This window comes from Pseudomonas sp. P4_B3 (assembly GCF_056402295.1).
Genome location: NZ_JBFUHR010000002.1, coordinates 226,945 through 282,926, shown reverse-complemented (window position 1 = coordinate 282,926; position 55,982 = coordinate 226,945). Strand labels below are relative to the sequence as shown.

Below are 55,982 nucleotides of genomic sequence, written 5' to 3'. Positions count from 1 at the left end.
GTCAGCTAAGCCGCTCAGAAATTCGTGCGCTATACGGAGGCCTCAAACCCTGCCTACATGGCAGCGACGCTCATAAGCTGGAAGAAGTTGCCAATCCGTTTGGAGATCGTTTCTCTTGGGTTAAGGGTGGTCTTGAGTTCGATGCACTGCGCCAGGCATGCATCGACCCAGAGGGGCGAGCCCATGTTGGAGCTGAGCCTCCAGCCTCAGCGACGCCTTCACAGGTTATTTCTCAAATCGAAATCCTCAATGCGCCATGGCTAACGACCCCCGTCATTCCACTGAATCCTGGCCTCGTCGCAATTATCGGTGCGCGTGGCTCGGGCAAGACTGCCTTGGCCGACATGATCGCAGCAGGGTGCGACTCTATTTCTGATGAGGTTTGGGCTGCGGATGAGTGGGCGAACCCTTCGTTTCTCGTTCGGGCGCAGCCCCTGATCGGCGATAGCAAAGTTAAGTTAAGTTGGGCGGCGGGGGAACCGAGTGTTCGATCACTTAACGGCTCAGACGCTAACGGTCCTTATGCTTATGAACGAGTACGCTATCTGTCACAGCAATTTGTGGAGGAGCTCTGCTCGTCTAGTGGGCTTACTGACGGGTTGTTACGTGAGATCGAACGCGTGATCTTTGAGGCTCATCCCGACGAGGGACGTGACGGCGCATTAGATTTTGAGGAATTGCTTGAACAGCGCGCGACGCGGCATCGTCTTGCCCGTGAACGTGAAGCAGAGGCGGTTGCCCAAATTTCTGACCGAATCAGCATCGAGTTAGAAAAGGAGAAGGTAGCTGCGACCTACGAGTCCAATGCGGCTCAGAAAAAGAAGCTTGTCGACGCTTACACTACTGACCGCGCCAAGCTAGTGTCCCCCGGTAGCGAGAAACGTGCTGCGCGCCACACTGAGCTGGCGAGTATGGTGAATACCCTTCGTACAAAGCTACGGCGTTTCACAGGGCAGCGGCAAACCTTTCTCGCCCTCCAAGACGAGGTAAAAGATCAACGCCGCAACCAGGCACCAGAGACGCTAAGACAGGCGCAGGCTCGTCATTCCAACAGCGGCTTGTCGGATGAGCAGTGGTCGGAATTCTTATTGGACTACAAGGGACCTGTTGACAGAAATCTCGCCGACTTCATCAAGTGGGTTGACGATAAGATCGCAGCTGTAAAGGGAACGGCTCCGGGTCTCGGCGAACCCAGCACGCCCTATTTTCCCGATGATACCGATCTGAGCACGCTCTCGCAGGCAATGCTCGATGCAGAGATGACACGATTGGAGAAGCTTGTGAGCGCCGATAAGGAGACTCAGCGCCGCTACACCGCTCTGTCCGGTAGCATCGCGACCGAAACCGCAGCGCTCCAAATCCTGACAGATAAGCTAAAGGATGCTCAAGGGGCGAAGGCGCGGGCCAAAGATCTGCAATCCGACCGTGAGGAGGCCTATGGGCGAGCATTTGACGCCCTTATCGCTGAGCAGTCGGTGTTGGAGGCCCTATACGCTCCGTTAATGGTACGACTGTCCAAGGCATCGGGAACGTTGAAAAAACTATCTTTCTCTGTCGTGCGCATTGCTAATGTGGAGCAATGGACTTCAGTTGCTGAAGACGGATTAATCGACCTCCGAAAGAGCGGTGCATTTCGGGGTAAGGGTACGCTTCTGCAAAAGTCGAACGAGGTCCTCAAAAGTGCTTGGGAAACGGGTGACTCAATAGCAGTTTGTGCCGCAATGAAGGAGTTCCGGCGCTTGTATCAGAAGGAACTGCTTGATCACGCACCTGTACCGCAAAACGACCAAGCAGAATTTCGCGCTTGGTCGAAGCGATTCGCGCAATGGCTGTTCAGTACTGACCATATCTCGATCAGGTATGGTATTGAGTACGACGGGGTTGATATCCGAAAGCTGTCTCCGGGCACGCGAGGGATCGTCCTGCTATTGCTCTATCTGGCACTGGATGATAGCGACAACCGTCCTCTAGTGATCGATCAGCCTGAGGAAAACCTGGACCCGAAGTCGGTTTTTGATGAACTGGTCCACCTTTTTGTTGAGGCAAAAGCGCATCGTCAGGTGATCATGGTGACGCACAATGCCAACCTCGTCATCAACACAGACGCCGATCAGATCATCATTGCTGAGTCTGGGCCGCACCCACATGGCGCGCTGCCTCCAATCACCTACCGGTCTGGCGGTCTGGAGAATGCGGACATCCGTAAAGCCGTTTGCGATATTCTCGAGGGCGGCGAAGGAGCGTTTCAAGAGCGGGCGAGGCGTCTACGGGTGCATCTGGATAGGTAATTATTTCCGTCCAGCTAAGTCACCTTCCGAACTCCGGCATTTAGGGCGATGGTGTCCGCGTATTTATGCGGACACCATCGCCCTTTTCCACCCAGTTAGCTCATTTCAAACGGAGTGTTCATGTCGGGTTCCATGATCAAGCTATTGCCCAGGCGTGTAGCGGGGGCTGTGCTCTTAAGTCAAGCCTCCGGGATTGTCATTGCTCATACTTCGACAAGTGCGAGAAATGGGTTGTCTGGCGGAATCGGTTCTAGAAGTGACGTCGGCTCGGCAATCAGATATCCCTTCAAGGTGCTTCTCTTCCTAGGGCCCTGCACTTGGCATGCCCAGATGTTTAGGCCATTGTCTCTCTTTCTGTGGACCTTCAGTTTCTCAAACTGCTTTTGCACCCATCGCCATTCCTCACCTGCGGAATCGGCCCCTAGTGAGATGCCCGGAAACTCCTGAACGTAGCGCTGAAAAAGGCCAGGCGTGACCAGGAACACAGTACCGCCCACCATATGGATTTTAGCCTTGCTGTCATTGATGATCAGCTTGTGGCTCAGGATGCCTTCCTTTACCCAATTCAGGAATGCCTGGCCTGGGTTATCCGATGGACGCGTTGAAGTATCGTCAGCACTTTCTGACAGTGAATCACTGGTCTCAGGCTCATCCAACTCGAACATGTTCAGCAACGTGCCGAGGTAATCGGCATCCTCTACCGTCAAGGTATCCGGCTGCGGTTGACTTTGACCTGATCTTGCACGGACTGTCTCGAGCGTTGGTGTTGATACTGGGGTGTCGGTTGAGTGGTCATGGGCCGCAATGCTCACCGTTCCGCTGAAAGTCTCGGGCCGGTCTTCGTTTCCCCAAATCAGTGCCGGCTGAAGACGCAGAAAGGTGAAGCTCTGCTGCCAATTTTCCTGTGTCACAAACGCAGTCCAGATGGCTTTGCCTTCCGGCGTGGACTCAACCAATCCATGTGACTGCAGCTCGTCGAACACCGCAATGTTGGAGGAAGGAATGCCCTCTATCGCTTGCGACAGCAGATAGGCCCGTAGCTTGTCCGTGACCGTCTTGCTGACCAGCCAGAGTGCGTCCTGGGTCAGCCATCCCGCGGCACCCGGCTGGTTGAGTTTCAGCTCGTGCTGAACCAGATGACGTAGTCCGCTGATCAAGTGATGTTGCAGCGAATGAATTGGTGCTTGCAGCGCCTTGCTCGGGTTACCGCCAATGTTCTGCGCAGTGGAAACACGGTCGGCTTGAATGACCAGCTCACCCAGCACGCCGGCGCGTTCGTACTGACCGGCCAGGACATACAGCAAGCTGGCCCACAGCGACGGAAATCCACTGAGCCAATCGAGGATCGGGCGGTCGAGAATCTGGGTGTAGAGCAAGCCGGTTGCGGCGCCGTGCAGGTGATAGTCGCGACCTTTGACATAGCGAAAACGGTAGGGCTGATCCAGGGGGCCGTGCCAAGGATGCCAAAGACGGCCATCCTGACGTTCGACCTGCAGGTCCACGGCGATCTTGCCGATGTCATGGAGCAGGGCACCATAGGCGATGCCGGCGGACCAGGCATCGGTCTGGGCGGCTTGGTCTTCGGGTGCGGCGCCGGTGGGAAGCAGATACGACTGACGCAGTTTCAAACTGCAAGCGACCAGTTCCAGTCCATGGTCGAGCATGCCGCCAAGATAAGCATGGTGGTGCGTCTCGCTGGCTGGGAGTTGCTGGACCTGTTCGGCATAGCGATGGATCGGATTTAAATAGAGTTGGATGAACTGCGCGTGAGAGAGGGCAGTGTACTGCCAGATACGATCGAGCAACTGGCGGCGGTGCTCCGCTGCTAACAAGCTGTGGGCCGACTCGATGGGCAGGTAACCTTCGGCGACGCTCACGCTCGGTGGCGGAGGGAACTTCTGCCTTTTGTGGCGAAACAGACTGAGCATCGTGACCTCCGGGAAGTGGCGGGGTCAGTGGCCTTTTAGCCTTTTCGGATAGGGCTCTTACCCTTGAGTCCCCATTCCCTTTCAACCCTTACCCGTCCTTTTGGCTTGGGTCCCTTTGTGCGGCAATCGGAATATCGATACGGCTAGGCGTCGTTTTGTTGGGGCTAGTACGGCAAAGACAAGAGTCGGTACACTGCGGTGCATATTTTTTGGGTCTTGCCATGAACCTCACTGACGCCACGCTCGTGCTGCTGCTCGCGGCACGTATCCATGGAACTGACGAAGCCGTCCGGGCCTCGGCGAAGAGCGTGGTCAAGAAGTTGCCGCGCAGTAAACGCGATCTGATCTACAAGGTAATCGACAGCCGGAGTCCGCTCGAGCTGGTGGATTTTCTGGCGCAGAATCTGGATGCGGAATGACAGGCTGCGGGTGTGCGCCCATCCCTGACCCATTGCATCAGAGTCCCGCGACATGGGTTTTCTGGGCGCAGAAAAAAGGGCCCAACTCGCGTTGGGCCCTGTGATGCGATTGCAATGGTGAGTTAACGATCAAACTCCATCGTTCATGCATCGTGAGTCATCCATTACCACCTGCTTCAGTTGCTGCTCCAGGTTGAATACATACTCCGAGGCGCTTCGGGCCTGACCACTGGCGCGAAAGATCGCGCGTTTGTCAGCCTGGAGTAGGCCTAGCCAGGAGTCGATGTAGCCCTCGTGCCGCAGTTGCCCCTGGATACCGGCGTAGGCACATAAAAAAGCAGCGCCCATCTCGGCGACCAACTCCTCAAACGCGTAGCCTGGCGAGCCGAATGGACAGGCTGACGTCAGGCCTTCGCGCTGCAACCGAGCTTGATGCCCGGTCCAGTGCGTCAGCTCATGAAGTGCCGTGGCGTAGTACCCGCCTTCATCTTGAAATTGTGCTTTTGTCGGCAGTTGGATGAAATCCCTGATCGGATGGTAAAAGGCTTCGTCGGCAGGTCGATGAACGATGCGTGCACCTGAACTTAACAGCAGGTTTTCCGCGGCGCTGTTGGGCTGGAAGGGATCAGTCTGTTCCGTTTCGAGCAGGGTTTCATTGAGCATTTCGAGCCCCTCCGTTTGCTCGATGTTGAACAGAAAATGTGTTCTGAGAATGCCGAAGTAAGCGACCTTGGGCTGACCATTTTCGTCGAGTACGGGGAGACCTGACTCTGTCTGTTCCTCGCGCTCCATCGGCTTGTAGAGTACTGCCAGAGTGCTGTGCTCACCCTTACGGATGTGCCCCCCGGCCTTTTTGGCCTGGTTGAACGTCAGCCAACGGTCTTGAGTGAACCCCTGCAACCTGGCCTCGGCCCAGAGCAGCGGTAAATTGATGCCCGAGTAGGGACGACGCGTGATTGCGTTGATGGGATAGGGTTGATGACGGATGTAGGCGGAGCCATTTGAAGACCAGGGTTTGATCCAGGGGGTAACGCCTTGGTCCAAAGCTTTAACGATCTTGTCTGTCACGTCTTGGTAGATATCGCGCATGGCAATTTCCTCGAGAGAAAACCGAGGAACGCCGTGCCCGTCGGGGAGGGTTCCCCGGTTGGGTGATGTGCTGGTTTGATGCAGGTCTTGTATGCCGTCCGAATGTGGAGGTGGGCGCCGCCGATTGCGCTTAGCGCTGGTGTTCTCCTGCAAGCGCTATCAGCAAGACGCTAGGCTGACCCGGTTCTTGAAGTAGGCTGAGACTCAATTGCAGCAACGGGTCGTGGTCGAAGTGATCGGTTGGTTCAATGTGGACTACCTCGAACAGCACATAGGGCTTTTGTGGATAGGCCAGGTGGGCTTCGAAGGCTGCGCGCAATACGTGGCTCAACCGATCAACCTGTAGCTTCTCAGCGTAATCGGATTGATCGAGCAGTATTGCGCGTTGCCACGCGCCAGGGGTGAACACGATGGCCAACCGAAGGGTATTCAGTGTTTCCGGTGTAAGTGAGTCGGACATGGTGTGCCTCCGTTGAAAACGCGAAGAAACCTGTCCCGTGCGGGGAAAGATTTCCCCGCTGTGGGTTGAAGAAAATCAAGAGGGCTTACCTCACGAGTAGAGCTCGAAAGGCGCTCAGGAGAGCAGTAGGCGTTCATCACCGTAGAAACGGTCACCGTGCGAGCTACCGAACGCTAATCGCACTTGGGGAGAACCATCACCGAAGTGACGTAGTCTTGAAGGCTCTGGCTACCTGGGCAGGTGCTGTCGATAACAGCGATCCGTACCTTGTATTTAGCCGGACGACTGATATGGGTCAATCACTGTAGAGACGCTGTTTCACGGGGCTTGTCTTCTGTCTTCCAGTGAAGATTTTTCGGCTGGGCATACTGATAAACGGTCAGGCACGGGCCGTTTTCAGTAGTAGGCTGTTACTCCTGTCTCAACCATGAAAACGCTCAGAAGAGGGCGAGACCATGCCGACGCAGAACCCTGTTCATATTTCCCACGCCCACCGCTGGGCATATACCTGTGGCATGTCGATAAAGCGCGGGTATCGCATACTGAAAGCATTCGAGACCCGTTTAGCTGAGCGCGCGATGGTGGCAGATGTGCCTGCGGGTAATTTACTCGTTCGCGGGAGCTTTCTGATCGCCAAGTTCACTATGGTGGGAGCGTTGCTTTTTGTAAGTTTTTGGCTGTTCTTGTCGTTGATGACTCTAATGGGTTTGTATTGGGTAATCGTCCATCGCCGACCCAACGCCTCAAAGGACTTTTACGGGGCTCAGGCATTCGGCGATCCTTATGGTGAGTACGAACTCAATCGTGCACCGGGACAGCCTGACCTGGACGAGCATTAGTGGGTTGTCGTTAGCTTTTTCTGATTGAAGTACCTGCAGAGATCAGAGCATCAGTACCTTTCGAACCTGCATTTTGTGCACTGAGTGTCCCTTTTCCTAGCATGCCTTCTGCTATGGAGCCTACGCTATATCCGGCCCAACTCATGGCGGCTAGAAAAACCATCGGCAGCACGATGAACATCGCCCCCATTACATACTCAATGACCTGCGTCGTGACCGTCCCATCCATAAAACCGGATGTGGGCAGCGATAACAGCACTTGATTGGACGCCGAAACTTGGTTGTACAAGGTATCGAGCATGCTGGAGTCGACCCAGCGGGCGAGTTCCCACCAGAAGCTCAGCATGTGCAGCGTGAACAGAGCGAACGTCACCGTCATGACGGTCTTCAACTGGTAGGTACTGACCAACAGAATCAGCGGCAAGCTGATGATGACGCCCATGATCAGAAAAGCCTGCACCATCGGTAGGGCGGCGCGTAGCGCATTCATTGCGGGAAAATTACTGAAGGAACCCAGTGCCAATCCGGTATTGGTGGCCAGGTTATTGAGGCCCTGATTGATCGAGCCGCCGCGGGCACTGGAGCCATAGTCCTGGTACACCTGTCCGGGCGACATGGACATCGATTGCTGGCGCGGGCTGACCAGCTCACGCAGGGTGGCATCCTCGATCTCGTTGCTCGAACGACCAGTCAACCAACCTTTCAGCTGAGTCAGCAGCGAAGGATCGACCTGCTCGATCAAGCGCTCACGCAATCCGACACCGCTAGCGCTCCACCACTGCTTGCAGGTGGGGTAGCCCGCGCCATTCTCCAGCCGAGGCAAGGAGACATCGCGGCTTTCGTCATACGGCCAGCTGACGCGCGGTGTGTGTGAGCGATCCGTATCGTAGTAGCCAGGCGTATCAAGAAAATAGCTTGAGCCGATCCAGGACGCATCATGACTTTGAGCCTTGTCCAACTGGGGACGGTTGGTGAACAGCCGGGAGCGAGAATAGCCATAGCAGTCGCGGGTGAAGTCGGCGACTTCTTGCAGCAGGACCTGGCTGTTGATGCGCGAACTGTCGATCTCCATGCGCATTTGTCGGATATCCGGTGCGCAGGGGATGGAAGCGGTGGCCGCCGCGGTTACCCCTTTGCTTAAGGCATGCACCAGAAACCACCAGATCGGCACGTTGGCAGATCGTTCGCCAATGGTGTTGAAGGTGGTCCCCCAAGCGGTTTCCGCTGGCCTGGCCACACTGGCACCGCAGCGCTGGCTCGACGCATCATCGAATGCCATTGACGTGAGGCTCAACGGAAAGACCGGCGCACAGCCGAACAACACGACGATGTAGGCCAGCCACAACCGGTTCTCGATCCGCGGCACTGAGAGCAGTCCCTTGTTACCTTCATCCGCGCCTTGCTGACGGGCCGACAGCCATTCTTGCAGGATGATTGCACCAAAGGGGGCGGCGAATAGCCCAGTGTCGGACAGGACGCTCCAGAGGCCGTTATTGATGATCCAGGCCAGCAGGGAGAGGTAAAACTCCAGGTAGCTGTTGGTGCTCATGAGCATGGTGACAACCTCACAATCGGGTGAACTCGACGCAGATGAAGAGTGCGAGCCCCATTGCCCAAATGCGCTGCACGCGCAGTCGATCCTGTGGTCGATGTCGGTAGCGCCGAAGCAGGTCCCACCAGAGCGCAAAGAGAGCGCCGTAGAGCAGGGCGCGCCACCACCGCAGATAAGGTCGTGCGGATTCGAATGCCTGCTGCCATGCCTCGAAACTACCCAGCGCAGTGCGGCCGATCCAGGCGACCAGTGCGGCGCTCAGGATCATCATCGCGGCAATCCTCAGACTCGAAAGCAAAGTGAATAGCGCTGAGCGTTTCATGGCTCACTTGCGCCTGGCGTCAGCGTCATTGAGTCGGCCCGGCTCAGGATCGCCTTGCTCGACGGTGCGCGAAGCATCAGCACCGCCGGCATGCCGATCGAGCACCAAGCTGGCGGTATTGGTGGCGAGCATCTGCCGGACCTGCAGCTCGGTTTGTAGCAGACGTATTTCGCGCTCCAGGGCGTCGATATTTTTCGTCAAAGCTGTCTGGGCTGGCTCGGCTGAAGCGATGTTCGGTTCGTGACTACCTGCCAGTAGGGTGCGCAGTAGCAGGAGCGCCTTATCGAGTACGCTGGACAGGGCCGTCTCGCTGGCCAGACGTCGCGCCAGCAGATCCTGGTCGGGATCGTCGCGCAAGGCTTCGATCACGCCACGGGTCACCGGCAGTATTGGGCTCGAGGCTTTAGCCAGATTGTCAGGGGTAGGCGGCAGTGAACCCGACAGCAGCCCTTGCAGGGCCTTGAGACGTTCGCTGTAGGCCTCCTGGATCAGCGGCGTCAATCCGCTGCCAGCGGTCGCACGCAGGGTTTCGCAGGTGTCGCAGGTCGCGACTTCGCTCTCGCCCAGCACGCGAACGGCCCATTCGGACTCCTCCTGGGGCGAAGCCCATGTGTGGCAAATGGCCCCACCCAAACAGTCGCTGCTACTGATCGACGCACTGTCATCCACCGTCCGGTTATGCAGCAAGTTGTAGCCCGCGCGCACTACGTCGGAGGTCACCCGAATGGGCGTCTGCCCATTACCTCCGGCCTTTGAACCGCCGACCCAGGACACCCCATTGTTGCCGTTATGGGCCTCGGTGTTTTTCACCGCAGCCACCGCATCACCGCCGGTTTGCTCCAGGTTGCCTTGCATTTCTTGGTTCTTGGCCAGCGCGCCCCAGCCGGCTTGACCGACCTTGTCCGCCATCTTTTCGGCCATGGCCTGGCAGGTCAGCTTGGAGCGGTCGAAGTCGATGCGCCCCTGCATCACCCCGTTACTCAGCAACTCATAGAGACCGGGGTTGGCGCGCTGGATGATCAACGCCGGCAGCGACATCACCGCTTGGGTCGCGTTCTGCATGATGCTGCCCATGATCTGCTGGAAACCTTCGGTCACGCCGTTCAGTTGGTTTTGCAGGGTGTTGGTGAGGCTCATGTTTCCGCACATCATGTTCGCTCGCCATGACCCGCCGACACCGAGACCACTGGGTCGGTAGAGCGAACTCGGTGAGCCGACTGCCGAGCCGCCACCGATGGTGTACATCACCCGGTCGTCGAGCACTTCGCCTTGAGTGCCCAGGCGGTAATCACCTTCGGCGGCGTCGGCATGCGTGGTCATGGTAAGCAGTCCGTAGAGCACCAGACTCATCGTGGCCAACCAGGGTCGCGCGCGAAGCCCGCTCATGAAGCACCGCCTTCGAAGTCGATACTAAACAGAAAGGTCTGCCCCTCACGTTTGCAGCAGCTATACGGACGCCATAGCGACCAGGCATAGGCGCCATCCGCGCTCTGTACCGAATCGCTGGGGAAGATGGCGCACGTCGGTTGAATTTGGGGGGAGAGCAATTGCCATTTGTGGGTTGATGCATCGTTTTCAACGATAGGACCAGGCGGCCAGTAGCCGTCGCGTGGTATGGGTGTGAGCGGTACATACACATGTGGTTGCCAGTTGCGGGTAATCACATCACCCGCCCGTTGCGCCATGACGGCGGCCGCCTTGAAATCGTCGGGCTGTACCAGAAAGCCCTGCCGGGGATAAACGTTGCCCCACATGTTTCCCAAAGCCTGACGACCAATTTCACGGATCCCCGGCATGAGCGACTCGGGGTAAAGACTTTCCGGAATGCCATGGCGCCAGGCCAGTGAGTCCAGGGTGCTCAGGTAGTAGGGCATGAACGCAGTTGCACCGCTGGCGCAGGCATAGCCGGATTGAGAAGCCAATTGCGTTGCGGCCCAGCCACCGGGATGGCCAATACCGTCGACGTTCTTGAAGCGGGGCAGGTTGTCGCGGCGGATGTTCGGCGTGATCAGGTTGCCGCCGCCTTCAGCTCCGCTGATGGGAGAGGAGAGTGTGGCCATCTCGGTCCAGGGATTATTGCCAGTGGTGGCGTAGCTCGAGACCACCAGCTCAGGAATGAAATGACGAACCTTGGTGGAGGTTTTGACTGTGCAGCCGAAGGGCGTGCAGAGGAGCCAGAAACAAATTCCGACGACCCTGTAGTCGAGACAGCTTGGAGAAAGCACGGAGGAAGTGATGCTGGCGGTGTCCAGCGCCACGCTTGGGCCGCACGCCAGCAGGATGCTCAGCGCCAAGGGACGTAGCTTTGTGGGCGGGACTGACGAGTAGGCAACAGGCATGATCCAGGCTCTTGGTGTATGGCCTGGGCAGGTTCGGTTAGGGACTGAAGACTGTCAGTGGAAATTATGAAGGTGGATCTATCGGGTTTGTGATACGTGAGACTATTATTTGACGTGAAGGGAACTGCGCAGGATATCGGGTTCCACAAGTAACTGATCTGCGGTAATTTCGAAAATATTGGCGAGCTTGCACAGGACCAACAGCGACGGATTACCCGTGCATCGTTCGATTTGACTGACGTAGGTGCGATCCACCTCGGCCATGAGCGCAAGCTGCTCTTGGGTAAGGTTTTTCACGCGTCGCATCAAGCGGATATTTTCCGCCAGCTGCAGACGAAGCTGTTCGTAGTCTTGAGTCATGCGCGCAAATTGCGCCTTGAGGGACTCTCAATCCACGGGATATAGTCTACATTGGCATTGATCTAGGCCATTTGATGCTCATGCCTGTTATCGAGCTTTCATTTGGCTTCGTTAAGCTTTTCGAAGCTGGGCCCAACGTCTAACAATAAATCAGAAATCTAGGGTGTGTATGGACGAAAACTACATTTCAATTCCTGCGGCGGATGGTTGCCCAAGTCTTCTGACACCTTGGGGCAACGAGTTTGCCTCGATGATCGAACGTGGCGTGCAATGTGCTCAGGCTTGGCTTGACACGCCCGGCGAGATTCCACTGTGGTGGGAACTGGCGCAAACACGCAAGACCCTTCCTGTCGGTGACTGCCAGGATGCTTTTGAAGCAGGTTTTTTGTTGAGGGTTCAACAGCGGCTTCAGCGCGGCACACGGATACCTGTATCGACTTGACCACCCGTTTACATTTAGCCAAGCCTGTCGCATTGGCACAGACCAGCAGGTTACAGTCCTGAGTCACTTGTGGTTTTTAGGTGCAGCGTTTTTGTCCCGATGTTTTGCTCTGCGACTCGCGCTGCCCTCGATAAAAAGCGAGCGGGCATCAGGTTGCGCAACGGAGCCCAGATATGTGGCAGCAACCCACCGATCTCTCTCATTTTCTGCGTGGGAAACCGCACCAGCATATCTTTTAGAGGGCACATCACGATGGTAAACAAACTCGATCTGCGTCAAGAAATGAAAAAGATGCTACGTGTAAAGACTGCCATTCTACTTCGCTCGCCAGGTGACTCCCTCGCAGACATCGTCGCTTCTGATCGTGAAGCGTTCTCGGGCATTCGTGTGTTGTTCGCGAGCGATGAGGGAGGGGTTCCATTGCAGGCTCTGGGCAGGTCAGATAATCCAAATGTGCCTGTGGCTCCTCTATTTGCTGGAAAGGGCATTTTTGCATTTTCCGATGCTATCGAGAGGCAGATGAGGAGCGGCAGTGCCCCCTTGGAGTTTCCATTTTTCTCACTACTCGATACAAATTTCCTTACTGAGTTACCTGGTTTTTTTCGTCATGAAAAGTCGAAACACCGCGAAAAGGTGAGGGCGACCTTGCAGTTCATTGAAGATCAAAGCGGACGTGGTTTTGATTGGACGTTTGCGACACTGGAAAACCTACGTGAAGTTGTAAAGCCAAATAATCCATGGCCGTACCAGAAAGTTGCGGCAGCAAAGATGTTTGATGCCATGATGCACCTTCCCGAGGTTAGGGATAGAGTGCTGAAAGGGCATGCTGAACAGATTAAGGACTATATACCAGCAGCCGAGGAAATGTGGGATGCATTCTTGACGAATGGGGAGGCATGGGCCTGTATCCAGCGGCGAGATATGATGCAGTCAATAATTTTACGCGCGATGCTGGAGTGCTGGAATGGCCAAGGCGTGGATGACGGTATTCGCTGCCTGGTGGATTTCTGCCTTGATAATTTTGACCTCATGCCCTTAAAAGAGCTTTATTTTGGATGGAAGGCTCTGAGCGGATTCGCTGATAAGCAAAGTAGAATGCCCATCTTTGACGAACCCGCGTTGCGGAACCCAAACGGAGATTCGAATGACAGGATTTCCGCGCTTGCGTGGGACCTCTATATGTTTCGACATTGTGAAACGCTTATGACAGAAAAAAAGGGCAATCAGTTCATGATTCCTGTTGTAACTACGCTTGATGATGGATTGTTAAAAGCCATCAAGAGTTGTCCTCTGAGAGCACTTGTGATTCGTGATGAGGCTCGAAAAGTAGAAGCTATATTCGACGATGAAATGGACTTTGCCAATTGTCTAGATCGTGCGCTTTCGGATGAAACAAAAGCACGAATTAATAACCCAGAGCGTATGGTCAGACCGAAACGTATATCGAAGCATGACTTGAGTTATCTGATAAACAGCTTGGAGTCGGAAGTGAAGAAGGCTGCTAATGCAAGGTCGCAGCCAGGGTCGCATCATTAACAATAGAAAGTGGTGTTGAAACTGACAGAAATAAATTTTATTTAGAGTAGCCCCACGCGGGCGATGACCAGCAACTGACCACCCGGCTAGGTGTTCAATACGAATGCAATCAACTGTTCAGTTGTCGTGCAAACGTCCGGTCAGTTGCGATGCTATTTCGCAGCTCACTCTCTGAGAGCGCGATACCCGAATAGCTATTCCTATGTTGGTTCTATTCCTCGCGCTCTATCGATCCGTTCAGCTACCCGGTAAGCCGCTTCCAATTCCGAGGAGCCGTTCTCCTGCATCAGTGTCCAGCGCTCGGCCTTTTCCTCGGGCTCCGTCATGGCCAGGGCGAGGTAAAGGCTGGGTGGCACGGCCCGAAACAGCGTCTCGAGCTTCTTCGACAGCACCACTCCTTCAGTATATTTGCCCGGTTCCTTGCTGGCGGAGAGCAGCAAGGCTTTCTGTGCCGGTGTGAGCTTCTTGAAGCGAGCGATTTCTTCGATCTCCGCTGGCGGCATGTTCAAACAGATCCACCATTCGATCATGTTGAGCATGGTCTGCGCCGCAGTGGGGAAGTCGGCAAGGTTTTGCGTCGACAACCAGAACCACGCGCCGAGCTTGCGCCACATCTTCGTCCCCTTGACCACGAATGGCGCCAGCAGCGGGTTTTTGGTGATGATATGGCCTTCGTCGGTGACCATGATGATCGGTCGTCCCAAATACTGATCGCGCTCGGCGAGGTTGTTCACGGTGTTCATCAGGCTGATATAGCTGATGGACATCTGTGCCTCATAGCCTTCGCGAGCGTAAGTGGCCAGATCGACAATGGTCACATCGCTCTCGGGCCAAGGCGTGCCCTCGCGATCGAACAGTTCACCCTCGAAACCCTGGCAAAACAGGTCGATGGACTCGCCCATCTCCTGGGCACGTTCGCGACGCTTTTCCGGTAAGTGCGGGTCGGCGGCGACGCGCAGCAAGGCGTTGCGCACGTCGCGAGTCAGTACCCGACGACTTGCCGCGACACAGGTCTGCGCCGCATCGAGAATGCACTCGCGAATCAGGCTGCGGTCGGCTCGACTCAGGCGCGCTTCTTCCTTGGCTTCGCCGCCGGTGATCATCAGCCGGGCGGTGATTTCCAGTTCGCCGAGAACATCGCGATGGTCTTCTCGACTGCTTACCACCTCATCGTCCCACTCATCGATCGACAGACTCGCCACCTGATCCGGCTGCTCGACCAGGCGCCAAGCATCGACGAACGGGGCGAGACTGACCGAGGCGCCAGGTTTCAATTGGACCTTGTTGACCGACAGGCCCTGTGTCGCGAAGTAGTCGCCCTGCAAGCCGAATGAGTTGCCGGCCTCGACGATAAACAGGCGAGGGCGGTACACGGCCATGATCTGCATCAGCAGGGTGACCAGGGTGGCGGACTTGCCGGCGCCGGTGGGGCCGAACAACAGCAGATGACCATTCATGGCTCGGTCCAGGCGTGATAACGGATCAAAACTCAACGGCGAGCCGCCACGATTGAACAGGGTGATACCCGGGTGGCCGGTACCTGTGCTGCGGCCCCAGACTGGAACGAGGTTCGCTAGGTGCTGGGCGAACATCAGGCGCGTGTACCAGTTGCGCGTGTCGCGGGCCGGGTTGTAAGCCATTGGTAACCAACGCAGGTAACTGTTGCAAGCGGCGACTTCATCGCCTTCGCGTACAGGTTGCAGCCCCGCACCCAGCAGCGCGTTGGCAAGGCTGACTGAGCGCTGGTGCAGTTGCTGTTCATCGTGACCGCGCACGTAGAACGTCAGGGTGCCGCGGTAAAGCTTGTGCTGGCGGCCGATGATTGCGCGAGCCTCTTCGACATCCTGGCGGGTCTGGGTCGAGGCCAGGTTTTCACCGATGGCTTTGCGCGCCAGGCGGTTCAACTGCTCCTCAAGTACATCCTGCGGTTTGACCACCAGGGTCAGGCTCATCACCGTGCCTTCGGGTAACTGGTCGAACAGGGCATTTACCGCGTCGCCCTTGCGGGTTTCGCCAGTGAGTTGGCCAATCAAGGGCGCCCGCCGCAGCTTGTCCACCACCATGACCCGATGGGGCTGATCGTCGAAAAACCAGAGTCCGCGCTGCACATCCGAACGCGGCTCATTGAAAAATAGCCGCTCGGAAAAGTCATGGTCGAAGGGCAGTTCCAGCGACTCACCGTCGCCCGACTCCGGATAGGCCACGCGGCGGTAGAACTCCTCGGGTGCTTCATTGGTGAGCCTGGGCGCCGGATTGAACCAGGGCACTAACCAGGCATACAGACCTCGGCCATCGACTCGCCTCGATTGCACCCCACAGGCACGCAGCGAGGCACCGATCCGCTCACAGACCTGTTGCAAGGATTGCACCGGGGTGAGCCCCGTTTCCTCAGCGTCAGACTCAAGCCAGCGATAGACCGCTAGGCGTACTCGGCGGTTGTTACCGCGCCAGGGCAGGCGCGTCACCACCTTATCCTCAAACAGACCACCGGGCTTGGCGATGGCCTTCAGATGACGGCGGCTGAGTTCCAAATACGCCTCGGTGAAGATGGTGCCTCGCGCTCTGTCCTGAATATAGCCAGTGAGCCGGTTCAGGTAGGGGGTGAAGTCATTGTCGTCCTGGCAGAAAAACTGCGCCACCCAAGGTGCTTGATCCAGCTCGTCAAAGCTATCCTGCAGGGCATCCTCAAGGGCATCGCGGGCCGCCATCAGCCAATCGGGTTCGCGCCCTTCGGTACCGATAGGCAGCAACTCGAACACCGCACCCACCGAGCGATTGTCATCCAGTAGAAAACACTGCTCGGTGTCGAGGTATTCGACCCATGGCAGGTGATCGGTGAAGCTGGGGTTGTGCGCATAGAGTTCCGCTTCATCGGCCAAGGTGGCGCGAGGGCGCAATGGGCTGCGCCAGGCTTTCCACGCAGAAGTGCGGTTGTCCGCATCGCCGCTACGCACTACAGGTCTTCCTGACGTTCACCAGGCAATGCGTACTGCACACGTTGGTAGAACGGAAAGACGGTCGAGTAACCCGGGACCGGTGCCTGCTCGGTACCACTCAGATGCGGATACACGTACAGCACCAGATCGGGATTGGGCAGGCGCGGGAACAGGTTGCGGATCTCGTTCGCCGCTGTACGAGTGTACGACTCCTGGAGAGACGCGGAGACATCTGCCTGAGCCAGCGGGCGGCGTAACTGTTGCCGAGCCTCCAGCAGTTGCTGCTGAGTGCCTTGCGAACTGGCGCCGTTCCAGATGTCCAGCATGGTTTGCTTGCCATGGGGCAGCAGCGTCTCCTTGTTGGTGGAGCACCCCGCCAGGACCCAGCAGAACACGCTAATCCAGGTCAGGCATAGAGGCATGGTCTTTTTCATGGCGAACGCTCCGGCCCTTGGGCTCGTAGTCGATGGTGATCTCATGGTCGAGGTGAAGGGCGACCTGTGCGGCCGGTGGCACGTACACGGCAGCAAAGGCTTCGCCATACAGTTTGTTGACCCACTCGCGGATGTCGCTGACCCCACCACTGAGAATTGAATTCAGCGCGCTGTTGCCCGTGCTGTTGGTGACTCCGAGCGTACTGCCGCCCGAACTGATCACGCTGCTGTTGTTCTGCTCATCCCCGAGCAAGGCGGCGACACCGGCGCCGGCCGCAGTGATCAGGCTCTGGCTGCCGAGGTACTGTTGGGCGTTCGAGCGGCGCTCGCCGGCGATGCAAGGAATGCCATACGGATCGGACAGGTAACCGAGCCCGCCACGGATCTTGTCGGTGTTCGGGCTCTGGGTGGTGGAGGCAGTGCGGCTGGCTATCGCCTTCGGCTGAGGCACCGTGCGGATGGTGCCATCGGTAAACACAAAGGTGATCGACTCGACCTGTCCGCGTACGCAGGACAGGGTCCAGTCACCGGACGCCGTGCCGCTCATCACGGCCCCCGCGACGTCCGGCAGGTCGATGCCGTTGGCGGTCAGGTTCTCCGGACCGACCAGCACCTTGAAGGGATAGGGGTCATTCACGGTGCCGTCCACAGGGACTCGGCCGATCAGCGCGGTCATGGCGACCGAGCCCATCAGCGTGGCGTTTTCGGGGATCGTGTAGACCGGCTTCGCGCCTTCGGTACGATCAACGGATCGCGTCAGGTCGCGCTCACCCTGGGTAACTGCACGTAGCTGTTTCTGGCTGCGATCAATCGCGTTGTCTTTCAAGCCTTCCAGAGAGTTGAAAGCGATAGGCAGGCTCAGTGCGGAGAAAGTCGTGGTTTTGCCTCTGGCGTTGGTGGACGAAGCATCCGAGGGTTCAATCCACTGCAGCGTATCAGTGGCAGAGTGTCGCCCTTCGAACTGAGCCCCATCGCCCGGCTCTAGCCCCAATCCGATCGGCATGTCCTTGCCTTTGCCGGTCAGCCCCGACAACTGTTCCTGCAATTGCGTCAGCAGGCCGCGAGCCTGACGACTGTCTTGTTCCGCTTTGAGTCGGGCCTCGTTGGCTTGGCGGCGGCCTTCGTCGACCTGCTGGGTCACACTGCCAAGCGCGGTCTGGATACGCGAATCGACACTGTTTTCCCGCTCGCGTAGGCGGTTGTTTTCCGTCTGCAGTGAGTCATTGTGTTTCTTCAAACCGAGCATGTCGCTGCGCATGGCCTTCACCTGGCCGACCAGGGTGGCGACCGTGTCGCGTGGGGTATCGCCAGCAATGCCGAGCGACTTGGCTTGCTCGGCGGATAACTGAATATTGCCCTGATCAACTGGGTGCTCTGGAGAGGGCGTGTTGCCACCCGCGACCCAGCTTTTTAGAATGATCAACACCACGGCCAGCAGCGCAGCCGGTACCAGCCATTTGAGCAACGCGTTAGCCTTCATCGCCAGCACCTCGCGCAACGGGCGGAAGCAGCACGGCGTGTTCGAGGCTGGCACTGCGGGTGACGAGATAGGCAATCGTGGTGTCTTCAGCGCTGCCGACAGGCCCGAGGAAAGCATGCTGGAAGGTCGCGGCGAACAGCTTGGCCTGAAGCCGACGCGGATCGAGTTGTACCGTCTCTGGACCACGATTGCGCAACTTCACCGCCGTCACCCAGTAGTCACCGAGTCGCCAGGCGGCGATGGGCGTGCTGGACACGTTTTCGGTGGGCAGCAGGGTTGGCAATTCGGTGCGCAGCTTGAGTGGGACGCGGCGTACGCCGGGCAGGGATTCTACGGTGCGCAGCGGCGCGTAAAGGCTCTGCGCGGCATAACGCGTCAAAGCGACCGGGATCGGTGTACGTTCTGGAACAAGGACGGTGCTAGATTCAGCCTCGGTAGCTTGCACCTGAGCATTCTTGAGGATACGCACGGGCTCCAGCGGTTGATCGCCGGGAGTGGCCGCGATATCCAGTAGGATGATCTCGCCCGTCGCGACCGATTGCAGTTGCAGTCGGGTCGGGGCAATGGCTTCCGATGCGCGCAGGTACAGCGTCCCGCCGGTTGATTGCACACGCAGTTTGCCCGTCAGGGATGAGGGCACACCGACTCGAACATTCTCATCGACAAAGACCACCCGCTCCTGATTGATCACCAGCGGGACCGCGAGGGGAAGACGTTCCCAGTGCATCAGCTCGACGGCCTGCGCCGCAACTCCCCATAGCATCAGTACGACGGTAAGTCCCAGGGTAGAAATCCGTTTCATGGCTCACCTCCAGGCAGGGAGATTTTTTGCGGAGTGCCCTGATAACAATCCAGTGCCAGCCCCCACTTATTGCGTTCTGGGTCCAGGTCGAAACGCACTACGCGTAATGGATAACGCACCACCACCCGTTTCACCGGTTCCGCGGCGTAATACTCATCGGCGTTGAGGTCGAGCTTGACCAGCCAGCTGTCGCGGTCGAGTTGCTTGACCCTAAGCTCCGGATCTTCGCTGTAACCTCGGCCCAGAATTTCGTAGACGCCACGCACCCGCTGGCGCAGTTCGCCAGCGGCCTTGCGGTACTCGTAGTCGCCGTCGAGGAAGGCCTTGCAGGCGGGTGTCAGGTAGGACTGCAAGCCATAGATGGCGCGGCGATAATCCTGCTCGCCATCCGAGGGCCAGCGGTTGAGCTGGCCAAAGATGTACAGGGCAAAGGCATAGACATTCTCTGAGGGGATATCCCACCACTTGCGGGTGCTGCCCGAGCGCAGATCTGGGGGTACATGCACGGTCAGATCGGTCGGTGCCGTATGCCAGCCGTACCAGAGCCCGGCACAGACCAGGGCAAGGATCATTACCGCCAGACGCAGGCTGAAGATATGCGCCTGTTGGGCATCGACCTTGTTTCGAAATCGGCTCATGGCTGCCACCGGGACAGGGCAGGGCGCAGTCGACGCGAACGGCGAACCGTCCAGGCGCCGGAGTGGAGAATCAAACTTCCGTGCCCCAGGCGCCAACGGCTGGCGAGTACCCATTCGAGTTTGCGGTACAACCAGGTCTCGGGCCGGGCCCGTTTGACCCGACGCAGTAGCGTGCCACCGGCGAATAGCACCACCGCCATACTCGCGATCATGCTGGTTGGCGCCACGGCAATGGAGGCGGTAGCAATCGTCAGCGGAACGCCCAGCAGCAGGCCAATGACCGCACCGCTACCGAGCGCTACCCACATCTCATCATTGGTCAAACCGCGCAATACGGCGGGATCACGATTGAGTCGCTCTGGGAGAAAGACCAAGGTGCCGTCAGCAAGGCGTTCGATAGTGTCGTTCATGCCAACCTCACAGAATCGCGGCAGCCTTGGTCAAAAACCAGATGATGATCACCACCAGCAGGGCACCGATGCCGACTACAGCACCCAAATCCTTCCAGGTCTTGCGCTGATTCTGTACGTCGGCATAGACGGTCAACGAGTGCCAAGCCACCCCCAAGAAAGCGAGTAAGGCGATCAGCAGACCGAGCAGGATGCCGCCGTCGTAGGCGTAGTTTTTGATCGTCTCGATCAACCCGGACCCTTCGCCGCGCGAAGGGGCTTCCATGGTGGGGAGTTCGGCAAACGCCAAGCTCGGACCGAGCACCAGCAGCAGACCGATCAAGCGCTGACTGGCACGATCACGCAGGTTTTTTTTCAGCGGGGCAAGGCACTTGAGCATGACGGCGATCTCCTGGATTAAGACAGGGTGAAGAACATCAGGACGAGTAGGGTGAGCGTGACGCGCGCGGCACTGCCGCCGAAGGCTCCAAAGCGCACACTGCCTGTCGCCCAACCCCGGTAAGCCGTCCACATCACCCAGGCGCACCACAGCAAAGCCAGGACGAGAACCAAGGAAAGCCACAGCGTTGAGCTGCTCTGCGCCGAGATGCCGGAGGCGTTTTGGAACGCTGAGGTTTGGGCGTCAGTCATGCTCATGGCGAGGGCTCCGCAGTCGGAGTGTCGAGGCGGTAATCACCGACCAGTTCACTGGGATCTCGGGGTTGCGCACGGGAAGGGAACAGATAGCTCTGTACACCTTGGCGGATGCGCTGAATGTCCTGGGTCAGTCGGGGGTAGTCGAAGCGGTAGCGCTCATTTGGTTGAGCGCTGCCTGAAGTCTCGGCTTGAGCGGCTAGGCGCTCGATAATGTCCAGCTGCTGCTGGACTAGGCTGAGCTCACCCTGTTCATATTCAGATGCGGCATAGCCGCTGCTATCGACGGCAGCTAGCGAGAGTAGTAAGCAACGAATGATGGTCGTCGGCATGATGCTGGCCCTTATGGATCTGGGGAGCAGAATCAAGTCAGAGGTCGAATTATTCCGTAAGAAACCTGAGGTCTGATGAATCGCTTTTTCTGGGGAAGGACTGGGGATGTGCATTACAGCTAATGTGGCCCTTCGACCGTTGGTGGAAAATGGTTGAGGCTCTAGGGAAGCTCCACTCTCGATGACTTTCGTTGATGATGATATCGTCACAACCCCTTTTCCGTGAAAAAGGTAACCCTTTAGAGTATTACCACTCCTGAAAGCTCCAGATCACAAGGTTAGAGCGCCTCGTAACTGAATAACTGTTACAAGGCACTCTGTCTTGAACGGAAATTAGTCATCAGTCAAGAAGAAGCTGGAGCAAGCCTGTTATGCGAAGTAAGCGCTGGTTGGGTATCCGGCGCGGCAGTCCAGAGGTTCCGCCGCGATCAGAGCGCCATGCCGATGGGCGCGTATTTGCGCTCATCTGACCAGCCGATTGCATTGAATCCGCCCCCTGTGCATCCGACTTGACCCGCAGACGTCAGAGGAGCAATGGGCAGAGAACGGCCAATTCTGTTGAAAAAGTCCGCCATGGATTCCACGGCAGAAAAGTACGCGTCTGAGATTGAAATCCTTACATTGAGCAGAGGCTTCCGGGCTCAGATTTCAGTCGGCAGAACAGCCTTTACTGGGTCAGTTTTCGGTCAGCGGCAACAGCTGCTGAGCCGTTTTAACTGTTCCTGAAAACGTCGTGACCTTGATCAGTTTGCGAAACGTGAGCACGGTCTCCAAGCATCGATATAGAAAACCCAATCTGACGTTTTTACACACTCTGGGCCAATAGCGGCCAGTCGATAACTCATACAGCTTTCGGGTGAACAGATTGCGCCTGGCGTTCAGCGCGTGCCGTCAAAACTGCGAATGCGGCAGCAGCTAGACTGCCGCCGACAGCAATTCCCAAGCGCATGTTGGCGGCCGCTAACTAATACGGGGGAGCGCAGAGTGACCATAATGAAGTTCGTCCAACAATGATTTGAGGTTGAACAGCTATGAGCGCAGGGGAGCGCTGGACTGTGAAGTGCCAAGACGCTGCGGATGGAAGTGGGGACCTCATCGTCGATTTACCACCAGAGCTGCTTTTGAAAATGGGCTTAAGCCCTGGGGACGAGTTGACGATCGAGGTATTGGATGGGGTGATTGTCCTTAAGCCCACACGTCACGACAGTCCCTAACCGATGCCCCGCCCTTCCACTGATAGGGCCACATCTCAGAGCGACCGCCTCACGCCCTGAGGAAGTCAGTCAACCTAAATCGAGGTTCTTGAGGAGCGGTGAACCACGCCTCCTCAAGGCATTCAAATAGGTCGTTTCCTGCGGTCTTAGATCTCGACCGCTGCCCCCTCTACGTCAAGTCAATCGTCACCTTGTCGGCTACCATCACAACACGCCGTCAGTTCGTTTTAGCCACCCAGGCATTGAAGCGCTGCTCAAGCTCTTCACCATGGTTGACCCAGAACTCACTGTCGATCGGCATCGCCTGCGCCAGGTTACTCGGGGCGGTGTTCAGGCGCGACGCCAAGGTCGGATCAAGTAATGACGCGGTTTGCTGGTTGGTCGAACCATAACCGAGCTTTTCGGTATGAACCTTCTGATTTTCCGGGCGAAGGGAGAACGCAATAAACTGCTCGGCCATCGTTTTGCTCTTGCTGCCTTTCGGGATCGCCCATGAGTCGATGGCATAGATACTTCCCTTCCAGACGATCTGCACGTTGGCCCCCGTCTCCTGGGCCGCGAAAACCCGACCGTTGAACGCTGTACTCATGACCACATCACCGCTGGCAAGGAACTGCATCGGCTGCGCGCCTGCCTCCCACCATTGAATATCAGGTTTTATCTGGTCAAGTTTGCGAAACGCTCGATCAACACCCTCCTTGGTAGACAGCACTTTGTAGATGTCGGCATAAGCCACGCCATCGGCCATCAATGCGGCTTCCAGCGTGTACTTGGCCCCCTTGCGCAGGCTGCGTTTGCCAGGAAACTTCTGTGTATCCCAGAAGTCGGTCCAGCCGGTCGGCGCGACCTTGAGTTTGTCAGCGTTGTAAGCTATCGCCATCGACCAGACCAGCATACCGGCACCGCATTCGGAGAACGTGCCGGGCACGAAGTCAGACGGCTTGCCGAACTGTGCCGTATCCAGATGTTCAAACATCCCCTCGTCACAACCGCGAATCAGTTCTGGCCCCTCGACCTGTACCGCATCCCAATTGACGCTGTTAGTGTCGACCATGACCTTGATGCGGCCCATTTCACCGTTGTACTCACCGGCCACCACCTTGTTGCCGGTGACTTTTTCGAATGGTTTATAGAACGCTTCCGACTGCACGTCCTTGCTCACTCCGCCGAACGAAATCACGGTCATTTCACCCGCCATGACACTCGACGTGATGGCTGTGAGGAACAAGGCTACGATTGCTTTCTTATTCATGTCTACCTCTAGGATTATTGGTTTTGGCAGATTTGAAACCCGCTTGGTAGTGTTCAGGGTGATCACTGACAGCTATCCCATCCCTGACTCTGGGGCCAGTAGAATGGTGACTCCAGTCATAGGTAACGGCCTGACCGTCGACCGTACTTCAGCACCGGTAATCCACTCGATCACCGGCAATCAGGCGCAGTGCGGACGCCCAGGCGAGTTGGTGCAGCTCTTGATCGATCTCGTCATCGGACTGCCGCGCGGTTAATTCGCATACTGCCTCAGGGGGCGTCCGCAGCGGCCGGCCGCCGGCCAGGGCCTGAACCTGGGCCTGGCAAGCGCGCTCCAGAAAATAGATCTGATTGAACGCTTCGGCGATGGACCGGCCTGCGGCGAGCAACCCGTGATTGCGCAGAATCATCGCCATGTGCAAACCCAGGTCGCAAACCAGCCGGTTGCGTTCTTCGGGGTTCAACGCGATACCTTCATAGTCGTGGTATCCAAGCCGTCGGTAGAACTTGAGTGCATGCTGGCTGATTGGCAGCAGCCCCTCTTCCTGCGCGGAAACCGCAATACCGGCTGAAGTGTGGGTATGCACGATGCAAGCGACATCGGGGCGTGCCGCATGGATCGCCGAGTGGATGTTAAATCCAGCGCGATTGACACTCCCAGGGCCGTAATGTGAGTCCACGGCATTGCCTTCATGATCGATCTTGATCAGATCGCAAGCTCGCATTTCGTGGAACAGCACACCGTAGCGATTGATCAGGAAGTGCCCCTCCTCGCCGGGTACGCGGGCGGAGATATGCGTATCGATCAGATCGGTCATGCGAAAGTGTGCGAGCAATCGATAAAGTGCAGCCAGATCGCATCGGGTTTCCCACTCTTCGCTGGAGATCCGGCTACGATCGATTTGATAGCTGATGTCGTGCATTACGCATCCTTGTTCATGGTATGTTTCGACCGAATTGGTCGACCGGCAATGAGGTGATCTTGCAACACCCTTTACCGGTGTACCATGAACAGAAAAGGCTTCTGGGCTGCATCACTGTTATGGTCATTTTACCGATACACCCACCGCAGAACGCCACGCTTGGACGGTTGTTTCTATGATGTTTTTAGACCCCAGCTCGGAGGTGTCACTGGTCAGCCAGATCGTCACCGGTATCAGCCTGGCGATCAAAGAGCAGCGCTTGCGCCCCGGTAGCAAATTGCCGTCTATTCGCAAATTTTCCCAGACTCACAAAGTCAGCCACTTCACCGCGGTCGAGGCCTATGATCGGCTGGTTGCGCTCGGTTATCTGACACCAGTGCGTAATGCTGGCTTCTATGTGCGCGACATGTCGTGCGGGACGCTTGCCGAGCCCGCACCAGCGACAACCGTGACAGACAACGAATTTGATTTCGACGCCTATCTGCTGCTGCAAAAAGTCTTTCAACCAATGGGCATGGAGCTGCGTCCCGGCGTCGGTTTGTTACCCGAGCAGTGGACCGATCACGAAGGCCTGCAACGCAGCCTGCGTGCCATAGGCCGTAGAGAATTGAGCGATTTTTCCGGCTACGGACTCGCCAAGGGTTGCGCACGATTACGGGCCAAGCTGGCTGAAAAACTGGCAGACACGCGCATTGCTGCGCACCCGGAACAGATCATGTTGACCAGCGGCGGTAGCCATGCGCTGGACTTGGTGGTGCGCTACCTGGTGCAACGCGGTGACAACGTATTGGTCGACGAGCCGGGTTATCACAACCTGTTCCTCAACCTGCATATGCAAGGGGCCAAGCTACTGGGCGTACCGCGCACCCGCGACGGAGTTGACCTTGCCGTACTTGAAGAACTCATTCACCTTCATCGTCCCAAGGTATTTTTCACCAACACCCGCCTGCAATGCCCCACCGGCACCAGCCTGTCGTTGGCAGTCGCCCATCGGCTACTGCAACTGGCGGAAAAATACGATTTCCTGATCGTCGAGAACGACATCTACGCCGACCTCGACCCGACCGGTCAACAGGCGTTGGCCGGCATGGATCAGTTGTCGCGGGTGATCTATATCGGTAGTTTTTCCAAAACCATCGCCCCGGCGCTGCGAGTCGGCTTTATCGCCGCTCACCAGGAACTGATCGACGAACTGGTGCCGTTAAAAATGGTCAGCGGCCTGACCACTTCGGCAATAGCCGAAGAATTGGTGCTCGATGTACTGCTGCAGGGACGGCATCGCAAACACATCAAACAACTGCAGAGCAATCTGGCGCAAGCTCACGAAACCGTGGCTTGCAGGCTGGAAGCCGTGGGAATGGAAATATTCGCCAAACCACACGCAGGACTTTTTCTGTGGGCTCGTCATCCGCTGATCGAGGACTCCACCGAACTCGCCATGAAGGTCAAGGATGAAAAAATCCTGCTCGCACCCGGGCAATTGTTTATGCCGGATGCTCGAGTAGTGCCCTGGATGCGCTTCAATGTAGCGCATTCGATAGACGACCGGATTTATGAGTTGTTAGCGCGCGAAGCTGACGGACCGCTTGGCCATTGAGTAGAAAATATTCTCGGCGCAAACCCGATCAGCCTGAAGTGCTCAGGCTTTCCATCGGGAACGGTTAATCACACTCGCTTTGGCGACATGGCACCTCGACCGTCAAAGTGCCATGCTCCATGGATTTCTATTGGATCAATTGCCATATTTCCTTCATTCAAACTCAATGGCCGGGCCTGGCTGTGTGAAAACGTTTTAGTGCGAGTTTGACAGTCAGAACCGCAACGAAAATCGCGTTCCTACGCAAATTTCAGGTCTGCTGACCAACCAAACGCTGGCAGATTTTACGTAGCTACGCAGGCTGCAAAACGGGGGCTGCGTTTTTACACAGCCTCGGCCGATTGCTGTCTGTCGCTACGCTAGAAATTGGCAGGTTATTGCCGATCTGCCGCATTGATCAACGGAGAGACAGACTTCAGCAGTAACATTGAGAGCGCTGGTGATTTCCTGCGCGGACTCTTCAACTCCGTGAACGACTTTCGACGCTGGAGGCAGGTATACGAGAGCTGCGATGAGAACGAACGTCTCTCGCTGCTGGTAGAGCATTCGCCCCTACTCGACCCTAGCGCTGGGAGGCCCACAGGCCACGGGGCCGAATGTGTACGCAGCACCACATGAATCAGCCATGGAGAAGATCGAGTGGATGTCAGATATTTTCTTGGGTTGCGTACCGCCTTCATCCGTCACTACTTCGATGAAGCTGGAGCACCATTTCGAGAGACAATTCGGAAGATTGATGCCAAGGATGCGCCGTTCGAGGAACCCGAATGGGATCCCGAGACGATGAGCGATGAGCCACCATTTCTTAACGAATGGCTCCAGGCCCAGACTGGACTGGAGGTTATCGGCCAAACCTGCGTCTCTATGCTCTCAGAGAGCTTGAAAGTTTACCTTCGTACCTTGGAGCGCAACGCTGGACTGGACTGCGAAACTGAATGTGGTCCGAAGGTTTTTAAGAAGGGATTTATAAGCGGGTACCGGATCTGCTTTGAGAAGCTCGGCGTAGACTGGACGAACTGCCCTGTGGATTTTGACGTCTTGGAGCAGGTGGTGCTGGCCAGAAATGCAAGTCAGCATGTCAATCAAATCACGCACACAAGGGCCAGTCACACACCTGGCGCAATCGGTAAATACCCCAGCCCACTGTTCATCAGTGACCATGAGAAAACACTTATGGAAAATGGCGACGGTAATCTACTCATCGATCCGACAATCCATGTGACCCGCTCTGATTTGCATTTGGCGATCGAGGAGATTGAAAAGCTCGCTGCCTGGTTAGAACCATGATTGATGAAGATCTAAAGTAGGAAAGAGCTTAACTAAGCACTTAGAGATATTTTTTGAACGTCGTCGCTGTGATCGCCACTGCTGTTCCAAGTATCACTGTGCAAGGCAAAAAAATAGCTAAGGGATTGAGCGTAAAGGGTAGGGATAGGTAAATGACCCAGGGCACGATCAGCAATGGTATCAATGCACGTTTGGCACGATGGTAGACAAAACTGCTTTCTCGCCCCGCGCCAAATTTGCGTAGGTCGCGGCGCGTCAAACCATCGACAAAACCGGTGAATGAGGCCAACAAAAATAGTGGTGTGGCCAAGACTAGAATGGTCAAGCGCACCAGGAAGGTAAAGGTCACATACACCGCCGTCAGTACAAAATCCTCAATGCTCACGTAGAGCTGATTGATCCAGCTCCAGAAGCCGTTGCCCTGGCTCGACACCCGCGCCTGCATGGCAAAATCAGCAAAGCCAGTCTTGACCAACAGCCACTTATTGAGGAAATCCAGCCACTGGACAATCGTTGGCCCAGGCTGTTGGATGAGAAGTGAATATTCGAAGTGCTCGCTGAGCCAACCTAACTCACTTGTTAGCATGGCCTGACTATGCCGCCAGCCCTGATCACCCCAGAACAGCAGCAAGCCAGCAAACTCAATCAGAATCGAGAGCAGCAACGAGGCGATCAGCAAACCGATGATGCGCAGTACCAGACTGATCGCCGAGATGATCAGCCCTGGGCGCTGGATGGGTTGTGGCGGCGTGTTCTGGGCGGAAGTCGCCATAGTTCACTCCATTGCGCGCTGCAGAGTTGATGTGGGCACGACTCCTTCTGGATCGTTTTCTGCTGAATTGAAACCTGTGGCGGGGCGGGCTACCCCACCTGATCCAGATCGAAGTTTGTTGTTGGGCCACCGCCACTAGCGCTCCACCATTTCCCCGCCTGCGCGTTGTAGGTGGCCCGCATTCGCTGGGTGAGCTCCTGTAGGTCCTTGGGTATGGCGTCGTCGTTGGAGGGTTTTGGCAACGGCATGCGGACTTTCCAGAGCTGCCCACCGGCCTGGAAGGAGAACATTTGCCCCTTGGGCAAACTGACGATATGAGCAGGCTCGATCAGCGGCACACTGGTGCTGCTGACACGGTCCTGTGAGGACGAGGTGAAGTCCGTGTTGGCCTCTGGATCGGAGGTGTCGGTGGCGCCCGACACCAGGGTTTTGGTCAGCACATTGACCTTGGGCAACTGCTGGGTGAGCAGTTCAGCGGTGGCGGTTTCACGCACGCGGAGCATCTGTAGGGTGTTGAAATTGCCGATCACTTGGCCAGCCTTGGCGCGGTTACCGATTCGCGCTTCGATATCGCTGAGGGTCTGGGTGTAGGCGGTTACCTGGATACCTGCGCCGCCACCCTTATTGATCAGTGGGATGAATTCATCCCCCATCAGCTCGTTGAACTCATCAGCGTGCAGATTAATCGGCAGTTTGTCACTGCTGCTGCCCGATGCGGGTAGGCCATGGTCAATTCCATGTTTGTAGATGTGCCCCGCGACCGAGACCAAATCGGCGAACATGGAGTTGCCCACAGCAGCGGCCACCTCGGCGTCGGTCAGCGCATCCAGACCGACGTAGACGATGCCGCGTTTTCGGATAATCTGCATCCAGTCGAAGATTGGCCGCGGGTCATCTAAATCGGTGTAGTTGGGGGCCAGTAACTGGGCGGTCTTGCCGGTGGTGAGTTTCTCCAGCAGCGGCAGTAGCGAGGCCACGATTTTGTCGAAGTAAGTACGGTCGTAGCGTACCGCCGAACGCAGTCCGTCCAGTACCGGATCAAATACCCGTTTCACCGCCAGGTACTGCTCGATGGCCACCACGCGCTTTTCGCGCCCGACCATATGCCGGGGAATGTTCTTCTCGGTGAGCTTGCCTTCAAGCTGGACAATCACTTCCCACGCCTTCGGGTCGGTCTTGGCGAAAAACTGCTGGGCGTATTCGATGAACAGTGCGTCGATGTTGACCACATGTCGCTGGATCTGCAGGTAGTCCGGGCGTCGGCCCAGCTCGATCAAAGCCCGGGCGATGATGTTGACGAAACGCCAGGCGAACTCACGAAAGGCTGCGGAGTTGCCTTCACCACTGAGCTGCCCAGCAATGCGCGACGCCACTTCCGAGATGCGCCCGAAACGTCCCACGGCGTTGTAGCGCGCGGAGATCTCCGGCCAGCCTAGATGAAACACATAAAACTCCTTTTCCCGACCAGCGCGTTTGGCTTCGACGTACATCCGCTTGAGCAGGTCGGCATCGCCCTTTGGATCGAAGACGATGACGACCTCGTGTTCAACGCGGTGTATGTCCTGGGTGATGTACACCTCGGCGAGTCGCGTCTTGCCGACACGGGTAGTGCCGAGCACCAGGGTGTGTCCGACCCGTTCACCCAGGGGCAAACTGACTTCCGTTTCTTTGGGCTCGACCCCGTGCAGCAGCGATGAGCCACCGACTGGGGGCAGAGGGCGCAACGGATTGAAGGCGCTGTCCCAGGCGGTGGCACGGGCCAGGGTCGAAAGCGGAAACGGTGCATGCTCCAGGCGCCGTTCGAGTGCTCGGGCCAGGCGGTAGCGGGGCGGTTGGTCGACATAATGGGCGACCGCCGGATCCTGGGCCTCGACCAAGCGCTGGGTGTGCAGACGGGTCCAGCGAAAGCCGCGGCCCATGAACAGACGCTTGCGACTGACCGGAATCTGTCGGCTGGTCAGCTCGTAGCGGGGCAGCCGGCGGATATTGCGCCGATAGCGCAGCACCTCCCAAGCTTGTCGCAGGCGGATCAGGCCGAACAGGGCATAGGCTAGCGCCGCCACCAGCCCGATCTCGGGTGACAGGGCCACCGCCCAGGGTGAGTACACGCACAGCACCGCGGCCGCGATGCAGATTGCCACGGTGTACAGCTCAACCGCCGGCCGGAGCTTGGACTCCATCGCATGCTCGGCCATGGTCTGGACTCACTGTTCCAGTGAGGTGGCGGTGATCAAGGCGGGGTAGTGCTCAATCTGCAGGCGGGTGGCGATGTCGTTGCCGTTGACCGGTAGGATGGTGATGCCCGGAGCGGCTGCTCGAATCCGGGCCAAAGCTTCGGTATCGGTTACTTCGACGGCGAGACCGGCCGCGCCCATTTCCTGCAGTTCAGTCGCACGTTGACGCAACCAAGCCAGTGAGTGGGCATCCTCACCCACCAGGAAAAATGGCCGCAAGCCCGGCATGTTCAGGGCGCGAGACGTGATCTGGCCGGGGCTCAAGTGAGAGCTGCGCACGGGCAGTATCCAGGCTTCATCGGCAAACGTGGACAAGTCCGCACGCATGGCTCGATCAGGCTGGGGCTTGTTGTTTATGGGCGGCCTGGCAGCCTGAAAATGGGGGTGGGTAAAGTCGCTAGGCTGATCCCCGGCTTCGGTCAGTTCCGGCTGGGCGAAAGGTGCCAAGAGCAGGGTGACATAGCAGGTGATGGAGATTCGCTTCATGGTGATGTGCCTTGTTCAAAGGAAATCAGCAGATGTTCGAGTCTCTGGGAAAAGCCAGCACGGTAACGTGCGGCCGGCGCGCCTCCTGCCGGGCGGTGATAGCGTCCGGCCGCTGACACCCAATCACCGGTGGTGGCGTGATGTTCCTGCAACAGCGCGGCGGTCACGGCGAGATTTCGGTAGGGGTCGAGGGCTTCGCAGGGGCTAGAGAAGCGTTGTCCGTGGTAACCCAGGTTGGTTTGCCCGAGACCGACATCGACCCGCTTGGCGTCATGTCGGGCGAGTGCCTGAAGTAAGGCGTGACAGGCGGCTTGGCGAGTGGCGAAGCGGTAAGGGCTACCGGCAATATTCAGCGTCCAAGGCCAGGGCCGCAGTCGACCACGGACGCGGATACCACTCTCCTGCAGGGCAATCGCGAACAGCACCGTAGAAGGGATGTCGGCGTCATGCGCCGCCAGTTGGTAGGCAGGAGGCGGGAGTTCATCCGCCTGGACGGCGAGCACCGTCAGCAGGAGCGCAATACCACTCAGTCGAGGCGTTGCCATTGTCCATTCACCTGTTGAAATGTGGCAGGCAATGGCCCCGGGGCCCCCAGGCTGAACCAGCGACCACGGTCATGGTTCAGGGTGATCTGCCGACGTTGCACCTTGGCCGGATCGATATCTGCTTGCCGAGCCCAGCGACGGACGCGTTCATCCTCGCCTTGGCTGCCCACCAGGTAGATATCGAAGGCGTTATCACTGCTTTGCAGACGCTGCGCTTCGGCGGTGCACGCTGGGCAATGGTCCTCCACAAACAGGGCTTGGCGCAACGCGACCGCCGAGTTGGCAGGGGCCGGGGATGCCATGCCCTGGATCGGCAGCAGCCCGGGAAACAACTTGGCCCAGGCCGTGGTGTAAGCGTTTTGGTAGGCCAACTCGCGCTCGGCGCGTTTGGCTTCCAGCGCAACTTGTAATTCGGCATAGCGCTGGCGCTCTTGGTCGGTCTCGGCCTCGACTCCGAGTGCGGTCAACGGATCGAGGTTCGGGCTCCAGAAACCGCGCGGTCCGGCTTGGATCTGTTCGAAGCGCGTCCACTCCTGCTCGGTCAGACCCCAGTTTGCAGCCTGTTCAGAATGAGAGCGTGCCAGGGGAGCGGACTGCGTGTCCTGGATCCGTGACGGTGTCGTGGCGGGGTTGCCCATCGCAGCGCCCATGGCTAGCAGCGAAACGAGACAGACAACGGTGGGCAGTAGCGGTCGGTTCATGATCGCTTCTCAAGGGAGTTGCACGGTCTGGTCTGGTTGAGTGGCCACCGCGAAGATGGCGGAGTTCGGCGCCAGCACTTTCAGCTGCCAGGCGCCGAGCTGCTCACCGCTATGCAGCAGCCGAACATCCATAAGCGAGCGACTGTCAGGAGGTGCGACTGCCAAAAAACGCTCACCCCCGCGGGACTCGACACTCAACACTGAGAACGGTGGCGGGAGCGGGATGGGCTTGGGGCGAGCGGTTTTTTTCGCTCTGGTCGCGGCAGGCGTCGGCGGTGGGGGTGACGGCTGGGGCCTGAGGTCCAAGAGTTGATGCTCGACCTGTTCAAGGCGTGCGCGTAGCGCTGTCATGTCTGCCGCGGTGGCGCGGGCTGTCAGGCCATCACGCAGTTCCTGTATCTCATGCGCCCACTGATCCACCATCGGATCAAGGGTATTGGCCTGTTGCTCACCGGTATCGACCATCTGCTTCAGGTCTTTCAGTGCGTACTGCAGCTTCTCCTGCGTATCCTTGAGGGCGTTTGAATCACGTTGCAGTGTGTCCAGGGTTTGTCGGTATTGGGTGTTCGTGCTGTGTAGCTCGGCCACGCGCTGAAACTGGTTATACAAACCACCACTCAGCCCGGCGGCCGCCAGGCACAGCAGCCCAATGATGAGGGTTTGAAACGTCGAGGCTTTCATGGGCGTGCCTCCGACTGATGGGGCGAGATGGGTGTGGTTGGCGTGACGCTGGCCACTGTTTTCAGCTGTGCGAAGCAAACCGAACGGCTGACTTCATCATTTGTGAGTTGCCAGGCGGGGCCCGCCAGCACTTGCAGCGCGCGGCGCAAAGAGATCGGGCCGAGCCGGTAATGGGCTGCGGGCAGAGGCCGGGTAAAAAGCACCTTCACCGCCGCGGCATCGGGACAGAGCGAATAGCCCGAGCGCTGCAATACGTACTGCAACGCATCCTGCACTGAGGGGCTCAGGCTGGACGGGATGCTCACGTCAATGATTTGAGCGAGGAGATCGCGTTGTTCCGTGGTGGGCTCGGTGCTGGCCATCGTATAGCGGCCATAGCGGAGTTCTGCCGGATGGCTTCCTGCGGCTGTGCCCTTCGAGAATTGGGCTCGATTGGAGCCACTGTCGATCTCTGGATGGGTCGGCAATGGGTTGGGGATTTGCGCGGTGCAGGCGCTCATCAAACCCAGCAGGCAGACAGGCGTGAAAAAACGCTCCATGGAAAAAACCTCATGTCAGATTCAGTGCAGAACCTGACATGAGGTGAAGGAGCCATTCAGTGAGAAAGGTGATTCACGATGGGTCGTGTTAAAGCAGAACGTGTTGCTCTTCATCAAAAATGGCGAGCCCATCCAAGACGGCAGCGTCGGGATCGAAGATCAACAATCGCACATCCGCCAATGCCGCCAGATACAGTACGTTGATCAAGGCTTCCGGCGTACCGGCGTCGAGTTGTTCTTGTCTCAGGCTTGTATAAGGTTTGCTCTCAATTCTCAGCAGGTTGTCGTCTGTCCATGGAGTGCCGATCAGTTTGCAACCGATTCCGTGGCAATCCGGCAACGCGAAAAGCTCGAACAAGAGCCCGGTTTGCCTCGGAGCGGTATTACTGACCCACTCCTCCAGATAGAACATCGCTTCTGCAGGAAGGTGTGCGGTACTGATCTCCCAGGCTCGACTGTAGTGTCCTGTTTCGAAGCGCAAGCGATGGACCATGGCTTGGGCCTCTTCCAGGGAGTACAGGTCACCGAGGTGATGCCGCTCGTTGAGCATTTCGCCCATCACGGCGTAGATCACTTGGCGCACCAGCCCGTTGGACGGGCAGCGCTCATCCAAATCATCCGGAATGGATTGACCTTCGCTGATCAAGGCGAAATCGTCATAGAACAGACAGGGGAACAGTTGCAGCTCATGGTCGGGCAGATGGGCCTGTGAGTCGTGCACGGGGCGAAAGCAGGGAGGGCAGTCGTCTTCGTAGGTGATCAGTAGCAGCCGTTCGATATGCAGGTTGTCGTAGCCGCGAGCAAATGGGTTTGAGCACGCCAGCAGGGCTGGGGCTAGGTATGTGGGGTTCATGAGGGTTCTCCAGAATGAAAATGAACAAGGCGCCCGAAGGCGCCTGTTAGGGTTAAAGCCAGCCATGTTCGGCCAGAGAGAGGGGACGACCTTCACCCACGATAAAATGGTCCAGTACGCGCACTTCGATCAAGGCCAAGGCCTCCTTCAACCGTGCGGTCAAGACGCGATCCGCCTGGCTGGGTTCCGTACACCCTGAGGGGTGGTTATGAACCAAAATGACAGCGCCCGCGTTATGGGCCATGGACCTCTTAATGACCTGTCGGGGGTAAACGCTGGCGCCATCAATGCTGCCGTGAAAGAGGACTTCGAACGCCAGCACGCGGTGCTGGGCATCGAGAAAAATCACACCGAAGACTTCATGCTCTTGTTGCACAAGGTGCAGTTTTAGGTATGAGGCCACGGCGCCAGGTGACGTCAGGTTAGGGCCGCGGGCGAACAGCCGACGATCTAGAATATGCAGTGCCTCGTCGATCACCTGGTTTTCTTGGCTGATTCGATCAGCCTCGACATCCGAGGTTTCAATCAGCGTGAGTTGAGTGCTCATGGGGGTACCTCCGAAGGGAACAATCAGGGGGTACACGCCCGTGGGGAACGGTGTCCCCGAGGTGGATATAGAAGTCGCCGGCGTTAGTCGATGGCGCGCTGTTTACAGCCGCGTGAATCGATGGCGCTGGCCGTGCAGGGGTGAACCACAGCCGTCGCAGGGCGATGAGGAAAAGGTTCTTATTCCCCGGCTGGTTTCGGGATCGAAGTCGGCACTGATGGGCATCAACCGAACCAGCCCACGTTGCATCGCTGCAATGCGTTTCTCGATTTCATCCGCCGTGTAGTAGAGCGATAACGTGCTGTAGTCCTCGTAAGCCACAGCGAACAGGCAGTCGTCGCAAAGCCAGAAGGATTCCATGAGGGTTCCCCTGTGCGGATTGAAGAAAAGGCGCTCGACGGAGCGCCTTGATGGGGAACATCGTGGACTGTTCAGGCGGACTGAACGGTACGGGTGGCATCACGGCGGGCCGTGCGGGGAGCAGCTGGAGATTCAGGTTCGACCCGAGTTTCTATTGGGTTTTCACTCTCCTCAACTTCGGCATCAGCCGATGATGGGGATGACTCACTGGTGGGCGCTTGCTCAGCAGGTGCTGTTGCTTCCTGCCTGGCGGGCGCTTTGTACTCGAACGTGCCGTCGATCTTGATCCAGTCGATGAACAGCAAACGACCTTTCAGACTGGCGCCCGGTTGACCTTGTTTATCGCCTTTCTCGTAGAGAAACGGATCGATCCACAGGTCGCCGATACGGAACGACAGCAAGACCTTTTTCTCGGCCTTGACGGCGTCCATATAGAGACGAATCAAGCGTTCAGCTTCGCCCCCAGCGACTTTGCAGTCGAAGCGGGTGTACTCCACCGCATCGGTGGCACCGTGCAGGGCTGCGATATCGCAAGCCATGAATGGCTGGCCGCGGCGGACTTGTACTTCACGAACACGGTTGAGATAACCGATACCGACGGTGTGCAGATTGAAGTAAGTGGTCGCTTCTTGGGAGTGGTTGGCGTGGGCCATGGTGGTTCTCCTGTTTCAAGGGAAAACGGCGACGCACAGCCCCTGATGGGGAAGTGAGCCCCCGTCAGGGTGGGTATGGTGAAGGCGAGCAATGAACGACTCGCCACTGGCAAGCCGATGACGATCAGAACGTTGCATCTCGGGGAAAGCGGTGCAACTGAGGAGTGTCTGCGGTAGTGGTCCGCAAACATGGGGTAGTGAGCATTCATCACCGCTGAAGCGGTAACCGTGCGGGCTTCCGAACGCTGATCGCACTTGGGTAAACCACCACGAACGTGGCGTAGCCTTGAAGGTTCAAGCTACCTGGGCTGGGCTGTCGACGACAGCGAACCACGCCCTTTGTATAAGCCTGTCCCAGGGGAGCGTCAAGACGCTGCAACCCAGTTTTTTATGGCCGGAATTCAGTGGCAGTCACTGGAATGAAGAAAGTGAAGAGTGAGCCTGACGGGTCGCCAGGCGAGGAAGAGAAAAGCCACCTTTGGCGGTCTTACGCAGTCGACAAGCTCCTCGCAAAACTTGGTTTAACTGCGCCATGATTCGCCAACCGACCCTTGTCGTGGCCTGGGTCGGAAGCTGTTGGCACGCATCCGCGCACAAAGGGTGCCCAATGTTTCCCCGGTGGGCTCCGGGGCTGAATACGATCGCCGAGGCGGATGACCACTATTGCCTGGCAGAGGCAATAGTGGTCATCCGCCGCCGTGATCAGGTCGAGCACAAATCGGGAACGAAATTCCCCAGAAGAAATGGCCCCGAACTCTAGGAGTCCGACCGAACTACCCGGAGCGAATCGGTCTTGGGTCGCCATTGGCGATGATCCTGAGGCACTACAGCAGAGAGGATGGGATGACGTCAAGGCAGAGTGCGTTGACTTAAAGGTCGCCCCAATATTCAAGTTGATCTTCAATGATGAGTCATGGACGAGGCACATTTTTGCTGATCGGCACAGTGCCCTTGCAGTCCGGGTAGTGGGAGCACGACCAGAACGGCCCTGATTTTCCCTTACGTCTGAGCATTGAGGCGTTGCAAATGGGGCAGGCTGGACCGGTTTCTACCGGTAACGCCAAGGTGAGCGCTCCACAGTGTTCGACCAATTGCGCAATCCAACTCGCCTGCTTGGCGACGAATTCATCCAGAGTCAGACGCCCTGCTTCGATTTCGTCCAGGGCCTGCTCCCAGATCGCGGTCATACCCGGATCTGCGATTGCAGCGGGTACCGCCTCGATCAGGGTATGGGCCGCCGCAGAGGCCATCAAGGCGCGTTTTTTCTTCAGCAAATAACCGCGATCAATCAATCCCTTGATGATGCCGGCTCGCGTGGCTTCGGTACCGATACCGGTGGTGTCCCGAAGTTTCTGTTTCAGGCGGGGGTCGTTGACCAGTTTGGCCACGTTTTTCATCGCCTTGATCAGATCGCCCTCGGTCAGCGGTTTGGGAGCGGCGGAGTGCATGGGCTTGAGTTCGACGTCGTTCACTGCGCACCGAGTACCCTGTTGCAAGACGGGCAATACTTGATGCTTTTGACTGGGCTCATCCTCCTCGGTGTTTTCGTAGAACAAGCCTTTCCAGCCCTGAACCAGAATCTGTTTGCCAGCAGCGGTCAATCGTTCTTCGCCACACTCCAGTTCGACCTGGGTTCGATCAAACTCATGATGCGGAAGAAATTGCGCGAGGTAGTGGTAACGAATCAGCTCGTAGACATTGCGCTCTTGTTGAGACATCCGCGCAAGGTTCGCGGGTTCGGTGGTGGGGATGATGCCGTGGTGCGCGGTGACCTTGGCATCGTTCCATGCCCGTGAGCGCAATGATCGATCGACGCTTCCGAGTGCGGGCCGTAGTGCGGGATCCGTTTTGAGCAGGGCATCGAATACCGCGGGAACCTCGTTGAACATACTATCCGGCAAATAGCGGCAATCGCTGCGTGGATAGGTGGTGGCTTTGTAGGTTTCATACAGGGATTGGGCAGTGTTTAGGGTTTCCTGAGCGCCGAGTCCCAGCTTGCGCGAGCAGACTTCTTGCAGTGTGCTCAGGTCGAAGGGCAGGGGCGGCGGTTCTCGGAAATGCTCAGTCTGCAGCGAGAGTACTGTGGCGGTCTTACCGCTAGAAATCTCATGGGCCGCCTGAATGGCCAGCGCTTGTTGCTGGCAACGACCTACCTCGTCCTGCCCTGAGCTGGGTGGTAACCACGACGCGATGAATGGTTGCCCCATTGAGGACAGGTGCACCTCCACTTCCCAGTAGGGCACCGAGACGAAGCTGGCAATCGCACGATCCCGATCGACCACCAGACGTAAAGTGGGTGTCTGGACACGTCCAACCGATAGTACGCCGTCGTAACCCACCCGCCGACCGAGAAGGGTAAATAAACGACTGAGGTTCATGCCGATTAGCCAGTCGGCGCGGCTTCGGGCGACGGCTGAGTGGTAGAGCGAGAAGGTCTCCTGCCCAGACCTCAGCGAGGACAGTGCCTTGCGAATCGACGCCTCGTTGAGTGCGGACAACCAGAGGCGCTGAACGGGGCCTCGATACCGGCAGAGTTCCAGTAACTCGCGGGCAATCATTTCACCTTCGCGGTCGGCGTCGGTGGCGATGACGACGCTGGTGGCTTCGCTGAGCAGACGCTTGATGACGTTGAACTGTGCTGCGGTCTTGGGTTTGACCTCGACCTGCCACTGCGCGGGAATGATCGGTAGATGATCCAACGACCAACTCTTGAATTGCTCGCCATAGGCTTCAGGCGGTGCTGTCTCCAGCAGGTGGCCGATACACCAGGTGACGATTGAGTCGGTGCCGATCAGGCAACCATCACCACGCCGATTGACCCCGAGTGCCTTGGCGATGTCCCGACCCTGGGAAGGTTTCTCGCAGAGGAAGAGGCGCATAGAACTGCTCCGGATTGAGTTCGGAGCAGCGTGGTTGGAAACAGCAGTGGCGAGATATGAGAAACCTGAATGACAGGTTCCTCATATTAGTCGGTGAGGGCAGGCTTGAATGGGCCGGGGCGGCTTGTAGTGTGGACGACAGGTGGGTCTTCACGAGCAGCGAGTAAAAAAACAGCTCAGCAACTTCGCGCAAAGGCGCAATTCTTATGCCTGAAGTCTGTCAGTCCGTAGATGGCGGCCCTCTGCGTTTTTTGGGTTTCGACGCAGGTGAGCTGGCCTGCTCTGTGTTTTGCCCGACGTGTGTCGCAGATGCCGCTGGTTCACTGGAGCGTTCGCGCATGACCACGCTGTGCATCCGGTGAGGCAGCATGCCGACTCGACGGGCCTCGATCTTGAAGGTGACCCGCGCATTGTCTTCGCTGTCCTCCCACTCATCGCGCACGGTGCGGCCTTCGACCAACACGCGCATGCCTTTCTGGTACAGCGTGCTCCAGTGCTCAGCTTCGCGGTGCCAGAGTTCAACCGGCGCCCAATAGCCGCCTCGATCTTCATAGCTGCCCTCGCGTGGCACGGGGTTGTCGAAGTACACATTCAGCCGTAGCAAACGCCGTGGCTCGTCATTGCCTGATGGAAATTCCTGGAACTCTGGCGCACTGCCGATATTGCCTTCGCCGACAAAAAAAGTGCTCATCCTGATACCTCCACTGCGGTTGTGAATTGGCGCAGTAACCGTTCGGCACTGGCCATTTTGATCGCGCAGGTTGATGCCTGGCGGTAGAGCGAATGCACCCCGCTCATTTGCAGGTTCAGTGCAATGCGGTTGCATTCGAATTGGTACAGTCCCTCGCGCACGACCTGCGGCAGGGCTTGGTTGCTGACCTGGCGTTCCCAGACCGCAACCCCCATACGGGCGAAGTCACGGGTGCGCCAACGCAAAAAGGTGCTGCCCGCGCTGGTGTTCTGCAGCACCAATCGAATATCCAAGTGTGAGTAAGGGGGCTGTCCGGCTTGCTGCACCACAGCCTCCATCAGGTGACATAACTGCGCCTCGATTTCTCTCGCCACCTGCGCCAGGTGCTCCAACTCTCCCTTACCCTTAAAGGGCTTTAAAAGGCCTTTTAGGGAGGGTGCGTGTTCGAGCTGTCGATAGGCATCCGGTGTCAACGCTTCTAGGCGTATTGGCTGAGCCTGGATCATCGGACTCATGCTTCATCCTCCGGCTCATCCACCGTCACAGGCGGCTCTCCTTCTTGCTCTGCCAACGCGTTGCCGTCATCCATTGCCACAGCACCACGACGAATGATCGGTGGCGCAAACTGGGAGCGGCGATGACCTTCAAGGATGTCCATGGGGGGCAAACCCAATTTATCGATGGCTGCCAGGGCACGGGCGTTGTTCGCCGCCATGTCATCACGCGTGACGCCAGCATGCCGATAGCGCTGTGCCTGGCCGAATAGGCTGCGCAGCAGATGGGCACCGTCATCGATCCAGGCTTCCATGTCCCTGCGACCGATCAAGGCAGTGTGATGGGTCAATAGGGTCCGACGCACCAGGGTGTCGTAGTCGGTCAACAGGTAGACCGCCAGAAAACCCAGCTGGCTGCCGATGTACAACGGCAAGGTGACGGGGTGGATGTTGAGGTTGTCGCCCATGTCGATCTGGGTCGGCAGCTCTTGTCTGATCCGATCCAGCTGTTGGGTCAGTTCCAGCATCCCGGCCTTGGCCCGCATCAGTTTTTCTTCGAGTTGCACGATGGCCCAGTCGGCATAGGGATCGTCCTGGGCCGCGGTTTGTTTGATCAGGTTGGTGACACTGATGTAGCCGGCCATGCCCATGATCGAGTGGACGCCTTCGCGTGCGGCCCGACCTTGCCAGATGCGGGCGGCGTGGTGAGTGTGCAGGGTCAGGGTGATGCTGCTGCGCAATGATCCCAGGTTGAGTTGATAGTGATCGGCCACGGTGTTGTCCTCGCATAAGCTTGGACGGGAACGTTGCGACAGATGAGGGTCAAGGGCAGCCAAAAAGCTGAATGCGGTCTATTCGGTTTGAGAGGGTTAATTTTAGAGACGTTCGTGAGTGATGCCAGTGGCATCATTTCCATCGATGGCGATGGCGATGGCGATGGCGCTCGGATTGCGCAGGTTCGGCCCTTTGCGATCTCACATTAGAACTCAGTAGATTTGATGCCACTGGCATCAAATCTACTGACGTCCAGGGCGTTTGCCGCGCAATTGGCGTAGCTCATTCAGGCACGCTTGGGCGAGGACGGAGGCGGGTTCGCCCTGTTTTCGGGATGGGCGCGAGGATGCCGTTGGGGGCGGTTCTGCAACGGGTGAGGGTTCTGTCTGACCTGCCCAAGGACGAAAGTCGCCTTTCAGTGCGCGCTGGATCAGGCCCATCAGATACGCCGCTGGCTTGCGGATACCTCCTGCCGTACAGCGTGCGCTCGCTTCGTTGAGCACCGCCTGACGATCCGCTGGTTTGAGCTTGTTCAGCGCCACGGCGACGGCCTGACGCTCGCTTGGACTCAGGTGCAGCGAATCGGGCCAGTGCAGGTTATCCACCGCTGGGGTCGCGTGCGGTACAGTACATATACTTTCTTTTAATACAGTACAGGCGGCGTTCGGAATCCGAACTGCGCTGGAAATGCTGGCGTTTAGACCCGATTCGGAATCCGAACGAGGGCTTGCACGATTCCGAACAAGGTGATCTTCCCCCAGTTCGGAATCGTGCATAGTGGTATCAGTTGTCTGATCCAATCCTTGCTGCGTCCAGTGTTCACCCCAGCTGTCGAGCCGCGTGGGTAGCTGACCTAAATCGATACGGGTGTCCTGGCGAATTTCTTCCAGAACATGCTGCGCGACAATGCGCACAGCCTTCGTTGCATGACCGAGGGTATGTCCGACTAGCTCCAGGTAATCGTGATCCAGTTCCATGGCTTCGGCGGGGGTTAACGGTTCGTCGTGCAGAACATACAGTGAACCTTGAAGACGTCCGCTGACCTGATCGCGTCCGCGACTCACCAAACTGAGCCAGCGCGTCAGTCTAAGCATCGTCAAGACGCGAGCAATGGTTTCACGGGAGGCTGACGCGCCGTAGGGCACGCTCGACAGGTAAGGCTGCAAATCCTCATAGCGAGGCGTGATCACACCCTGACCTTGGAGCATGAGTCGAAACACCTGCCAGGCATTACGTTCCAATGGCGTCAGCCGATTATCCAACAGCAGGCGACGCGGCACGACTTCGTGTGATTGGCCACTGAACAGAAAACCAGCCTGCAGAGCCTGGTTGGACGGTTGTTCGGTGGTAGGGCGTGCGGGCCAGCGTTCACTCAGCTGCTGGGTACATTGCTGCAGGACACGCTGCCAGCGACTGGAAGGGGCAGTGTTCATGTTCCATTGCTGTACTGGTCAATCTGCTGCCAAACGATGGTCAAGCTGATCTGTTGTTCTTCGGCCAGCATCATCATGGCGTCGAGTTGATCCTCGGTACCGTCCTGAGAGCGTAGCTGGCACCATCGCTGCCAGAGCGCATGTTCCTGCGCTTCGCTCAAATGCTGAGGACGGCCCTTACGGGTTTCTATCTTGAGCAGACGTCGACGTAGGGCGGTTTCCGAATGCGCCAAGCCGAAGCACTGATACATGATGGTGCTGCTGGCGCCTAGCATGAGCGCTCGGTTGATCAACCGTTCGTTCTGCTCGTCGCGTTCGGCTTGCGCGATCAACCGATGCAGCACCGGCGAATCAATCTTGACCTCAACCCAGGGGACGGTGGCATGGGCCAGGCGCGATAGGGTGGTGGGTGGTAAGGATTGCAACAGGTAGATGTCGTCCTCACCCAGTCCGAGTGCCTTACAGCGTTGTAGATTACCCAGGCGCAGTTCGTGTAGCACCTGAGTCAGCATGGCCTGGTTGAGCACATTGAAGGACGGGCTCATGGCAATTTCTCCGGTGAGTCGTCTTCAGGGGCAAGCGTTAAGTCGATTAGACGACGAGCCAAGCGGATTAGGCGATACAGCTTGAGTAACAAACTGTCGGGCAGCCGCTCCAGTCCTACGTCCACGGCGGGACGATCGGTCAGAGGGAGTTGATAGATTCCCAGCAACAGCTGGCCAAACAGGGCGGAGGGCAGTTGCTGGCGATCCTCCCAGTTCACGTCGTCTTGAGCGCGTAATAGGGCCAGGAGCAGTAGGTGAATACCGGTCGCTCGCGGTGTAGCAAGATCAAGGTGCTCGATGTTCAGGGCGTAGCCCAAGCCAAGCTGCTGATCGATGATGCTCTCGGGATGTCCGGCATAGGCCGCCATTTCCCGCGCCAGTCCAGCAATGGCTGAGCGCAGTTGTTCGGGGTTATCCAGTGTTGGTGCGATGATCCAGACGTCGTCGATCGCACAGGTTTCAACGGTCGGTGTTACTCCAGTGGCAGTGTCGCGCTCGATTTGTTCACGAATCTGTTGAACACGTGACGGAGGGCTGACCGCTGAGACGACATTCGTTTTAGGTGGTGAAAGCAGTTCCTCTCGCGTTGGTTCGCTCTGTGGCTTGGTCACAGTTGATTGGGGGCGGGACTCGGAGGAGTGAGGTCCTGACGCGGCTTCATCAACGTTCGGTAGATGGTTGTTCACTGAGGGCGTGCTGACGACAACGCCAGGCGTCGAGATTATCCGTTGGGTATCGCTCAGCTCCAGGGCCAACATGCGGTAGGACTGTCCGAGCAAGCGGCTCATGCGTTCGAGCAGTTCATCCTGGAGCTGCTGAAGATCGAAGGATTCAGGTTCGGCATCGAAGTAGCTCAGGGTCTCGAGCCAAAAATCGGTGAACGCAACGGTGGCGGTTGGATAACGGTTCCAGGTACGTTCAGCCTGGCTACGCAGAGTGATTAGACGTTCGATCTGCGGCTTGCCCAAACCGGCATACAGGGTTTGTGGAATGGCGGGCAGTAAGTGTTCAAGGGTGTCCAGCATCCGGCTGATGTGGGATTGCGAGATTGGATAGCCTCCAGCGGCAAGACGTCGTGCCAACTCACGTTGTGAGAGTACAGCCCCCTCTGCTTCGAGCATGGTTTTGAGTTTGGCTACTGCCAGCGCACGTTCGATAAAGGTGAGTTGGCCGTGCAGATCGCTTTCGGCCAGATGGCCGAGCAGTGCGGTGATTTCATTAGTCCAAGGGCGGAACAAGCAATGAATGCGGAAGAATCGTTCGTCGCGGCTTTCCTGCCACAGCTCGCCGAGAATCGCCAAGCGCGTATTACCGCCGTTGCGAATGATGAACGTCGGATCTCCTGGACGGCGGGTAATCGGTGGTGGTTGATCCAGCCCACGTTCACGGATGGACGCCTTGATATCGTCGTACAGAGGGTTACGGATGAAGCGCGGGTTGTGTTCGTAGGGCCGCAACTGCTCCAGAGTGACCAGCATCGGTGTGTCATTGACTGGATCGGACAGCCGCTCCAGTTCTGGACCCCGAGAGAAGTGGTCCTGGTGCAACTTGTCGGTGATTTCCGCCTGACTGAGCTTTTTCATCTGAACAACCTCCGTTAACGCGGGTTGCGCAGATGGTCACCGACCTCGAACTTGACGATCTCGGCAGTCCCCGAACCTTCAAAGTGTCGGGAAAGCTCTGCGAGGAACCACCCCATAGCCGAGCGCCCACCCTGCACACGAAAGACCACGGTGCAATACTCCTCGCAAGGTGGACGGTGGGCTCGAAGGGGGGGCTGAACGATGGTGGGAAGCTGATCCAACATCAAAAGACTCCTTGCCAAACACTGTTGGCCTCAAGGTCGATCAAACACAATGACGGGGTGAGAAATGTGGGATTATCGATTCGTCTCATTGATCCTCCGCGCGCCTGCCCACCGTAGAGATCGCTTCGCGCCATTCCGGAAACAACTCGATGGCCAGTGCTTGTATGGTTTCCAGCGCCGATGGCGTTAGTCGTTCTCGTAAGCGACGCGTCTCGATTCGGTGGACCGGCAGGCCAAGGGAGGCGGCATTGAGATACGCCACTCGGTCTGGAACGACGGTGTCTAGAACCGAGATGTTGTAAGCCCCAGTGAAAGTCTCGCGCAGGCCACGGATGATCATCCGTGTGTCCACTCGAATGGAATTCACCTGGTTTAGAAGCAGTCGCAACGGTGGCGGTGGAATGCCCAGGTGGCGGAACGGTTCGAGGTCGCTGAGCAGCTTCAAGGTGCCGCGGTGCAGTTCGCGGGCGGCGAGCATTTCCGGGGTGATGGGAGAGAGGGCGAGATCTGAGGCGAGGATGGCCATCTCCAGCAGCACGCTACGTGCGCCCTGAGTGTCGATCAAAAGCAGGTCATAATTGAGACGGAAATTGTCCAGCAAATTGTGCAGCCTTAATCTCCCATCGGGGGAATGCAGCAGCAAAGTGTTCAGTCGGCCTTGATCATCGTTGGAGAGGATCAGGTCGAGCCCTGCAATCACCGTTCTGGAAACAATCTGTGCAGGAGTTGTCAGGTTGAGTGCTATGAACTCGTACGCACCAGCAACAGCTTTCTGGCTCAAGGCGTAATAGCTGGAGAGAGTGGGCTGGCTATCCAGGTCCAATAGAAGGACGCGCAGGCCCGCATCTGCAAGAAGGCCGCCGAGGTTGGCGGTCACCGTGGTCTTGCCCACGCCCCCTTTAGTCGATACCACCGATACCACACGCATGACATCAGGCCTGCTGACCTAAGCGTTCAACGACCCAGCGCTCGATCTCCAACGAATCCCAGCCCACGGCACGCAATCCAATGCGCTTAGCTTGAGGGAATTTTCCTTCCTTCATCAGGTTGTAGATGTGCGCACGCTTGAAGCCGGTTTTTCGCTCCACCTCGTCACGCCGCATGATGTGACGTTCTACTTGCAGTTGAGGTACTTCAACGATGGGTGAGGATTGGCTGGGCATGCTGGTCACTCCTGGCGCTGATTGGCGCGTGGTGGGAAGTGACCTGAATTGAATAGCAGAAAACAGAGGTAGTCATTGCACTGCAATCAAAGGAATTGCAGTGCAATGCATCGATTACTTGTGTTTCTTGAGACTACGGTTGGCTGAGGCAAATTTTTCGTCTAGCGTTCGTTTGCTGAGACCAGGCACATCTCTGTAGCGTGCGAGAACAGCATCGACGATTGCGGCTTGGTTCTTGAATACGGAGAGAGGCTTTCCAGCGGGTGAATGGCCCAGCAGCAGGTTGACTAAAACACCAATAATATTCTGATACGTGATTTCGCTACGCTCACTGATGTGGCCATGCGTTTTGACCAATGCTTTGAGCTCATCTCGCTCTAACCCGATTGATTGAAGGTCTTTTAAAAAATCTTGATGGTGCCGCCGCAGCGTTTCCAGCTCTTGCAGGATGACATCCCGATCAGCTTTAAGTGCTAGGTAGGTTCCTAGGCTGACTTTTTCATCAGCATCCTTACTGGGCTCAAACAGAAAGCTAGGCTTTTGATCGGGATAGTGAACCTGCATCCAGTTGCGCAGATCAGAGTGGCGTACTGTCAGCTGAAAAGGTTCTACGTAAGTCCCCATGCGAACCGAAATACCGAGACACCCATAAGGCAACTCACCGTTACGTACAGCGTCATAAATTGCTTCAGTAGTCGCGCGCAGGCACGGCCATTGTGGGAATATTTTTCCAAGCCTCTCTGGGCAGATCTCATCAGCTCCTATTATTTCTGCTTCATGACGAATGAGGTTGCACCAACGTAATGCTGCTTCAATCGGTCTATAGAAGGTTTTAGTTTGTGGATTGAAAATATATACAGACATATGCGAACGGACCTCCGTTTCCGATGGTCCGGCCTCCCGTGGAGCATCACTATGTCAGCCAGGCTGAGCGCAGGAGCTGTACTTCCGGATTCGGCACTCGGTGAGGTCAGTCCATCTACCTATTGATTCGTTGTTTTTCCTTGATACGACGCTAGCTGCTTACCTCGTCCATTCACCACCAGAGAGGTATGTGGATATGGGCAAAGTGGGGCGCAGGTCAATTCCAGACGGTAAATGTCTGGTAAGGTTCAAGTAGTAAAATTGGTGTTTGATCAGTAACAGGGTGTGGCCATCGTCACGGATCTTTTCCAGCAGGCCGCACAACTGGGCTTTTTTTGCTGGTATTCATTTCGGCGGACGGCTCGTCGAGGACCAGCGAGCATGGCTCGGAGGCTAGGGCTCGGGCGATTTCAGGCCCAGTTGGTGGGCTGTAGACGAAACTGTCGACGCGATAATCGGTGAATGACGCAATGGCCGCATATTTGAACAAGCGGTAGGCGATTTCACCTGTTTGCGCTTCTTCTTCCAGGGCCCTGCGATGACGGCTCAAAACCGCCCACAGACCGTTGCCAGGGGCGCACATGGCAGCCGACCATGACATTTTTCGGCCCCCTTCAGGCATTGAGCAGGCAAATGTGCTGAAAGGTTCGGGCGACACCATCCTGTGCCACCTGAAGTACCGTGAACCGTGATGGTGGGTAAGCGTCTGGGCATTACACCTTGCGTGATGATATCCAGTTAGCTGTAGCGACTCACCGATCTCACAGGGCTTGTCTGCCTGCATATCGGGCCACACGCTAGCATGATGATTGACTGAGCCCGAGAAGGCCTCCATATGAGTATCCCTACATCATCTGACGAAGCCGAGAGCCGACTTCCTCGAACCCGTTCCGCACATAGAAATCAAGAGTGCGCTTCCATTTTGATTGCCCGGGCGCTCAAACTCCCGTCGCGTCCATCCACGAGCGCGGCTTTCCTGCAAGGCGACCTCAAGCATATGAGGGCAATCCCGTCGGAGCGCATGTCCGGTCAAACATAAAGCTCCGAAAACTTTCCGAACTTGTCTCCCGAATGGATCGTCATGCATTCGTTCAGTACCATGATGTCGACCGGCTCGCCATCTGCACTTGTGACCACGGCGACCACGCCAGCACCGGCAAGCACTGTCTGCGCCCTTTGTCTGACGACGTCGGGGGGGCGCTTTCCCGCTGGAGAGCTCATCGAGCATGAAACGGTCGACCGCCTCGGCATCCGTTGCGTTGGTGCTGCGAGTGGATACGATGGACATTTTCTCTTCTGCTTTAGCAGTTAAGGAACGGTGCCTTCCCAAAGCGGACAACATCACCAACATTGGTTGTATATCAAACAGTCTGCTATCCAAAATCTTCACCGGTTTCAGGGGCAATGACTGGAAGTGTTTGAAATTCTGAAGTCAATTCGCCGTTAAGAAATGCGCACTTTTCCAGAAGGTCAGGCCATCTGAATGCGCGAACTGCAATGTTTGCAATACCTTGCATTTTTTAAATCCCAGTAAATACCTTTTTCAGAAGTGTATGGCAGCTGGACCGTTGATTTGCGGCGCAATGGGGCGAAGGCATGACAAAATCCTGCATTTTTTCTCATCAACCTCAGGATTCGAAAGCAACAGAAACTTGATCGCGCAGACGCAGCACGCACATCTGCAAATGGACGATGCCGATCCGAAACGGGAAGGCTGCGCTGGAGAGCATCTACGAGGACAGGTTGCCACAGTAGCCTCACCCCGGTAACACAAAATCCTGCATACCCTCCGTACTCACGCGCCTGCCGCCGCAGAAGGCCGCAGCCAAGCGAACGAGGCAAGCGTTTCATGGGTAGGCTGCGACTATGCTACCTATGCCAAAGAACAGTCTCGTTTATCACCACAGCCTGCTGCCGAAAAAGTAGATGACGCAGTATTAAACTGGTTGGTAATGACCGGTGGCGATTTCGGTTTGGCTATCTCATGGAACGCTGGGCAGCACGCTTCGTGAGCGAGCTTTTTCGCAACTACGTGGTGCGCTTCGTTGGGTGCAGCATCAATGATCAAGTGTTGCGCTCCCGCGCTGCATGATGGATGCGCTGGCCGCCGACCGATGTTGGGCGAAATTGCGCCGCAAACTAGGGCATTGGGCGACTGTGAACCTGGACAAGAACATCGCAAGATCGTCGAGTGGGAAGCGAAAGGCGTTTCCCTCATCATGTACAATGTTCCGGCTGGTAAGCGGCCAGCACGCGACAGGATGACTTTGTGGTTGAATGCTGTGAGCTGTGTCTGACAAGTCCGGATTACCAGCTCGACAGTTTGCGACGTTCAATCCTGGCTCATCACTAGATTGGCTGCTGGATGCGTTTTCCGACGAGCTCTATCGATACGGTGATCTCAACCGCTTTAGCGTACGTCCGCAAGATGAGGTGGACGTCAAGTTGCGCTTCAGGTTAGTTTGCCGTCCCGCTTCATATCCTCTTACGCCAGCGCTGATATTGGTGGCCGGTGGTATCGGACGATGTGATATTTCATCTCGCTCGCCGGCTGGTGAGGCACTTGAATGATCCGCAGTTGGTCATTTAGATTGCACGGAGGGGTGGGCAACTGCATGACTGTTGGGCTTGGCTGGTCGAGAACGGCTGAATGAGTTTGGTCACTTTGAGCGCGAGCGCAAGGCGACTGAGATGGGTGAGCCCCGTGCTCACTTACCCAACGCCATACCTAGGCTGCGATGAGCAGCGTTAATTGGACAGAGGCACAGCCTCAACGGCTAGAGCAATAAGTGGCAGATGCTTACTCCGCGTACCCAGCGTTTCGTCATCGCGAACAGGCTCGCTCCACAGGGGAGGCAGAGAATATCCATAGCACCGAAAGCAAACCAACAAGATCGACAGGGAGTCATCGATGTCATTCGTAGAGCCGACAGAAAGCCAGGGGTTTACCGATTGCCGCTCCCTCGCAATGTAGTCGCAATCGTGACTGGAACTGACGGTCGGGCTCCATGCCGAGGTGGCACAGTATTTTATGGTCAGCGCCCGTTGCGAACGCTTGCCCGGAGCCTTGACGTTTAAAAGTCCCCGAGGTCCTGCGCGTTAACGCGTTCGACCCAGTCCCGCACAATCTGCACGTTCACGCCACCAATTCTAGCGGCCTCGCCAGCATCACCCCATCATAAATCTGCGCAAAAGCCAGAAGCCACAGCGTCTGGGCAGCCTCCTTCGATAGCTGCGCCGACTTGCGCAGGTCATCGCCGATGTCATCCGTGCGAAGCCAAACGTGCTGCCCCATGCCAAGCCGTCTGTTTGCACTAGGGATTCAGATTCATCGCACTTTGTGAACCCTCAAGCGCCTGAAATAATACCGATTGGTATGAGATTCGGCGCAAAGAGATAGTTAGTACATGAGGTGCTGCTGGTCGAGCTCAGGACCGGAGACAGCGGTTGCTGATGTGAGCCACGTTGAGGCTGCGCTCACTTGGGAGCCATCAACTATGTCAGCTATTAGATAGGATGCAGGAATTCTGCATGAGTCCGCTTAAAAACACCGTAAGCCGCAATGGTGAAACCAGTACCTTGCTTGCAATGGTTCGCAGTTGTTCTTCACAAGTATCTCGGGAAGGGGCTATGGAGTCTCCGTAGAAAGCGGAGCGTTCATTGTCGAGAGGCGTCTGTGGAAGAACGCATTGCCATGCTAGACGAGCATGGGCCATGCCGCAGTATCTTGCCACAGCTTGCCTGGCTCCGAGAGGATGATTACTCCCCCCCCCTGCGGAATTCTGCGCGAGCAATGCTCTATGCGGCAATTTTTGAGGCGGCATCCATGGCAATCCGGCACCACCCACAACAACACCAAAATGCTCGTATTGCGACCTCCAAAATGCCTAAGAGAATCTCCCCGCTCGAACTATTTCAATATAAGACGTTCCGTTCCCTCTGGTCAGCTTCTCTTATATCGAATCTCGGCAGCCTCGTTAGGGGGGTGGGTGCGGCGTGGCTGATGACAAGCATTTCCACGTCTCATGGACTGGTGGCACTCGTCCAGGCATCGACCACACTGCCGGTCGTGATTGTTTCGCTCGCAGCTGGGGCGCTCGCGGACAACTTTGATCGTCGGCAGATCATGCTGGCGGCTCAGCTGCTGATGTTCTGCGTATCTGTCGGCCTGGCGTTTCTTGTCTATGCGGGGGCAGTGACACCCTGGGTTCTGTTGAGCCTGACCTTCCTGATCGGCTGCGGCTCGGCACTGTTCGACCCGCCATGGTCCGCGTCGATGGGTGACATAGTTCCCCGTCAAAATTTGCAAAGCGCGGTCGCACTCAACAGCATGAGCTATAACCTTATGCGCAGCATCGGACCGGCGATTGGAGGCATGATTGTCGCAACAGCCGGTGCGGCCTTCGCCTTCCTCTTCAATGTCTTTTGTTATCTTCCCTTGATCGCCACGCTCTGGCGATGGAAGACGGAGCCTGCGCATCAATTGCTCCCGCGAGAACCTTTCAGTAACGCGATGGCTGCGGGCTTCCGCTACGTACTCTTGTCGCCGAACCTTCTCAAGGTGATGTTTCGGAGCCTCGTTTTCGGTTTCACCGCCATCATTATTCTGGCTCTGCTGCCCGTCGTTGCCCGTGATCAGGTTGGGGGGACTGCCACGACCTACGGAATCATGCTCGGTTTCTTCGGTTTCGGAGCGATTTGCGGCGCGTTTCTCATTGGACGGGTTCAGGAAGTCCTCAGCAATGAGTGGGTCGTTCGCGGCGCATTTTTCATGTTGGCCATCTGTTGCTTCTTTCTGGTATGGAGCAAGTATGTTTGGCTGAGCTGTCTGCTTCTCATGCCTGCTGGTGTGGCATGGGTACAGGCACTATCGCTCTTCAGTGTGACGGTCCAACTTTCGACGCCGCGGTGGGTTGTCGGAAGAGCCTTGTCACTCTACCAAACGGCCACATACGGTGGCATGGCTGCAGGGAGTTGGATATGGGGCGAACTGGCCGACACGCAGGGTGTTACCGGTGCCCTGCTCATTGCAAGCCTTGCTCTTGTCTTCGGTGGGCTGATCGGCATCATTCTTCCCCAGCCGGATTTTGAGGCGCACAATCTCGATCCGACTGACAAATTCAGTGAGCCGGTGCTGAAAATCGACCTGCGATCGTGCAGAGGACCAATCTCGGTGACAGTGGATTATTTAATTGATCAGGGAGATGTTGCCGAGCTTCTAAACGTAATGGCACTCCGGCGAAAAGCGCGACTTCGAGATGGTGCCAGACAATGGAAGCTGCTCCGCAACCTGGAAAAGCCTGAAATGTGGACCGAGAGTTATCACGTATCCACGTGGGTCGAATACGTGCGCCATAATCAGAGGCTGACGCACGCTGACGCTGAAATCGTGGCGCGCCTCGAGGCGCTGCACCGAGGTGATTGCCCACCCAAAACCAACCACAAGATTGAACGACAAACCGTGCCGGTCCGCGACGATATGCCGCTCAAACCTCACATTGACAGAACTTGAGCTGGAAAAATACGAACATCTTTACCACTGCGAGGCGTGACGGGAGGAGGCCTTGAAATCGTTCTTGTCTCTTGGACCACAGTGGTCTTTGGTGGTCACTACGAGGATAAAATCCGTGTTCCCGTGACGTAATACTTGATCGCACCGCGCGCGTCTTACGTTTTGCGGCCTTGAGCCGATCGATAATGTCAGCAGTCCGATCTCGTTCGAGTGAAACGAAAACAATCATCGCGATCTGACGGCCAACAGCCTTTGCGGAAACCATGGGGACCTCTGCCTATTGGGAGCTTTAGCCCCCAAGCGTTTCCACTACCATTCTCGATTCCTTTGTTCGAGCAATGGTGATGGCCGATCCGCTCACAAGTCTGTTGCAGGGATTGCATCGGGGTAAGTCCCGTTTTCTCAGTGCCAGACTCAAGCCAACGATAGACAACCGGGTGCTCCCGCCGGTTGTTATTGCGCCACAGCAGGCGGGTGGTGTTCCAGCACTTCAACCTGTGGTCGCACATGAGCGCCCTGGAAAACGTCATGGATGCCCCGGCGCATGTACTGGGGATGAGCAAGCAAGACGCTCGGGAAAAAGCCGAACACTACTTGTACTAGGTCGGCGTCGCACACCGCAAGGGTGCCTATCCGGCACATATGTCCGGTGGCGAGCAGCAGCGGGTGGCGATTGCCCGGGCGCCGGCGATGGAGCCGGAGGTGATGCTCTTCGACGAGCCGACCTCGGCGCTCGACCCGGAACTGGTCGGCGAAGTGCTAAAGGTGATGCAGGACCTGGTCCAGGAAGGCCGCACCATGGTGGTGACCCATGAAATGGGCTTTGCTCGCGAGGTGTCGAACCAGTTGGTGTTCCTCCATCAGGGCCGGGTCGAAGAAGGCGGCACCCCCCGCGAAGTGCTGATCAGGCCTCAGTCCGAGCGACTGCAGCAGTTCCTTACCGGCAGCTTGAAATAACCCGGCACACCGACTGTTGGCCACGCACATCAACAGTCGGCTTCGGATACACAGGTGCTCAACTTGTAACTGCAAACATTGAGCCGGAATGCCCAATCCCTCGAAGCGCTTGACGGCCTATGCCGCACCGATGATGCGGGGCCGGCGGAAATCGGCCTGACCTGCATTCGGATCATCGAAAGGTGACCATTACAAGGCCGCGCTCTGCGATCAAGCGGTCGACTTCTGCCGCCTCGTTTTCCGGTACAAGCCGCGACATGCAATGCCCCGAGAGCCCGCCATCTTGGCGGCATGAGCAAGCTGCAGGATTTCGGCGTCTGGGATCCGATAGCAATATCACTCCGACGGTCTTAGCCCCTACCAATCCTGAAAGTGCAACCAAGGATCAGATTACCGGATTACCGGATTACCTGATGCGCTGTCGCGACTGGACCGGGCCCGTTTCATTCAATGTTGGATTGCCGCCTGCGGTGGCTGGAGAAAAAATTAAACTGCCGCCCGGAATCGACCGTGAACTGCAGAAAACGCTGTATTGGTGCAGTATTTATGCATGAATCTATAGAAAATGCAGCATTTTCACTACTCGATTGGGTCAATATTGTTACCGAGACCTGTACTCGTCGGCCCATTTCGATCCTCGCGATCCAAACGCTCATTAATGCCGATCGCGATGAAATGATCCACCTGGATCTCAATGGTAAATAAGAAGCATATGTTGTATCGCGTGGAGGATAGGGGTAAAAAATTAACGATGGCAGGGATGCGCTAAGAGGCAAATCGAAGTACTTGGATTTAGACGATCCTGCGGTGCGGAGATGTGCTGGGCTCGATGATTTAAACCATAGAATAAATATAAGGAACTCAAGTATGCGCAAGCTCATGATGTTAGTGGCAGCATCGCTTACAGTTGTGTCTACAGTACTGTCGACCGCAGCCAATGCCGGTCAAGTGCTCGACCACGTGCTGGCCACAAAAACCCTCACAGTGGCGGTTGGGACGGACTGGGGCAAGATGTCATTTTTGAATGACAAGCAAGAACTCGATGGTTCTGACGTAGCCGTTGCAAAGGCCATCGCTGACCACTTGGGGGTGCAGGTGAAATTCGTGACACCGGGCTGGGATATTATCGCCGGAGGCAAATGGCAGGGTCGCTGGGACATGGCCATGGGTCAGATGACCCCGACCGCGGCGCGTGTAAAAGTATTTGACTTCCCGGCTATCTACTTCTACGGGCCGGTATCTGCCGTTGTTCACAAGAACAGCAAGGCGACAAAGCTTTCTGATCTCGATGGCAAGGCGTTTGGCGTTGGGGCAGGCACCTCGGCGGAGTCCTATGTCAACCATACTTTCACACCGAACTGGGTCGCCGCTCAGCCAATAGAATTCAAATTCACAGCTGGAAAGGTGAAGAGCTATTCAAGCTCCATTACTGCGCTTGACGACCTTCGACTTGGCGATGGTGTTCGGCTTGATGCAGTCGTCGCTGACACACCGATAGCGCAGGATGCGATAAAAGCCGGCTACCCATTAAAGATCCTTCCCGGGACCTTGTTCGCCGCCCCGGCAGCAATTGCAATTCTCCATGGCGACAAGGAGTTTAGCGACGAGATTGCGTTAGCCGTCAAAGGTATCAGGGATAACGGTAAGCTCTCTGAGCTGACGATGAAGTGGTACGGCGAAGATTTCTCTGTCGAAAAATAATAATGTCATAGCGGTCCAAGGCTAGTCGGGCCGTTTTTTTGATGAGGATTTCTCATGCTTTATAAAGATACAGTTGAATCAAGGGTGCTGGTACATAACCCATGGTTTGTTGCCTTGATCTTTGCGGTTGTGTTCGTGGTTTTCTTTGTGTTCAATCTTGCCGGTACCACTATGGGTGAGCTCATGAGACCGGTCATTGGCGATCCGTTGAATAGCGGTTTGTACGGGCGTTTCGCAACAGCCTTGGTTATTGCGCTCCTATTATGTATCAACATCGTGCTGATCGGTTGTGTCTCTCTGATATGGCAAATCGGTATTGTGTGGTCTGAATTGCTTCTCTTATTTCTCGCCTTCTTCAAGTCGTTTGATCTAAGCCTACCCTTTATTTGGACAAAACTGCCCTTCCTGATCACGCAGGGCGTGGTTACTACAATTTATGTTTCGGCGATTTCACTTGTCTTTGCATCAATTCTCGGAGTTACGGCGGCTGTCGCAAAACTTTCAACTAACGGTTTCGCTTACGGCATTGCTAGCTTTTACACTTCGTTCTTCCGCGGCGTGCCGCTACTTATGCAGATTTACCTCATCTATCTCGGGTTGCCGCAGCTGGGTATTGTGATGGATGCTGTGCCATCAGGTGTGTTGGCGCTTTCGTTGTGCGTTGGTGCATACATGACGGAGATTTTTCGCTCAGGTATCCAAAGCATTGATCGCGGTCAGTGGGAGGCATCTCGCTCACTGGGTTTCGGCTTTGGGCTCACCATGCGCAAGATTATCATGCCGCAGGCGCTGCCTATCATCATTCCCCCAATGGGAAACACGTTCATCTCAATGCTTAAAGATAGCTCACTCGTCTCTGTCCTCGGTGTATGGGAGCTTACATTTCTCGCGCGCACGCTCGGTCAGAGCACCTTTAATCACATGGAGATGTTGGTTGCTGTGGCTATTCTGTATTGGGTTCTATCCGTTTGCCTTGAAATAATTCAGTCCAGGATTGAAAGTCATTACGCCCGGAATAAGACGCGATGAACGAGGGTGCACGCGAAGCGGCGAAGTTTACAAAGTGGCAAAGACTCACCACGGTGAATACTGACGCTTCGCGATTTAAATCGACTTCGATCTGGCAATATTTGGGCAGGAGTAAGGCAAGATGAGCTTGAACACATTTGAATCGACGAACGTCACAAAGCGACAAAGCACTGACGAGGTCATAAATGCCGATGTTACCCGAACTGGATTGACTCCGGATCAGGCGCGATTTCGGAAGGAGCACGCGGTAG

54 protein-coding genes and 1 pseudogene (1 of these 55 running past the window's edge) are annotated in these 55,982 nt (G+C 56.7%); 12 read left to right on the top strand and 43 right to left on the bottom strand.

The window, feature by feature from the left end:
• Positions 1–2,288 carry the 3' portion of a TrlF family AAA-like ATPase gene (locus AC1DWG_RS03370; RefSeq protein ID WP_477762212.1) on the top strand. It extends 706 nt beyond the left edge of the window, so only the last 2,288 of its 2,994 coding nucleotides appear in the window; its start codon lies beyond the left edge, outside the window; the stop codon is at positions 2,286–2,288.
• Positions 2,289–2,491: 203 nt separating this feature from the next.
• Here the strand turns inward: AC1DWG_RS03370 and mobH are convergent, their stop codons facing one another.
• Complete coding sequence (mobH, locus tag AC1DWG_RS03365; protein ID WP_477762211.1) at positions 2,492–4,216, bottom strand: MobH family relaxase; 1,725 nt, start codon at positions 4,214–4,216, stop codon at positions 2,492–2,494.
• 221 nt (positions 4,217–4,437) lie between these two features.
• Between mobH and AC1DWG_RS03360 the strand changes: the two genes are divergently transcribed.
• Entirely contained in the window at positions 4,438–4,635 is a 198-nt protein-coding gene (locus AC1DWG_RS03360; RefSeq protein WP_007901093.1) for a DUF7740 domain-containing protein, read from the top strand.
• Positions 4,636–4,764: 129 nt separating this feature from the next.
• Here AC1DWG_RS03360 and AC1DWG_RS03355 read toward each other — a convergent pair whose 3' ends face one another.
• On the bottom strand, positions 4,765–5,724 hold the full coding sequence (locus AC1DWG_RS03355; protein WP_477762210.1) for an ArdC family protein: 960 nt from the start codon (positions 5,722–5,724) through the stop codon (positions 4,765–4,767).
• 130 nt (positions 5,725–5,854) lie between these two features.
• The gene (locus AC1DWG_RS03350; RefSeq protein WP_477762209.1) at positions 5,855–6,184 is read right to left on the bottom strand and encodes a hypothetical protein; all 330 of its coding nucleotides are present in this window, start codon (positions 6,182–6,184) and stop codon (positions 5,855–5,857) included.
• 455 nt (positions 6,185–6,639) lie between these two features.
• Here AC1DWG_RS03350 and AC1DWG_RS03345 point away from each other — a divergent pair, with 455 nt between their 5' ends.
• On the top strand, positions 6,640–7,023 hold the full coding sequence (locus tag AC1DWG_RS03345) for a DUF3742 family protein (protein WP_477762208.1): 384 nt from the start codon (positions 6,640–6,642) through the stop codon (positions 7,021–7,023).
• Between the two features lie 10 nt (positions 7,024–7,033).
• On the opposite strand, the gene AC1DWG_RS03340 is transcribed toward AC1DWG_RS03345, so the two are convergent.
• From AC1DWG_RS03340 to AC1DWG_RS03320, 5 genes are all read right to left on the bottom strand, one after another.
• On the bottom strand, positions 7,034–8,578 hold the full coding sequence (locus AC1DWG_RS03340; RefSeq protein WP_477762207.1) for a conjugal transfer protein TraG N-terminal domain-containing protein: 1,545 nt from the start codon (positions 8,576–8,578) through the stop codon (positions 7,034–7,036).
• Between the two features lie 10 nt (positions 8,579–8,588).
• Positions 8,589–8,897, bottom strand: a complete 309-nt coding sequence (locus AC1DWG_RS03335) for a hypothetical protein (RefSeq protein ID WP_477762206.1) — start codon at positions 8,895–8,897, stop codon at positions 8,589–8,591.
• Between the two features lie 3 nt (positions 8,898–8,900).
• On the bottom strand, positions 8,901–10,283 hold the full coding sequence (locus AC1DWG_RS03330) for an integrating conjugative element protein (protein WP_477762205.1): 1,383 nt from the start codon (positions 10,281–10,283) through the stop codon (positions 8,901–8,903).
• Positions 10,280–11,236: a TIGR03756 family integrating conjugative element protein gene (locus AC1DWG_RS03325; protein WP_477762204.1), complete on the bottom strand. Its 957-nt coding sequence runs from the start codon at positions 11,234–11,236 to the stop codon at positions 10,280–10,282. The genes AC1DWG_RS03330 and AC1DWG_RS03325 overlap by 4 nt, the downstream gene beginning before the upstream one ends.
• A gap of 105 nt (positions 11,237–11,341) precedes the next feature.
• On the bottom strand, positions 11,342–11,596 hold the full coding sequence (locus AC1DWG_RS03320) for a helix-turn-helix domain-containing protein (RefSeq protein WP_123722475.1): 255 nt from the start codon (positions 11,594–11,596) through the stop codon (positions 11,342–11,344).
• Between the two features lie 169 nt (positions 11,597–11,765).
• Between AC1DWG_RS03320 and AC1DWG_RS03315 the strand changes: the two genes are divergently transcribed.
• Together AC1DWG_RS03315 and AC1DWG_RS03310 are read left to right on the top strand one after the other, a co-directional pair.
• The gene (locus tag AC1DWG_RS03315; RefSeq protein WP_123722476.1) at positions 11,766–12,038 is read left to right on the top strand and encodes a LasR-specific antiactivator QslA; all 273 of its coding nucleotides are present in this window, start codon (positions 11,766–11,768) and stop codon (positions 12,036–12,038) included.
• Positions 12,039–12,290: 252 nt separating this feature from the next.
• Positions 12,291–13,574, top strand: coding sequence for a hypothetical protein (locus AC1DWG_RS03310; protein WP_477762203.1), 1,284 nt, complete (start codon positions 12,291–12,293; stop codon positions 13,572–13,574).
• 200 nt (positions 13,575–13,774) lie between these two features.
• On the opposite strand, the gene AC1DWG_RS03305 is transcribed toward AC1DWG_RS03310, so the two are convergent.
• Genes AC1DWG_RS03305 through AC1DWG_RS03265 form a run of 9 tightly spaced genes read right to left on the bottom strand, consistent with a single transcriptional unit; the run spans position 13,775 to position 21,239 of the window.
• Positions 13,775–16,528, bottom strand: a complete 2,754-nt coding sequence (locus tag AC1DWG_RS03305; protein ID WP_477762202.1) for a conjugative transfer ATPase — start codon at positions 16,526–16,528, stop codon at positions 13,775–13,777.
• Positions 16,528–16,944, bottom strand: coding sequence for a TIGR03751 family conjugal transfer lipoprotein (locus AC1DWG_RS03300; RefSeq protein ID WP_477762201.1), 417 nt, complete (start codon positions 16,942–16,944; stop codon positions 16,528–16,530). Before AC1DWG_RS03300 ends, AC1DWG_RS03305 begins: the two co-directional genes overlap by 1 nt.
• Positions 16,907–18,424: a TIGR03752 family integrating conjugative element protein gene (locus AC1DWG_RS03295; RefSeq protein ID WP_477762200.1), complete on the bottom strand. Its 1,518-nt coding sequence runs from the start codon at positions 18,422–18,424 to the stop codon at positions 16,907–16,909. Before AC1DWG_RS03295 ends, AC1DWG_RS03300 begins: the two co-directional genes overlap by 38 nt.
• Complete coding sequence (locus tag AC1DWG_RS03290; RefSeq protein WP_477762199.1) at positions 18,414–19,226, bottom strand: TIGR03749 family integrating conjugative element protein; 813 nt, start codon at positions 19,224–19,226, stop codon at positions 18,414–18,416. The genes AC1DWG_RS03295 and AC1DWG_RS03290 overlap by 11 nt, the downstream gene beginning before the upstream one ends.
• Positions 19,223–19,864, bottom strand: coding sequence for a PFL_4703 family integrating conjugative element protein (locus AC1DWG_RS03285; RefSeq protein WP_477762198.1), 642 nt, complete (start codon positions 19,862–19,864; stop codon positions 19,223–19,225). The genes AC1DWG_RS03290 and AC1DWG_RS03285 overlap by 4 nt, the downstream gene beginning before the upstream one ends.
• The gene (locus AC1DWG_RS03280; protein WP_477762197.1) at positions 19,861–20,274 is read right to left on the bottom strand and encodes a TIGR03750 family conjugal transfer protein; all 414 of its coding nucleotides are present in this window, start codon (positions 20,272–20,274) and stop codon (positions 19,861–19,863) included. Before AC1DWG_RS03280 ends, AC1DWG_RS03285 begins: the two co-directional genes overlap by 4 nt.
• 7 nt (positions 20,275–20,281) lie before the next feature.
• A complete protein-coding gene (locus tag AC1DWG_RS03275) occupies positions 20,282–20,653 on the bottom strand; it encodes a TIGR03745 family integrating conjugative element membrane protein (RefSeq protein WP_477762196.1) in 372 nt (123 codons plus the stop codon).
• Positions 20,654–20,670: 17 nt separating this feature from the next.
• Positions 20,671–20,910: a TIGR03758 family integrating conjugative element protein gene (locus AC1DWG_RS03270; protein WP_477762195.1), complete on the bottom strand. Its 240-nt coding sequence runs from the start codon at positions 20,908–20,910 to the stop codon at positions 20,671–20,673.
• Positions 20,907–21,239 carry an integrative conjugative element protein, RAQPRD family gene (locus AC1DWG_RS03265; RefSeq protein ID WP_477762194.1) on the bottom strand — a complete coding sequence of 111 codons (333 nt, stop codon included), beginning with the start codon at positions 21,237–21,239 and terminating at the stop codon, positions 20,907–20,909. The genes AC1DWG_RS03270 and AC1DWG_RS03265 overlap by 4 nt, the downstream gene beginning before the upstream one ends.
• A 1,031-nt stretch (positions 21,240–22,270) precedes the next feature.
• Here AC1DWG_RS03265 and AC1DWG_RS03260 point away from each other — a divergent pair.
• Positions 22,271–22,453, top strand: a complete 183-nt coding sequence (locus AC1DWG_RS03260) for an AbrB/MazE/SpoVT family DNA-binding domain-containing protein (RefSeq protein ID WP_477762193.1) — start codon at positions 22,271–22,273, stop codon at positions 22,451–22,453.
• Positions 22,454–22,670: 217 nt separating this feature from the next.
• On the opposite strand, the gene AC1DWG_RS03255 is transcribed toward AC1DWG_RS03260, so the two are convergent.
• Both AC1DWG_RS03255 and AC1DWG_RS03250 read right to left on the bottom strand, forming a co-directional pair.
• On the bottom strand, positions 22,671–23,705 hold the full coding sequence (locus AC1DWG_RS03255; protein WP_477762192.1) for an ABC transporter substrate-binding protein: 1,035 nt from the start codon (positions 23,703–23,705) through the stop codon (positions 22,671–22,673).
• Between the two features lie 148 nt (positions 23,706–23,853).
• Positions 23,854–24,627: a class II aldolase/adducin family protein gene (locus AC1DWG_RS03250; protein ID WP_477762191.1), complete on the bottom strand. Its 774-nt coding sequence runs from the start codon at positions 24,625–24,627 to the stop codon at positions 23,854–23,856.
• A 175-nt stretch (positions 24,628–24,802) separates the two neighbouring features.
• Between AC1DWG_RS03250 and AC1DWG_RS03245 the strand changes: the two genes are divergently transcribed.
• Positions 24,803–26,224, top strand: a complete 1,422-nt coding sequence (locus AC1DWG_RS03245; protein ID WP_477762190.1) for an aminotransferase-like domain-containing protein — start codon at positions 24,803–24,805, stop codon at positions 26,222–26,224.
• 639 nt (positions 26,225–26,863) lie between these two features.
• On the top strand, positions 26,864–27,511 hold the full coding sequence (locus AC1DWG_RS03240) for a hypothetical protein (protein ID WP_477762189.1): 648 nt from the start codon (positions 26,864–26,866) through the stop codon (positions 27,509–27,511).
• Between the two features lie 40 nt (positions 27,512–27,551).
• On the opposite strand, the gene AC1DWG_RS03235 is transcribed toward AC1DWG_RS03240, so the two are convergent.
• The 24 genes from AC1DWG_RS03235 to AC1DWG_RS03120 all read right to left on the bottom strand — a co-directional run bounded on the left by AC1DWG_RS03235 (position 27,552) and on the right by AC1DWG_RS03120 (position 49,827).
• Positions 27,552–28,283 (bottom strand): TIGR03747 family integrating conjugative element membrane protein, encoded by a 732-nt coding sequence (locus tag AC1DWG_RS03235; RefSeq protein ID WP_477762188.1) that lies wholly within the window; start codon positions 28,281–28,283, stop codon positions 27,552–27,554.
• An 89-nt stretch (positions 28,284–28,372) separates the two neighbouring features.
• The gene (gene traD, locus AC1DWG_RS03230; protein WP_477762187.1) at positions 28,373–30,478 is read right to left on the bottom strand and encodes a type IV conjugative transfer system coupling protein TraD; all 2,106 of its coding nucleotides are present in this window, start codon (positions 30,476–30,478) and stop codon (positions 28,373–28,375) included.
• Positions 30,479–30,487: 9 nt separating this feature from the next.
• Positions 30,488–31,003: an integrating conjugative element protein gene (locus tag AC1DWG_RS03225; RefSeq protein ID WP_477762186.1), complete on the bottom strand. Its 516-nt coding sequence runs from the start codon at positions 31,001–31,003 to the stop codon at positions 30,488–30,490.
• Positions 31,000–31,548, bottom strand: coding sequence for a lysozyme family protein (locus AC1DWG_RS03220; protein ID WP_477762185.1), 549 nt, complete (start codon positions 31,546–31,548; stop codon positions 31,000–31,002). The genes AC1DWG_RS03225 and AC1DWG_RS03220 overlap by 4 nt, the downstream gene beginning before the upstream one ends.
• On the bottom strand, positions 31,530–32,249 hold the full coding sequence (locus AC1DWG_RS03215; RefSeq protein ID WP_477762184.1) for a TIGR03759 family integrating conjugative element protein: 720 nt from the start codon (positions 32,247–32,249) through the stop codon (positions 31,530–31,532). The genes AC1DWG_RS03220 and AC1DWG_RS03215 overlap by 19 nt, the downstream gene beginning before the upstream one ends.
• A gap of 9 nt (positions 32,250–32,258) precedes the next feature.
• Positions 32,259–32,930, bottom strand: a complete 672-nt coding sequence (locus tag AC1DWG_RS03210; protein WP_477762183.1) for a chemotaxis protein — start codon at positions 32,928–32,930, stop codon at positions 32,259–32,261.
• Entirely contained in the window at positions 32,927–33,469 is a 543-nt protein-coding gene (pilL2, locus tag AC1DWG_RS03205) for a PFGI-1 class ICE element type IV pilus protein PilL2 (protein WP_477762182.1), read from the bottom strand. Before pilL2 ends, AC1DWG_RS03210 begins: the two co-directional genes overlap by 4 nt.
• 88 nt (positions 33,470–33,557) lie before the next feature.
• Positions 33,558–34,322 carry a DUF5983 family protein gene (locus AC1DWG_RS03200; RefSeq protein WP_477762181.1) on the bottom strand — a complete coding sequence of 255 codons (765 nt, stop codon included), beginning with the start codon at positions 34,320–34,322 and terminating at the stop codon, positions 33,558–33,560.
• A 52-nt stretch (positions 34,323–34,374) separates the two neighbouring features.
• Complete coding sequence (radC, locus tag AC1DWG_RS03195) at positions 34,375–34,869, bottom strand: RadC family protein (protein ID WP_477762180.1); 495 nt, start codon at positions 34,867–34,869, stop codon at positions 34,375–34,377.
• A 102-nt stretch (positions 34,870–34,971) separates the two neighbouring features.
• Entirely contained in the window at positions 34,972–35,229 is a 258-nt protein-coding gene (locus AC1DWG_RS03190) for a hypothetical protein (protein ID WP_477762179.1), read from the bottom strand.
• A 71-nt stretch (positions 35,230–35,300) separates the two neighbouring features.
• A complete protein-coding gene (locus AC1DWG_RS03185) occupies positions 35,301–35,882 on the bottom strand; it encodes an STY4534 family ICE replication protein (RefSeq protein ID WP_477762178.1) in 582 nt (193 codons plus the stop codon).
• Between the two features lie 911 nt (positions 35,883–36,793).
• Positions 36,794–38,761 (bottom strand): DNA topoisomerase III, encoded by a 1,968-nt coding sequence (locus AC1DWG_RS03180; RefSeq protein WP_477762177.1) that lies wholly within the window; start codon positions 38,759–38,761, stop codon positions 36,794–36,796.
• Between the two features lie 220 nt (positions 38,762–38,981).
• Positions 38,982–39,452, bottom strand: coding sequence for a single-stranded DNA-binding protein (locus AC1DWG_RS03175; RefSeq protein ID WP_477762176.1), 471 nt, complete (start codon positions 39,450–39,452; stop codon positions 38,982–38,984).
• Positions 39,449–39,967 (bottom strand): DUF3158 family protein, encoded by a 519-nt coding sequence (locus AC1DWG_RS03170; RefSeq protein WP_477762175.1) that lies wholly within the window; start codon positions 39,965–39,967, stop codon positions 39,449–39,451. The genes AC1DWG_RS03175 and AC1DWG_RS03170 overlap by 4 nt, the downstream gene beginning before the upstream one ends.
• The gene (locus AC1DWG_RS03165; RefSeq protein ID WP_477762174.1) at positions 39,964–40,719 is read right to left on the bottom strand and encodes a PFL_4669 family integrating conjugative element protein; all 756 of its coding nucleotides are present in this window, start codon (positions 40,717–40,719) and stop codon (positions 39,964–39,966) included. Before AC1DWG_RS03165 ends, AC1DWG_RS03170 begins: the two co-directional genes overlap by 4 nt.
• 243 nt (positions 40,720–40,962) lie before the next feature.
• Positions 40,963–42,153 carry an STY4528 family pathogenicity island replication protein gene (locus AC1DWG_RS03160; protein ID WP_477787208.1) on the bottom strand — a complete coding sequence of 397 codons (1,191 nt, stop codon included), beginning with the start codon at positions 42,151–42,153 and terminating at the stop codon, positions 40,963–40,965.
• A complete protein-coding gene (locus tag AC1DWG_RS03155; RefSeq protein WP_477787207.1) occupies positions 42,150–42,698 on the bottom strand; it encodes a DUF2857 domain-containing protein in 549 nt (182 codons plus the stop codon). The genes AC1DWG_RS03160 and AC1DWG_RS03155 overlap by 4 nt, the downstream gene beginning before the upstream one ends.
• Positions 42,695–44,281, bottom strand: coding sequence for a ParB family protein (locus AC1DWG_RS03150; protein WP_477787206.1), 1,587 nt, complete (start codon positions 44,279–44,281; stop codon positions 42,695–42,697). The genes AC1DWG_RS03155 and AC1DWG_RS03150 overlap by 4 nt, the downstream gene beginning before the upstream one ends.
• A gap of 14 nt (positions 44,282–44,295) precedes the next feature.
• Positions 44,296–44,505, bottom strand: a complete 210-nt coding sequence (locus AC1DWG_RS03145; RefSeq protein WP_477787205.1) for a hypothetical protein — start codon at positions 44,503–44,505, stop codon at positions 44,296–44,298.
• An 85-nt stretch (positions 44,506–44,590) separates the two neighbouring features.
• Positions 44,591–45,433 (bottom strand): ParA family protein, encoded by an 843-nt coding sequence (locus AC1DWG_RS03140; RefSeq protein ID WP_477762169.1) that lies wholly within the window; start codon positions 45,431–45,433, stop codon positions 44,591–44,593.
• A 4-nt stretch (positions 45,434–45,437) separates the two neighbouring features.
• Complete coding sequence (locus AC1DWG_RS03135) at positions 45,438–45,668, bottom strand: AlpA family phage regulatory protein (protein ID WP_477762168.1); 231 nt, start codon at positions 45,666–45,668, stop codon at positions 45,438–45,440.
• Positions 45,669–45,782: 114 nt separating this feature from the next.
• Positions 45,783–46,532 carry a hypothetical protein gene (locus AC1DWG_RS03130; RefSeq protein ID WP_477762167.1) on the bottom strand — a complete coding sequence of 250 codons (750 nt, stop codon included), beginning with the start codon at positions 46,530–46,532 and terminating at the stop codon, positions 45,783–45,785.
• 295 nt (positions 46,533–46,827) lie between these two features.
• Positions 46,828–47,193: a hypothetical protein gene (locus tag AC1DWG_RS03125; RefSeq protein ID WP_477762166.1), complete on the bottom strand. Its 366-nt coding sequence runs from the start codon at positions 47,191–47,193 to the stop codon at positions 46,828–46,830.
• Between the two features lie 2,475 nt (positions 47,194–49,668).
• The gene (locus AC1DWG_RS03120; RefSeq protein ID WP_477762165.1) at positions 49,669–49,827 is read right to left on the bottom strand and encodes a hypothetical protein; all 159 of its coding nucleotides are present in this window, start codon (positions 49,825–49,827) and stop codon (positions 49,669–49,671) included.
• A gap of 267 nt (positions 49,828–50,094) precedes the next feature.
• Here AC1DWG_RS03120 and AC1DWG_RS03115 point away from each other — a divergent pair, with 267 nt between their 5' ends.
• From AC1DWG_RS03115 to AC1DWG_RS03100, 4 genes and pseudogenes are all read left to right on the top strand, one after another.
• Positions 50,095–52,044, top strand: coding sequence for an MFS transporter (locus tag AC1DWG_RS03115; RefSeq protein WP_477787204.1), 1,950 nt, complete (start codon positions 50,095–50,097; stop codon positions 52,042–52,044).
• 465 nt (positions 52,045–52,509) lie between these two features.
• Positions 52,510–53,001: pseudogene (locus AC1DWG_RS03110) on the top strand (ATP-binding cassette domain-containing protein); the annotation flags it as partial.
• A gap of 867 nt (positions 53,002–53,868) precedes the next feature.
• Entirely contained in the window at positions 53,869–54,702 is an 834-nt protein-coding gene (locus tag AC1DWG_RS03105) for a transporter substrate-binding domain-containing protein (RefSeq protein ID WP_477787203.1), read from the top strand.
• A 54-nt stretch (positions 54,703–54,756) separates the two neighbouring features.
• A complete protein-coding gene (locus AC1DWG_RS03100; protein ID WP_477762162.1) occupies positions 54,757–55,731 on the top strand; it encodes an amino acid ABC transporter permease in 975 nt (324 codons plus the stop codon).
• The last annotated feature ends 251 nt before the right edge of the window (positions 55,732–55,982 follow it).

What these genes read in the sequence shown, in the direction of transcription:
- AC1DWG_RS03275 (WP_477762196.1), bottom strand. Translation starts at nt 20,653, where the DNA reads ATGCTCAAGTGCCTTGCCCCGCTGAAAAAAAACCTGCGTGATCGTGCC.
- AC1DWG_RS03245 (WP_477762190.1), top strand. Translation starts at nt 24,803, where the DNA reads ATGATGTTTTTAGACCCCAGCTCGGAGGTGTCACTGGTCAGCCAGATC.
- AC1DWG_RS03350 (WP_477762209.1), bottom strand. Translation starts at nt 6,184, where the DNA reads ATGTCCGACTCACTTACACCGGAAACACTGAATACCCTTCGGTTGGCC.
- AC1DWG_RS03225 (WP_477762186.1), bottom strand. Translation starts at nt 31,003, where the DNA reads ATGAAGCGAATCTCCATCACCTGCTATGTCACCCTGCTCTTGGCACCT.
- AC1DWG_RS03175 (WP_477762176.1), bottom strand. Translation starts at nt 39,452, where the DNA reads ATGAGCACTTTTTTTGTCGGCGAAGGCAATATCGGCAGTGCGCCAGAG.
- AC1DWG_RS03115 (WP_477787204.1), top strand. Translation starts at nt 50,095, where the DNA reads ATGGTGAAACCAGTACCTTGCTTGCAATGGTTCGCAGTTGTTCTTCAC.
- AC1DWG_RS03180 (WP_477762177.1), bottom strand. Translation starts at nt 38,761, where the DNA reads ATGCGCCTCTTCCTCTGCGAGAAACCTTCCCAGGGTCGGGACATCGCC.
- AC1DWG_RS03330 (WP_477762205.1), bottom strand. Translation starts at nt 10,283, where the DNA reads ATGAGCGGGCTTCGCGCGCGACCCTGGTTGGCCACGATGAGTCTGGTG.
- AC1DWG_RS03170 (WP_477762175.1), bottom strand. Translation starts at nt 39,967, where the DNA reads ATGAGTCCGATGATCCAGGCTCAGCCAATACGCCTAGAAGCGTTGACA.
- AC1DWG_RS03130 (WP_477762167.1), bottom strand. Translation starts at nt 46,532, where the DNA reads ATGTCTGTATATATTTTCAATCCACAAACTAAAACCTTCTATAGACCG.
- AC1DWG_RS03285 (WP_477762198.1), bottom strand. Translation starts at nt 19,864, where the DNA reads ATGAGCCGATTTCGAAACAAGGTCGATGCCCAACAGGCGCATATCTTC.
- AC1DWG_RS03120 (WP_477762165.1), bottom strand. Translation starts at nt 49,827, where the DNA reads ATGGGGCAGCACGTTTGGCTTCGCACGGATGACATCGGCGATGACCTG.
- AC1DWG_RS03310 (WP_477762203.1), top strand. Translation starts at nt 12,291, where the DNA reads ATGGTAAACAAACTCGATCTGCGTCAAGAAATGAAAAAGATGCTACGT.
- AC1DWG_RS03220 (WP_477762185.1), bottom strand. Translation starts at nt 31,548, where the DNA reads ATGGCAACGCCTCGACTGAGTGGTATTGCGCTCCTGCTGACGGTGCTC.
- AC1DWG_RS03105 (WP_477787203.1), top strand. Translation starts at nt 53,869, where the DNA reads ATGCGCAAGCTCATGATGTTAGTGGCAGCATCGCTTACAGTTGTGTCT.
- AC1DWG_RS03235 (WP_477762188.1), bottom strand. Translation starts at nt 28,283, where the DNA reads ATGGCGACTTCCGCCCAGAACACGCCGCCACAACCCATCCAGCGCCCA.
- AC1DWG_RS03345 (WP_477762208.1), top strand. Translation starts at nt 6,640, where the DNA reads ATGCCGACGCAGAACCCTGTTCATATTTCCCACGCCCACCGCTGGGCA.
- pilL2 (WP_477762182.1), bottom strand. Translation starts at nt 33,469, where the DNA reads ATGGAGCGTTTTTTCACGCCTGTCTGCCTGCTGGGTTTGATGAGCGCC.
- AC1DWG_RS03335 (WP_477762206.1), bottom strand. Translation starts at nt 8,897, where the DNA reads ATGAAACGCTCAGCGCTATTCACTTTGCTTTCGAGTCTGAGGATTGCC.
- mobH (WP_477762211.1), bottom strand. Translation starts at nt 4,216, where the DNA reads ATGCTCAGTCTGTTTCGCCACAAAAGGCAGAAGTTCCCTCCGCCACCG.
- AC1DWG_RS03210 (WP_477762183.1), bottom strand. Translation starts at nt 32,930, where the DNA reads ATGAAAGCCTCGACGTTTCAAACCCTCATCATTGGGCTGCTGTGCCTG.
- AC1DWG_RS03300 (WP_477762201.1), bottom strand. Translation starts at nt 16,944, where the DNA reads ATGAAAAAGACCATGCCTCTATGCCTGACCTGGATTAGCGTGTTCTGC.
- AC1DWG_RS03150 (WP_477787206.1), bottom strand. Translation starts at nt 44,281, where the DNA reads ATGAAAAAGCTCAGTCAGGCGGAAATCACCGACAAGTTGCACCAGGAC.
- AC1DWG_RS03125 (WP_477762166.1), bottom strand. Translation starts at nt 47,193, where the DNA reads ATGGTGTCGCCCGAACCTTTCAGCACATTTGCCTGCTCAATGCCTGAA.
- AC1DWG_RS03135 (WP_477762168.1), bottom strand. Translation starts at nt 45,668, where the DNA reads ATGCCCAGCCAATCCTCACCCATCGTTGAAGTACCTCAACTGCAAGTA.
- AC1DWG_RS03145 (WP_477787205.1), bottom strand. Translation starts at nt 44,505, where the DNA reads ATGTTGGATCAGCTTCCCACCATCGTTCAGCCCCCCCTTCGAGCCCAC.
- AC1DWG_RS03190 (WP_477762179.1), bottom strand. Translation starts at nt 35,229, where the DNA reads ATGGAATCCTTCTGGCTTTGCGACGACTGCCTGTTCGCTGTGGCTTAC.
- AC1DWG_RS03255 (WP_477762192.1), bottom strand. Translation starts at nt 23,705, where the DNA reads ATGAATAAGAAAGCAATCGTAGCCTTGTTCCTCACAGCCATCACGTCG.
- AC1DWG_RS03340 (WP_477762207.1), bottom strand. Translation starts at nt 8,578, where the DNA reads ATGCTCATGAGCACCAACAGCTACCTGGAGTTTTACCTCTCCCTGCTG.
- AC1DWG_RS03200 (WP_477762181.1), bottom strand. Translation starts at nt 34,322, where the DNA reads ATGAACCCCACATACCTAGCCCCAGCCCTGCTGGCGTGCTCAAACCCA.
- AC1DWG_RS03140 (WP_477762169.1), bottom strand. Translation starts at nt 45,433, where the DNA reads ATGCGTGTGGTATCGGTGGTATCGACTAAAGGGGGCGTGGGCAAGACC.
- AC1DWG_RS03265 (WP_477762194.1), bottom strand. Translation starts at nt 21,239, where the DNA reads ATGCCGACGACCATCATTCGTTGCTTACTACTCTCGCTAGCTGCCGTC.
- AC1DWG_RS03315 (WP_123722476.1), top strand. Translation starts at nt 11,766, where the DNA reads ATGGACGAAAACTACATTTCAATTCCTGCGGCGGATGGTTGCCCAAGT.
- AC1DWG_RS03260 (WP_477762193.1), top strand. Translation starts at nt 22,271, where the DNA reads ATGAGCGCAGGGGAGCGCTGGACTGTGAAGTGCCAAGACGCTGCGGAT.
- AC1DWG_RS03155 (WP_477787207.1), bottom strand. Translation starts at nt 42,698, where the DNA reads ATGAGCCCGTCCTTCAATGTGCTCAACCAGGCCATGCTGACTCAGGTG.
- AC1DWG_RS03100 (WP_477762162.1), top strand. Translation starts at nt 54,757, where the DNA reads ATGCTTTATAAAGATACAGTTGAATCAAGGGTGCTGGTACATAACCCA.
- AC1DWG_RS03360 (WP_007901093.1), top strand. Translation starts at nt 4,438, where the DNA reads ATGAACCTCACTGACGCCACGCTCGTGCTGCTGCTCGCGGCACGTATC.
- traD (WP_477762187.1), bottom strand. Translation starts at nt 30,478, where the DNA reads ATGGCCGAGCATGCGATGGAGTCCAAGCTCCGGCCGGCGGTTGAGCTG.
- AC1DWG_RS03325 (WP_477762204.1), bottom strand. Translation starts at nt 11,236, where the DNA reads ATGCCTGTTGCCTACTCGTCAGTCCCGCCCACAAAGCTACGTCCCTTG.
- AC1DWG_RS03250 (WP_477762191.1), bottom strand. Translation starts at nt 24,627, where the DNA reads ATGCACGACATCAGCTATCAAATCGATCGTAGCCGGATCTCCAGCGAA.
- AC1DWG_RS03270 (WP_477762195.1), bottom strand. Translation starts at nt 20,910, where the DNA reads ATGAGCATGACTGACGCCCAAACCTCAGCGTTCCAAAACGCCTCCGGC.
- AC1DWG_RS03355 (WP_477762210.1), bottom strand. Translation starts at nt 5,724, where the DNA reads ATGCGCGATATCTACCAAGACGTGACAGACAAGATCGTTAAAGCTTTG.
- AC1DWG_RS03290 (WP_477762199.1), bottom strand. Translation starts at nt 19,226, where the DNA reads ATGAAACGGATTTCTACCCTGGGACTTACCGTCGTACTGATGCTATGG.
- AC1DWG_RS03160 (WP_477787208.1), bottom strand. Translation starts at nt 42,153, where the DNA reads ATGAACACTGCCCCTTCCAGTCGCTGGCAGCGTGTCCTGCAGCAATGT.
- AC1DWG_RS03320 (WP_123722475.1), bottom strand. Translation starts at nt 11,596, where the DNA reads ATGACTCAAGACTACGAACAGCTTCGTCTGCAGCTGGCGGAAAATATC.
- AC1DWG_RS03185 (WP_477762178.1), bottom strand. Translation starts at nt 35,882, where the DNA reads ATGGCCCACGCCAACCACTCCCAAGAAGCGACCACTTACTTCAATCTG.
- AC1DWG_RS03215 (WP_477762184.1), bottom strand. Translation starts at nt 32,249, where the DNA reads ATGAACCGACCGCTACTGCCCACCGTTGTCTGTCTCGTTTCGCTGCTA.
- radC (WP_477762180.1), bottom strand. Translation starts at nt 34,869, where the DNA reads ATGAGCACTCAACTCACGCTGATTGAAACCTCGGATGTCGAGGCTGAT.
- AC1DWG_RS03280 (WP_477762197.1), bottom strand. Translation starts at nt 20,274, where the DNA reads ATGAACGACACTATCGAACGCCTTGCTGACGGCACCTTGGTCTTTCTC.
- AC1DWG_RS03295 (WP_477762200.1), bottom strand. Translation starts at nt 18,424, where the DNA reads ATGAAGGCTAACGCGTTGCTCAAATGGCTGGTACCGGCTGCGCTGCTG.